This is a genomic window from Pseudomonas laurylsulfativorans (genome assembly GCF_002906155.1).
Lineage (GTDB): Bacteria > Pseudomonadota > Gammaproteobacteria > Pseudomonadales > Pseudomonadaceae > Aquipseudomonas > Aquipseudomonas laurylsulfativorans.
Map to the genome: position 1 here is coordinate 57,672 of NZ_MUJK01000011.1, position 56,156 is coordinate 113,827.

The 56,156-nt window shown below is 60.8% G+C and carries 54 protein-coding genes (2 of these 54 cut by a window edge); 17 read left to right on the forward strand and 37 right to left on the reverse strand.

The features are described 5' to 3' along the window. Positions 1 to 179: the 3' portion of a cation diffusion facilitator family transporter gene (locus B0D71_RS25285; protein WP_103397136.1), read on the forward strand. Its footprint begins 727 nt before the window's first position; only the last 179 of its 906 coding nucleotides appear in the window; its start codon lies beyond the left edge, outside the window; its stop codon occupies positions 177 to 179. Here B0D71_RS25285 and B0D71_RS25290 read toward each other — a convergent pair. The 7 genes from B0D71_RS25290 to B0D71_RS25320 form a co-directional block, all read right to left on the reverse strand. Beyond that, positions 151 to 1,326, reverse strand: coding sequence for an AGE family epimerase/isomerase (locus tag B0D71_RS25290; RefSeq protein WP_103397137.1), 1,176 nt, complete (start codon positions 1,324 to 1,326; stop codon positions 151 to 153). The genes B0D71_RS25285 and B0D71_RS25290 overlap by 29 nt on opposite strands. 194 nt (positions 1,327 to 1,520) lie before the next feature. Then, the gene (locus B0D71_RS25295) at positions 1,521 to 2,093 is read right to left on the reverse strand and encodes a HupE/UreJ family protein (RefSeq protein WP_103397138.1); all 573 of its coding nucleotides are present in this window, start codon (positions 2,091 to 2,093) and stop codon (positions 1,521 to 1,523) included. Positions 2,094 to 2,120: 27 nt separating this feature from the next. Next, positions 2,121 to 2,735: an urease accessory protein UreG gene (gene ureG / locus B0D71_RS25300; protein WP_103397139.1), complete on the reverse strand. Its 615-nt coding sequence runs from the start codon at positions 2,733 to 2,735 to the stop codon at positions 2,121 to 2,123. A gap of 23 nt (positions 2,736 to 2,758) precedes the next feature. Further along, entirely contained in the window at positions 2,759 to 3,433 is a 675-nt protein-coding gene (locus tag B0D71_RS25305; RefSeq protein WP_103397140.1) for an urease accessory protein UreF, read from the reverse strand. Beyond that, a complete protein-coding gene (gene ureE, locus B0D71_RS25310; protein WP_103397141.1) occupies positions 3,430 to 3,930 on the reverse strand; it encodes an urease accessory protein UreE in 501 nt (166 codons plus the stop codon). The genes B0D71_RS25305 and ureE overlap by 4 nt, the downstream gene beginning before the upstream one ends. A gap of 288 nt (positions 3,931 to 4,218) precedes the next feature. Further along, positions 4,219 to 4,851, reverse strand: coding sequence for a TetR family transcriptional regulator (locus tag B0D71_RS25315; protein ID WP_103397142.1), 633 nt, complete (start codon positions 4,849 to 4,851; stop codon positions 4,219 to 4,221). Positions 4,852 to 5,024: 173 nt separating this feature from the next. Beyond that, positions 5,025 to 5,537 (reverse strand): hypothetical protein, encoded by a 513-nt coding sequence (locus B0D71_RS25320; protein WP_103397143.1) that lies wholly within the window; start codon positions 5,535 to 5,537, stop codon positions 5,025 to 5,027. 310 nt (positions 5,538 to 5,847) lie between these two features. On the opposite strand from B0D71_RS25320, the gene B0D71_RS25325 reads away from it, so the two are divergent. Next, positions 5,848 to 8,001 (forward strand): AsmA family protein, encoded by a 2,154-nt coding sequence (locus B0D71_RS25325; protein WP_420825149.1) that lies wholly within the window; start codon positions 5,848 to 5,850, stop codon positions 7,999 to 8,001. A gap of 114 nt (positions 8,002 to 8,115) precedes the next feature. Here B0D71_RS25325 and B0D71_RS25330 read toward each other — a convergent pair whose 3' ends face one another. Beyond that, the gene (locus B0D71_RS25330; protein ID WP_165798748.1) at positions 8,116 to 9,030 is read right to left on the reverse strand and encodes a LysR substrate-binding domain-containing protein; all 915 of its coding nucleotides are present in this window, start codon (positions 9,028 to 9,030) and stop codon (positions 8,116 to 8,118) included. Between the two features lie 110 nt (positions 9,031 to 9,140). Here B0D71_RS25330 and B0D71_RS25335 point away from each other — a divergent pair, with 110 nt between their 5' ends. Continuing rightward, positions 9,141 to 9,779, forward strand: a complete 639-nt coding sequence (locus B0D71_RS25335) for an FMN-dependent NADH-azoreductase (RefSeq protein ID WP_103397146.1) — start codon at positions 9,141 to 9,143, stop codon at positions 9,777 to 9,779. Between the two features lie 150 nt (positions 9,780 to 9,929). Next, on the forward strand, positions 9,930 to 10,820 hold the full coding sequence (locus B0D71_RS25340) for an esterase/lipase family protein (RefSeq protein WP_103397147.1): 891 nt from the start codon (positions 9,930 to 9,932) through the stop codon (positions 10,818 to 10,820). Positions 10,821 to 10,925: 105 nt separating this feature from the next. Here B0D71_RS25340 and B0D71_RS25345 read toward each other — a convergent pair whose 3' ends face one another. Then, positions 10,926 to 11,813 carry a DMT family transporter gene (locus tag B0D71_RS25345; protein WP_103397148.1) on the reverse strand — a complete coding sequence of 296 codons (888 nt, stop codon included), beginning with the start codon at positions 11,811 to 11,813 and terminating at the stop codon, positions 10,926 to 10,928. 97 nt (positions 11,814 to 11,910) lie between these two features. Between B0D71_RS25345 and B0D71_RS25350 the strand changes: the two genes are divergently transcribed. The 3 genes from B0D71_RS25350 to B0D71_RS25360 all read left to right on the forward strand — a co-directional run bounded on the left by B0D71_RS25350 (position 11,911) and on the right by B0D71_RS25360 (position 14,285). Continuing rightward, entirely contained in the window at positions 11,911 to 12,705 is a 795-nt protein-coding gene (locus B0D71_RS25350; protein WP_103397149.1) for an AraC family transcriptional regulator, read from the forward strand. 64 nt (positions 12,706 to 12,769) lie between these two features. Continuing rightward, on the forward strand, positions 12,770 to 13,078 hold the full coding sequence (locus tag B0D71_RS25355; RefSeq protein WP_103397150.1) for a PsiF family protein: 309 nt from the start codon (positions 12,770 to 12,772) through the stop codon (positions 13,076 to 13,078). 193 nt (positions 13,079 to 13,271) lie between these two features. After that, positions 13,272 to 14,285, forward strand: a complete 1,014-nt coding sequence (locus tag B0D71_RS25360; RefSeq protein ID WP_103397151.1) for an AI-2E family transporter — start codon at positions 13,272 to 13,274, stop codon at positions 14,283 to 14,285. Between the two features lie 116 nt (positions 14,286 to 14,401). Here B0D71_RS25360 and B0D71_RS25365 read toward each other — a convergent pair whose 3' ends face one another. After that, positions 14,402 to 15,676: an Hsp70 family protein gene (locus B0D71_RS25365; RefSeq protein WP_103397152.1), complete on the reverse strand. Its 1,275-nt coding sequence runs from the start codon at positions 15,674 to 15,676 to the stop codon at positions 14,402 to 14,404. A gap of 296 nt (positions 15,677 to 15,972) precedes the next feature. On the opposite strand from B0D71_RS25365, the gene B0D71_RS25370 reads away from it, so the two are divergent. Next, complete coding sequence (locus B0D71_RS25370; RefSeq protein WP_103397153.1) at positions 15,973 to 16,920, forward strand: DnaJ C-terminal domain-containing protein; 948 nt, start codon at positions 15,973 to 15,975, stop codon at positions 16,918 to 16,920. A gap of 27 nt (positions 16,921 to 16,947) precedes the next feature. Then, complete coding sequence (locus B0D71_RS25375; protein ID WP_103397154.1) at positions 16,948 to 17,253, forward strand: chaperone modulator CbpM; 306 nt, start codon at positions 16,948 to 16,950, stop codon at positions 17,251 to 17,253. A gap of 63 nt (positions 17,254 to 17,316) precedes the next feature. Here the strand turns inward: B0D71_RS25375 and B0D71_RS25380 are convergent, their stop codons facing one another. Then, the gene (locus B0D71_RS25380) at positions 17,317 to 18,453 is read right to left on the reverse strand and encodes a sensor histidine kinase (protein WP_103397155.1); all 1,137 of its coding nucleotides are present in this window, start codon (positions 18,451 to 18,453) and stop codon (positions 17,317 to 17,319) included. A 248-nt stretch (positions 18,454 to 18,701) separates the two neighbouring features. On the opposite strand from B0D71_RS25380, the gene B0D71_RS25385 reads away from it, so the two are divergent. Then, positions 18,702 to 23,972, forward strand: coding sequence for a dermonecrotic toxin domain-containing protein (locus B0D71_RS25385; RefSeq protein WP_103397156.1), 5,271 nt, complete (start codon positions 18,702 to 18,704; stop codon positions 23,970 to 23,972). 66 nt (positions 23,973 to 24,038) lie between these two features. Here the strand turns inward: B0D71_RS25385 and ureC are convergent, their stop codons facing one another. The 24 genes from ureC to cbiE all read right to left on the reverse strand — a co-directional run bounded on the left by ureC (position 24,039) and on the right by cbiE (position 46,583). After that, a complete protein-coding gene (ureC, locus tag B0D71_RS25390) occupies positions 24,039 to 25,739 on the reverse strand; it encodes an urease subunit alpha (RefSeq protein WP_103397157.1) in 1,701 nt (566 codons plus the stop codon). 166 nt (positions 25,740 to 25,905) lie between these two features. Next, positions 25,906 to 26,211 (reverse strand): urease subunit beta, encoded by a 306-nt coding sequence (locus B0D71_RS25395; RefSeq protein ID WP_103397158.1) that lies wholly within the window; start codon positions 26,209 to 26,211, stop codon positions 25,906 to 25,908. Next, a complete protein-coding gene (locus B0D71_RS25400; RefSeq protein ID WP_103397159.1) occupies positions 26,211 to 26,744 on the reverse strand; it encodes a GNAT family N-acetyltransferase in 534 nt (177 codons plus the stop codon). The genes B0D71_RS25395 and B0D71_RS25400 overlap by 1 nt, the downstream gene beginning before the upstream one ends. Before the next feature lie 6 nt (positions 26,745 to 26,750). Then, a complete protein-coding gene (locus B0D71_RS25405; protein WP_103397160.1) occupies positions 26,751 to 27,284 on the reverse strand; it encodes a GNAT family N-acetyltransferase in 534 nt (177 codons plus the stop codon). A 9-nt stretch (positions 27,285 to 27,293) separates the two neighbouring features. After that, entirely contained in the window at positions 27,294 to 27,596 is a 303-nt protein-coding gene (locus tag B0D71_RS25410) for an urease subunit gamma (protein WP_007999380.1), read from the reverse strand. A gap of 59 nt (positions 27,597 to 27,655) precedes the next feature. Further along, entirely contained in the window at positions 27,656 to 28,495 is an 840-nt protein-coding gene (locus B0D71_RS25415; protein WP_103397161.1) for an urease accessory protein UreD, read from the reverse strand. 164 nt (positions 28,496 to 28,659) lie between these two features. After that, the gene (gene urtE, locus B0D71_RS25420) at positions 28,660 to 29,358 is read right to left on the reverse strand and encodes an urea ABC transporter ATP-binding subunit UrtE (protein WP_103397162.1); all 699 of its coding nucleotides are present in this window, start codon (positions 29,356 to 29,358) and stop codon (positions 28,660 to 28,662) included. 131 nt (positions 29,359 to 29,489) lie between these two features. After that, complete coding sequence (gene urtD / locus B0D71_RS25425; RefSeq protein WP_103397163.1) at positions 29,490 to 30,359, reverse strand: urea ABC transporter ATP-binding protein UrtD; 870 nt, start codon at positions 30,357 to 30,359, stop codon at positions 29,490 to 29,492. Further along, positions 30,356 to 31,435, reverse strand: coding sequence for an urea ABC transporter permease subunit UrtC (gene urtC / locus B0D71_RS25430; RefSeq protein WP_103397164.1), 1,080 nt, complete (start codon positions 31,433 to 31,435; stop codon positions 30,356 to 30,358). The genes urtD and urtC overlap by 4 nt, the downstream gene beginning before the upstream one ends. Then, positions 31,435 to 32,937 (reverse strand): urea ABC transporter permease subunit UrtB, encoded by a 1,503-nt coding sequence (gene urtB, locus B0D71_RS25435; RefSeq protein ID WP_103397165.1) that lies wholly within the window; start codon positions 32,935 to 32,937, stop codon positions 31,435 to 31,437. Before urtB ends, urtC begins: the two co-directional genes overlap by 1 nt. Positions 32,938 to 33,100: 163 nt before the next feature. Then, positions 33,101 to 34,366 (reverse strand): urea ABC transporter substrate-binding protein, encoded by a 1,266-nt coding sequence (urtA, locus tag B0D71_RS25440; protein ID WP_103397166.1) that lies wholly within the window; start codon positions 34,364 to 34,366, stop codon positions 33,101 to 33,103. 261 nt (positions 34,367 to 34,627) lie between these two features. Next, positions 34,628 to 35,638: a FecCD family ABC transporter permease gene (locus B0D71_RS25445; protein WP_103397167.1), complete on the reverse strand. Its 1,011-nt coding sequence runs from the start codon at positions 35,636 to 35,638 to the stop codon at positions 34,628 to 34,630. Then, the gene (locus B0D71_RS25450) at positions 35,635 to 36,594 is read right to left on the reverse strand and encodes an ABC transporter substrate-binding protein (RefSeq protein WP_103397168.1); all 960 of its coding nucleotides are present in this window, start codon (positions 36,592 to 36,594) and stop codon (positions 35,635 to 35,637) included. The genes B0D71_RS25445 and B0D71_RS25450 overlap by 4 nt, the downstream gene beginning before the upstream one ends. Continuing rightward, positions 36,591 to 37,379: an ABC transporter ATP-binding protein gene (locus B0D71_RS25455; RefSeq protein WP_103397169.1), complete on the reverse strand. Its 789-nt coding sequence runs from the start codon at positions 37,377 to 37,379 to the stop codon at positions 36,591 to 36,593. Before B0D71_RS25455 ends, B0D71_RS25450 begins: the two co-directional genes overlap by 4 nt. Before the next feature lie 163 nt (positions 37,380 to 37,542). Next, entirely contained in the window at positions 37,543 to 38,922 is a 1,380-nt protein-coding gene (locus B0D71_RS25460; protein WP_103397170.1) for a PepSY-associated TM helix domain-containing protein, read from the reverse strand. 106 nt (positions 38,923 to 39,028) lie between these two features. Further along, positions 39,029 to 41,146, reverse strand: coding sequence for a TonB-dependent copper receptor (locus B0D71_RS25465; protein WP_103397171.1), 2,118 nt, complete (start codon positions 41,144 to 41,146; stop codon positions 39,029 to 39,031). Positions 41,147 to 41,338: 192 nt separating this feature from the next. Then, positions 41,339 to 41,782 (reverse strand): DUF2946 domain-containing protein, encoded by a 444-nt coding sequence (locus B0D71_RS25470; protein ID WP_103397172.1) that lies wholly within the window; start codon positions 41,780 to 41,782, stop codon positions 41,339 to 41,341. Between the two features lie 21 nt (positions 41,783 to 41,803). Continuing rightward, complete coding sequence (locus B0D71_RS25475; protein ID WP_103397173.1) at positions 41,804 to 42,283, reverse strand: copper chaperone PCu(A)C; 480 nt, start codon at positions 42,281 to 42,283, stop codon at positions 41,804 to 41,806. Positions 42,284 to 42,330: 47 nt separating this feature from the next. Then, complete coding sequence (locus B0D71_RS25480) at positions 42,331 to 42,729, reverse strand: DUF2946 domain-containing protein (RefSeq protein ID WP_103397174.1); 399 nt, start codon at positions 42,727 to 42,729, stop codon at positions 42,331 to 42,333. A 110-nt stretch (positions 42,730 to 42,839) separates the two neighbouring features. Beyond that, positions 42,840 to 43,163 carry a helix-turn-helix domain-containing transcriptional regulator gene (locus tag B0D71_RS25485; RefSeq protein WP_008016808.1) on the reverse strand — a complete coding sequence of 108 codons (324 nt, stop codon included), beginning with the start codon at positions 43,161 to 43,163 and terminating at the stop codon, positions 42,840 to 42,842. Positions 43,164 to 43,167: 4 nt separating this feature from the next. Beyond that, positions 43,168 to 43,503: a type II toxin-antitoxin system RelE/ParE family toxin gene (locus tag B0D71_RS25490; protein ID WP_103397175.1), complete on the reverse strand. Its 336-nt coding sequence runs from the start codon at positions 43,501 to 43,503 to the stop codon at positions 43,168 to 43,170. Positions 43,504 to 43,559: 56 nt separating this feature from the next. Next, positions 43,560 to 44,285, reverse strand: coding sequence for a cobalt-precorrin-6A reductase (locus tag B0D71_RS25495; protein ID WP_103397176.1), 726 nt, complete (start codon positions 44,283 to 44,285; stop codon positions 43,560 to 43,562). Continuing rightward, positions 44,282 to 45,379 carry a cobalt-precorrin-5B (C(1))-methyltransferase gene (locus tag B0D71_RS25500; protein WP_103397177.1) on the reverse strand — a complete coding sequence of 366 codons (1,098 nt, stop codon included), beginning with the start codon at positions 45,377 to 45,379 and terminating at the stop codon, positions 44,282 to 44,284. Before B0D71_RS25500 ends, B0D71_RS25495 begins: the two co-directional genes overlap by 4 nt. Continuing rightward, the gene (gene cbiE / locus B0D71_RS25505) at positions 45,372 to 46,583 is read right to left on the reverse strand and encodes a precorrin-6y C5,15-methyltransferase (decarboxylating) subunit CbiE (protein ID WP_103397178.1); all 1,212 of its coding nucleotides are present in this window, start codon (positions 46,581 to 46,583) and stop codon (positions 45,372 to 45,374) included. The genes B0D71_RS25500 and cbiE overlap by 8 nt, the downstream gene beginning before the upstream one ends. Positions 46,584 to 46,766: 183 nt before the next feature. On the opposite strand from cbiE, the gene cobG reads away from it, so the two are divergent. Genes cobG through cobJ form a run of 4 tightly spaced genes read left to right on the forward strand, consistent with a single transcriptional unit; the run spans position 46,767 to position 51,127 of the window. After that, positions 46,767 to 48,074 (forward strand): precorrin-3B synthase, encoded by a 1,308-nt coding sequence (cobG, locus tag B0D71_RS25510; RefSeq protein WP_276310365.1) that lies wholly within the window; start codon positions 46,767 to 46,769, stop codon positions 48,072 to 48,074. Next, on the forward strand, positions 48,067 to 48,693 hold the full coding sequence (locus tag B0D71_RS25515; RefSeq protein WP_103397180.1) for a precorrin-8X methylmutase: 627 nt from the start codon (positions 48,067 to 48,069) through the stop codon (positions 48,691 to 48,693). Before cobG ends, B0D71_RS25515 begins: the two co-directional genes overlap by 8 nt. Next, on the forward strand, positions 48,693 to 49,424 hold the full coding sequence (locus B0D71_RS25520; protein WP_103397246.1) for a precorrin-2 C(20)-methyltransferase: 732 nt from the start codon (positions 48,693 to 48,695) through the stop codon (positions 49,422 to 49,424). The genes B0D71_RS25515 and B0D71_RS25520 overlap by 1 nt, the downstream gene beginning before the upstream one ends. Next, complete coding sequence (gene cobJ / locus B0D71_RS25525; protein WP_103397181.1) at positions 49,424 to 51,127, forward strand: precorrin-3B C(17)-methyltransferase; 1,704 nt, start codon at positions 49,424 to 49,426, stop codon at positions 51,125 to 51,127. The genes B0D71_RS25520 and cobJ overlap by 1 nt, the downstream gene beginning before the upstream one ends. 51 nt (positions 51,128 to 51,178) lie before the next feature. Here cobJ and B0D71_RS25530 read toward each other — a convergent pair whose 3' ends face one another. Further along, on the reverse strand, positions 51,179 to 51,775 hold the full coding sequence (locus B0D71_RS25530; protein WP_103397182.1) for a MarC family protein: 597 nt from the start codon (positions 51,773 to 51,775) through the stop codon (positions 51,179 to 51,181). 261 nt (positions 51,776 to 52,036) lie between these two features. Between B0D71_RS25530 and B0D71_RS25535 the strand changes: the two genes are divergently transcribed. The 3 genes from B0D71_RS25535 to B0D71_RS25545 are packed head-to-tail and all read left to right on the forward strand — an operon-like array spanning position 52,037 to position 54,216. Continuing rightward, positions 52,037 to 52,795, forward strand: a complete 759-nt coding sequence (locus B0D71_RS25535; RefSeq protein WP_240635736.1) for a hypothetical protein — start codon at positions 52,037 to 52,039, stop codon at positions 52,793 to 52,795. Positions 52,796 to 52,852: 57 nt separating this feature from the next. After that, positions 52,853 to 53,581, forward strand: a complete 729-nt coding sequence (locus B0D71_RS25540) for a hypothetical protein (RefSeq protein WP_103397183.1) — start codon at positions 52,853 to 52,855, stop codon at positions 53,579 to 53,581. Beyond that, the gene (locus B0D71_RS25545) at positions 53,578 to 54,216 is read left to right on the forward strand and encodes a hypothetical protein (protein ID WP_103397184.1); all 639 of its coding nucleotides are present in this window, start codon (positions 53,578 to 53,580) and stop codon (positions 54,214 to 54,216) included. The genes B0D71_RS25540 and B0D71_RS25545 overlap by 4 nt, the downstream gene beginning before the upstream one ends. A 21-nt stretch (positions 54,217 to 54,237) precedes the next feature. Here the strand turns inward: B0D71_RS25545 and B0D71_RS25550 are convergent, their stop codons facing one another. After that, positions 54,238 to 56,156 carry the 3' portion of a hybrid sensor histidine kinase/response regulator gene (locus tag B0D71_RS25550; RefSeq protein WP_103397185.1) on the reverse strand. It continues 856 nt past the right edge of the window, so the window shows 1,919 of its 2,775 coding nt (coding positions 857-2,775); the start codon falls outside the window, past its right edge — the gene reads right to left on this strand; it ends in the stop codon at positions 54,238 to 54,240.

Consider the following 56,156-nt stretch of genomic DNA (forward strand, 5'->3'; position numbering starts at 1 on the left):
AGAAACACGGCAGGGCCTGTTTTATCGAGATTCACATCGTATTGCCGAAAGATTACTGGCTGGACGGTGTGGGGCAACTGGACAGCTTGCGTGAAGAGATATCCACAAAGCTTGGCGAGCCGGACGCCGCGCGATGGCTGACCATCAGCTTTACCGGGGATCGCAAGTGGATTGAGTGACCCGTGAAAGATCTATGGCGAGATATTCCGCCAACCCGCGATAACAGGTCGCCAGGTGATAAGGCGTGGTCGACGGCATGTCGCTGCGGCTGACTTCACCGTGCTCGTCACGGCACTCGAACCAGCCGCCGGTATGCAGCGAGCGCTGCTGCAATGCCTGCAATTGATGCAGTACAGCCGCTTCGCTGTCCGGGCGCAGCGTCAATGCGCGCAAGTATTCGGCCTGGGCCCAGATACGCTGCGTGGCGTCCCGGACGCCGCCATCCGGTCCGAAGTCGAGCATCGCCCGCACGGCCCCCGTCTGTTGATCGACGCCCGTTTGCTCGGTAAAGGCGAAGGCCCGCTCCAGATCGGCATGCAGCGTCGATTGGCGCAACAGCGGCGAGGATTCCAGCAGGAAATACCATTCGAACTGGTGCCCCGGTTCAAACCAGTTATCCACAGACCCCAGCGGCTTTTCCATCAATACGCCGTGCTGCGGATCGATAAACCGCGCGTGCATGGCTGTGCATAACTTGACGAGCGCGTGTTGCACGTCGAGGTTCTCACGCACCGACAGAGTGGCGAGGAACGCTTCGGCCAGGTGCATCAGCGGGTTTTGCAAAGGGCCACTGTCCAGCGATGCCCAGTCGCGGTCGAGCGTGGCTTCGTACAGACCGTCATCCGTGGCGAAACGCTGCGCGATCACTTCCAGCGAGGCGTTGAGTACCGACTCGACCAATGGCTCGCGGACCTTGTCCCAGTAATGGGCGCAGGCGAACAGGATGAAGGCGTGGGTATAGAGGTCTTTACGCTGATCCAGCGGTGCCCCTTGTGCATCGACGCTGTAGAACCAGCCACCGTGCTCAGCATCGTGGAAGTGCCGTTGCAACGAGCGGAACAAGGCGGCGGCACGCTCTTCGGCGCCCGGCACCTGACCGATCAGGCTGGCAAATAGATACAACTGTCGCGCACAGGCCATGGCCCGGTAGCGTTGCGGCGGCAGCGGCTGGTGTTCGGCATTCAGCGCCTCGTAGGGCAACGCCATGTCGGCGTTCCAGCCCGGACCTTGCCAGAGCGGCACGATGACGTTCAGGAAGTGCTGTTGCACCGAGGCAAACAGGGCGGTCAGTTCAGGCTGGGAGGCGGAGCGGGAAACAGGCGGCATTGGCTGGCGTCGTCACGGCAGGGGCGATTGCGCGACATGTTAGCAGAGAGGTCGGCCTGAGCGATGCGGTGTCTGTCAGGCCGCCATCGTCGGAACGCCGCCCGGAGCAAGCCCGCTCCCACAATGGATCTGTGCACTGGACCCATGTGGGAGCGAGCCTGCTCGCGAAGAGGCCGGTAAAGGCAATCGAGAACTCAGCCCGCCAGCAACCACACCCCGGTCGCCGCCGAAGCCGCACCCGCTAGTCGCACCAGAGGCGCTGCGGCTTGCGGCAACACCCGCACCAGCGCATAACCCGCCGCGTGCAACACCGCCGTCGCAGCGACAAAGCCTGCGGCGTAGGTCCAGGGACTCGACATGTCCGGCAACTCCAGGCCATGGGCCACGCCATGGAATAGCGCAAACAACGCCGTCGCCCCCATCGCCATCACCAACGGTGGACGCACGGCCAACGCCACTGCCAGGCCCAACGCCAGCACCGATGCGGCAATACCGTTTTCCAGTGCCGGCAGGTTCAGTCCTTCAAAACCCAGCAATCCGCCGATCAGCATGGTGCCGACGAAGGTGCACGGCAGCGCCCAGCGTGCGGCACCTTGTTGCTGCGCTGCCCACAGGCCAACCGCGAGCATCGCCAGCAAGTGGTCCAGACCGCCAAGGGGATGGCTGATGCCAGCGACCAGGCCATTGTCGCCGTGCCCCGGGTGGGCGAAGGCGAGGGCCGGGGTCAGCAGCAGGGCCAGGGCGCCGAGAATGCGTTTGAGTGTCATGGATAAGCTTCCTTGTTGAAGTCGTGATCAGGCCGCGGTCAGCAAGCCCTGGCGTTCGATGAAGGCGATGATCTGTTCCAGACCCTGGCCGGTTTTCTGATTGCTGAAGACGAACGGCTTGCCGTTGCGCATGCGCGTGGTGTCACTGTCCATCAGCGTCAGCGACGCCCCTACCAATGGCGCGAGGTCGATCTTGTTGATCACCAGCAGATCGGATTTGCAGATTCCCGGCCCACCCTTGCGCGGCAGCTTGTCGCCGGCGGAAACGTCGATCACGTAGATCGTCAGGTCGGACAGTTCCGGGCTGAACGTGGCGGAGAGATTGTCGCCACCGGACTCCACCAGAATCAGGTCCAGGCCCGGAAAGCGGCGGTTCAGTTGGTCCACGGCTTCGAGGTTGATCGAGGCGTCTTCGCGGATGGCCGTGTGCGGGCAGCCGCCGGTTTCCACACCGATGATGCGTTCCGGCGCCAGGGCTTCGTTGCGCACCAGAAAGTCGGCGTCTTCGCGGGTGTAGATGTCGTTGGTCACCACGGCCAGGTTGTAGCGCTCACGCAGGGCCAGGCACAGGGCCAGGGTCAGGGCGGTTTTGCCGGAGCCGACCGGGCCGCCGATGCCGACGCGCAGGGGTTGTGTGTTCATGTGATTCTCCAAAATAAGGGGCCCTAGGAACGGAACAGACGGCTGTATTGGCGCTCGTGGGCCATACACGCCAGGGACAGGCCAAAAGCGGCGCTGCCGTAATGGTCGGGATCGATTTGAGTGGCGTGGTGTTGAGCTTGTTGAAGCAATGGCAGCAATTCGCTGGTCAGGCGCTGGGCGGCTTGCTGACCCAATGGCAAGGTTTTCATCAGCACCGCCAACTGGTTTTCCAGCCAGCTCCACAGCCACGCGGCCAGGGCGTCTTGCGGGCTGATCTGCCAGGCGCGTGCAGCCAACGCCCAGCCAAGGGCCAAGTGGGGCTCGGTGCGTTGTTCGAGAAATGCGCGAGCCGCAGCGTCGAGTTCCGGTAAGCCGTTGAGCAATTGTTGCAACGAGTAGCCCATCTGCCGGCTCTCCTGATGCAACTCGCGGGTTTCGCGGCTGGCGCGGTGTTCCTCGCAGCGTTGTAGCAACTCGGCCCAGTTGTCCTCGCTGGCGGCCAGGCAATGAGCGAGCAGCAAGGGGGCTTCGAAGCGCGCCAGATTCAACAGCAATTGATCGCCGATCCAGCGCCGGGCGCTCTCGGGATCGTTTACGCGGCCGTTATCCACAGCCCATTCCAGACCCTGGGAGTAGCTGTAGCCGCCAATCGGCAATTGCGGACTGGCCAGGCGCAACAGTGCCCAGGCCGGGTTCATGGGCGTACGCCGAACTGATGCAGTTTCGGCGCGTAGTTGAAGTCTTCATCGCCGTGCCGCGAATGATGATGGCCACCGCCGTAGGCGCCATGTTCCGGCTGGAACGGTGCTTCGATGTTCTCGGCCTGTGCGCCGAGTTGTTCGAGCATGGCCTTGAGCACGTAGTCGTCAAGCAGGCGTAACCAGCCGTTGCCGACTTGCAGGGCAACATGGCGGTTGCCCAGGTGATAGGCCGCGCGGGTCAGTTCGAAGGCATTGGCGCAGGTGACGTGCAGCAATTGTTCGGGGCGGGCGCAGACACGCACGATCCGCCCGTCTTCGGCTTGCAGGCATTCGCCGTCATGCAACGGCGGCTGGCCGCGCTCCAAAAACAACCCGACGTCTTCGCCCTCGGCACTGAAACAGCGCAAACGGCTTTTGCTGCGGGCTTCGAACGTCAGGTGCAGTTCGGCGGCCCAAACGGGTTGAGGGTCGATTCTGCGATGAATCACCAGCATCGGAAGGCTTCCAGCTATGGACAATGCTCAGGCTAGAGCAAGGGGCTTGCCAATCGACATGATGCGTAGGAAATGGCTGAAGGAGAGGTGGGGCTGGTATCGATGACGTGAGTTTTTTGGTTGAAGTTGGTGCGTTGTTTTTGATGTGCGCACCAAGTTGAGGCGATGCGAGTCGGTGTGGGAGCGAGCCTGCTCGCGATGACGGCAGTACATGCAATATGTATGTATCAGACACACCGCTATCGCGAGCAAGCTCGCTCCCACAGGGGGAATTGCTTGCTCAGGAGGTTACTCAGTACTTCCAAGCCCTTGCCAATGCTTGAGGCCGATAAAGATAAACCGCAGCTGCTGGGTGATTTTCGCCTGGGGCGTCAGGTGTTCGGGCAAGGCCTCGGCTGGCGGATCGATGATGTCCGGCAGGGTGGCGAACACGCTTTTGACGATCAGGTCCGCCATGACGCTCAGGTCGGCGATGTTCAGGTGTTGCAGTTTCGGCATCAGTGACAAATCCGCCGCCAGGTCCGAACTGATGTTTTCACGCAAACGGCCGATGGCCTGGCGCACCGGCAGCGAACCACCGTATTGCTCGCGGGCGAGAAACAGGAACTGCGAACGGTTGGCGCTGACCACGTCGAGAAAGATCCGCACCGAGGCATCGATGATGCCGCCCATCACGAATTCGTTGTGCCGCACCAGGCGAATGGTTTCGCGGAATGTCTGGCCGACTTCGCTGACCAGCACCAGGCCCAGTTCATCCATATCGGCAAAATGACGATAGAAACCGGTCGGAACGATGCCAGCGGTTTTCGCGACTTCACGCAGGCTCAGGCTGCCGAATCCTCGGCCGCCGTCCATCAAGCGCCGGGCAGCGTCCATCAGGGCGTTACGGGTCTGTTGTTTCTGTTCGGCGCGGGGCAGCATCGCAAGGGTGTTTTCTGGACGGGGACGCGGCGCACTCTAGCAAATCGGCTTTGCTGGCGTCGAACGACTGTAGGGGGATCAAGCGGGGGAGGTGCGGCATCTATCGATGCGGACCGCTGAAAAGTCAAAAGCCCAATCCGGGGATTGGGCTTTTTTCAGGGCGGCCATGGGGCTTAGCTCAGGGTGCTGTTGCGTTCGATCACACGGTCACCACCGCCTTCAGCGAGGGTTTGACCTTGTGGGGTGCGATCGGAACCGTCAGCAGCCAGGGTCTGGCCTTGTGGGGTGCGATCCGAGCCGTCAGCAGCCAGGGTCTGGCCTTGTGGAGTGCGATCGGAACCGTCAGCAGCCAGGGTCTGGCCTTGTGGAGTGCGATCCGAGCCGTCAGCAGCCAGGGTCTGGCCTTGTGGGGTGCGGTCGGAACCGTCAGCAGCCAGGGTTTGACCCTGTGGAGTGCGATCCGAGCCATCCTGAGTGATCAGGCCTTTTTCTTTCAGACGATCATTACCACCTTCGGCCAGGGTCTGGCCTTGAGGCGTGCGGTCGGAGCCATCGGCGGCGACGGTTTGGCTGAACACCGAGCGGCTGTCTTTCACTTGAGGTGTCGCTTGATCAGCGGCAGGCAGTGCAAAAGCAGTGCTGGCCAGCATTGAGAGGGTAAGGCTAAGCAGTAGTTGGCGTTTCATGATTGTTTTGCTCCTCGGGGGTGCGAAAAAGTGGGTACGAGGGCAATGCTACTCTCGATAAGTCGATATAAAAGTTCATAAACGCAATGGTAATAATCAACGGAATTGATTGTTTGCTGCGGTGGCTCTAGGTCGGGCGTTTCCGGTGAGTTGTCTTGCACTGGTTTGGGTATTTTCGACTCACTCGTGACGTGTAAATGTGCGAGGGGCGGTAACGCTGAATGACTGATAGGTCAGTATTGGACTGATTGAATTCGGCGAAATCGGTCTATCGATTAAACCTGCCGGGTTTTTATCAGTCGTAGACTTCATGGCGAGCCGCTTCCGGCTCACCGTTTCACATGTGCGTCGCAGTCGGGGCGCTCAGTCGTATCAGGAGCCCTGTGCAATGACGCGCATTCAAAAGACGTTTGTCTGGACCCTTTCCACTTTTCTAACCTTGCTGGTGGTGCTGGTGCTGATCATCGTGTTCTTCGACTGGAACCGGATCAAACCGCCGCTCAACGCCAAAGTTTCCGAAGAACTGCACCGCGCTTTTGCCATCAACGGCAATCTGTCGATGGTCTGGCGCCCCGAGCCCGATGAAAGCGGCTGGCGCGCCTGGGTGCCGTGGCCCCACGTGGTGGCCGAGGACTTGAGCCTGGGCAATCCCGACTGGTCGAAGCAACCGCAGATGGTCACCCTCAAGCGGGTGGAACTGCGTATTTCACCCTTGGCGTTGCTGGCGCAGCGGGTGGTGATCCCGCGTATCGATCTCACCGAACCGAATGCCGAGCTGCAACGGCTGGCTGACGGGCGCGCCAACTGGACCTTCACATTCGACCCAAAGGACCCGAACGCCGAGCCTTCGAGCTGGGTGGTGGATATCGGTGCGATAGGCTTCGACAAGGGTCATGTCACCCTTGACGATCAGAGCCTGAAGACTCAACTCGACGTGCTGATCGATCCGTTGGGCAAACCGGTTCCGTTCAGCGATATCGTCGGTGACAAAGCGGCGAAAGCCGCGCAGGAAAAGGGCGCCTCGCCCCAGGATTATGCATTCGCCCTCAAGGTCAACGGCCAGTACCGCGGCCAGAAACTCACGGGCCAGGGCAAGATTGGCGGGCTGTTGGCGCTGCAGGACGCGGCGCGGCCGTTTCCGCTTCAGGCACAGGTGAAAATCGCCGATTCCAGCGTCGAACTGGCTGGCACCCTGACCGATCCGCTGAATCTCGGCGCCCTGGACCTGCGCCTGAAACTGGCCGGCACCAGCCTGGGCAACCTCTACCCGCTGACCGGCGTAATCCTGCCGGACACACCCCCCTATGCCACCGACGGCCATCTGATTGCCAAGCTGCATGAGGCCGGTGGCGCGGTGTTCCGCTATGAGGAATTCAACGGCAAGATCGGCGAGAGCGATATCCATGGCAATCTGACCTATGTCGCCAGCCAGCCACGGCCAAAACTCAGTGGCTCATTGCTGTCCAATCAATTGCTGTTCGCCGATCTGGCGCCGCTGATTGGTGCCGACTCCAACGCCAAACAGAAGGTCCGTGGCGGTGACAGCAAACAACCGGCCGATAAAGTGCTGCCGGTCGAAGAGTTCAAGACCGATCGCTGGCGCGATATGGACGCCGATGTCGAGTTCACCGGCAAGCGTATCGTGCACAGCGAAAAGCTGCCGTTCAACGACCTCTATACCCATCTGGTGCTCACCGATGGCGTGCTCAGTCTCGAACCGCTGCGTTTCGGCGTGGCCGGCGGCAAGCTGGATGCGCAGATTCGCCTGAACGGCCATACCGATCCCCTGGAAGGCAAGGCCAGACTCACGGCGCGGGGCTTCAAGCTCAAGCAGTTGTTCCCCGGCTTTGAACCGATGAAAACCAGTTTTGGCGAACTCAACGGCGATGCTGATATCAGCGGGCGCGGCAATTCGGTGGCCAAGTTGCTGGGCAGCGCCAATGGCAATCTGAAAATGCTCATCAACGATGGCGCCATCAGCCGTGAATTGATGGAGTTGGCGGGCCTGAACGTCGGCAACTACGTGGTCGGCAAGATCTTTGGCGACAAGGAAGTGAAGATCAACTGCGCGGCCGCCGACTTCGGTATCCAGTCTGGCCTGGCCAGTAGCCGCCTGTTTGTGTTCGACACCGAGAACGCCGTCGTCTACATCGACGGCACCGCGAACATGGCGACCGAACAACTGGACCTGACCATCACTCCGCAATCCAAGGGTTGGCGCCTGATCTCGTTGCGCTCGCCGCTGTATGTGCGCGGCAAGTTCATCAAGCCCGATGCCGGGGTCAAGGCCGTGCCGTTGATGTTGCGCGGGGCCGGTATGGTGGCGCTGGGCGTGATCGCCGCACCGGCGGCAGGACTGCTGGCGCTGGTGGCACCGAGTGGTGGCGAGCCGAATCAATGCGCGCCGTTGCTGGAGCAGATGAAGTCGGGCAAGGCGCCTGTCACCGTCAAGCCAGCCAGATAATCGGGCGTCTGCAGGGGCCTCATCGCGAGCAGGCTCGCTCCCACAGGGGATCTGTGCATGCGGGACTAATGTGGGAGCGAGCTCGCGAAGGCGGTCTGACGGCCGCAACAATTCTCACGGCAGAGCATGCCCCGACGCCAATGCCTCTTCGTGTAGCCAGGCAAAAAACGCACGAACCGGTGGATGCCGTTCGCGCCCCGGCACACACAGTGCGCTGTAACCGGCGCCATCGACCTGGATGTCCCCGCGGTATGGCAACAACAGTCCACTGGCCACGCTTTCCGACACCAGGATGTTGCTTGCCAACACCAGGCCTTGCCCGGCAATCGCCGCTTGCAGCGCGTAATGCTCTTCGTCGTATTCGCGCACGGCGGGCCGGCCACCTAGCCAGGTTTCGCCGGACCGCGCGCACCAGGCCTCCCAGCCGTGGGCATAGAGCTTGGAGTTGTGCCAGCGCACGCTGATCAGCGCAGGTATGCGACTCGACGCCAGGGCCACTTGTTCGGGGGAGCCGTAGACACCGAACGACTCATCGAACAGGCACTGGCCGTACAGGTTGGGGTAATCGTCGAGGCTGTAGCGCAGCACCAGATCGACACTGGCGTCCTGATGCAGATCGATGACTTCGCAGTGGGTGTCGAGGCGCACGTTGATGTTCGGGTGCCGGGCGTAGAAACGTCCCAGCCGTGGCACCAGCCACAGCGCGGCGAAGGCCGCGGTGGTGGAGACCGTCAGGTTGGCGCTGCTGCGTTGCGGGCGCAGGGTATCGACACTTTGCGCCACTTCCAGAAAAGCCCCGTGCAAGCTCTGGAACAGCCGTTCGCCGCATTCAGTCAGGCGCACCTGGCGTGGCAAGCGCTCGAACAACGGTACGCCGAGCCAGCTCTCCAGAGAGCGGATCTGGTGGGACACCGCCGTCGGGGTGACCGACAGTTCTTCGGCGGCGGCCTTGAAGCTCAACAGGCGCGAGGCGGATTCGAAGGCACGCAGGGCGGTCAACGGCAGCGAGGCGAACATTGAAAACTCCACAGGTGAAATAGATTCATCCTGACTGATTTTTGCTCATTTGAAGGGATACGGCTGCGAGCCTCAAGCTGCAAGCCCCAAGCCGTTTGAGTTTAGTCCCTGAGGAGATTCAGATGAGTAAAATTCTTGCCGTTCATGCCAGCCCCCGTGGTGATCGCTCGCACTCGCGCCGTTTGGCCGAAGTGTTTCTGACGGCCTGGCAGGCCCGTCATCCACACTCACAGTTGACCCGACGCGAAGTCGGGCGGGCGCTGATACCGCCGGTCAACGAGGCCTTCGTGGCCGCCGCGTTTTACCCCGAGCCCGACGCTCGGCCATTGTCGATGCAGGCTGACTTGGCCCTCAGCGACGAGTTGGTCGGCGAACTGCTCGACCACGATGTGTTGCTGATTTCCACGCCGATGCACAACTTCAGCGTACCGAGTGGCCTCAAGGCCTGGATCGATCAGATCGTGCGGATCGGGGTGACCTTCGATCACACCCTGGACAATGGAGTGGCCCAGTACCAGCCGTTGGTGCAAGGCAAAAAAGCCCTGATCATCACCAGCCGTGGCGGCTTTGGTTTTGGTCCGGGAGGCGAGCTGGAAGCCATGAACCATGCCGACAAGCTACTGCGCACGGTGCTCGGGTTCATCGGTATCACGGACGTCACCGTGGTGGCTGCCGAGGGCGAAGAGTCCGCTGAGCGCACCTTTGAAATATCCTCCGCCGAGGCCGAGCAGCGCTTGCTGGCGCTGGCCAGGGAGTTCTAGATGGCCTGGCTGTTTCTGCTGGTCGCCGCCGGGTTTGAAGTAGGGCGGATGACATAGACTTGTCGTCGAGTTGTCATCTTCGTAGGCGTAGCTTGGCGGATGTCTTGCATCCCGCCTTGCGTCACCGCCCGACCACAAGGATGTCCGCCCATGTCGCAAGGTTCTGCCCCGCGCTATCCGCTGGTGTTGGTCCCGGGAATGCTCGGGTTCATCCGCCTGGTGCTTTACCCGTACTGGTACGGAATCGTCGAGGCGTTGCGCCGCGGCGGTGCGGTGGTGTTCGCCGTACAGGTCTCGCCGCTTAACTCGAACGAGGTGCGTGGCGAGCAACTGCTGGCGCGTATCGACGAAATCCTGCGGGAAACCGGGGCCGACAAGGTCAATCTGATCGGCCATAGCCAGGGCTCGCTGACCGCCCGTTATGCGGCGGCCAAGCGTCCGGACCTGATCGCCTCGGTCACTTCGGTAGCGGGGCCGAATCACGGCTCGGAGCTCGCCGATTACCTGCATGAGCATTTTCCCCATGACAGCGTGCGTTGTCGTCTGCTGAGATTTTTGCTGCGGATGGTCGGCGCGCTGATGGGGTGGCTGGATACCGGTTACCGCGGGCCGAAGCTGCCGGTGGATATCCATGCGTCACACCACTCCCTTACCACCGCTGGCGTCGCGCTGTTCAACCAGCGTTATCCACAGGGCTTGCCTGAAACCTGGGGCGGTCACGGGCCGGAAGAGGTCAATGGCGTGCGCTATTACTCCTGGTCCGGCACCTTGCAACCGGGCATTACCGATCGCGGGCGCAATCTGCTGGATGGCACCAACCGCAGTTGCCGGTTATTCGCCAAAACCTTCGTCCGCGAAACCGGGCATTGCGACGGCATGGTCGGGCGCTACAGCTCGCACCTGGGGACGGTGATTGGCGATGAGTACCCGCTGGATCACTTCGATATCGTCAACCAATCGCTGGGGCTGGTGGGCAAGGGGGCCGAGCCGATCCGGTTGTTTGTCGAGCATGCGGCGCGGTTGGCGGCGGCAGGCGTCTAGATTGCGTTATCGTTCTTCGCGAGCAGGCTCGCTCCCACATTAGACCGAGTTCGCCTGGGCTACACCGATCACTGTGGGAGCGAGCCTGCTCGCGAAGGCGCCGGATCAGACAACACTGACCTTACGCCCCAACACCGTCGTCCAACGCTCGGAAACGATCACCCCACCCAAGGTCAACACCCCGCCCACCAGGTGATACATCGCCAACTGCTCATGCAGCACCACCGCCGCGATCAATGCGGTAATCAACGGCAGCAAATTGAAAAACTGCGTGGTCCGGCTCGGCCCCAAACGCACCACGGCCTGCATCCACGCCAGCGGCGCAACCATCGAAGCCAGCAGGCAGGCGTACAGCACCAACGGAATGTTCTGCAGGGTCGGGCCGACTTTCGGTGAGGCGAGGAACAGCGGGAACAGCACCACCACGGCCACCAGCACCTGCAAATACAGGAGCACCAGAGGCGGCAGTTTCAGCTGCCATTTTTTCAACAAGGTGCTGTAGACCGCGTAGGCCAGGGTGGCGATCAGCATCATCGCGTCCCCCAGGTTGACCCCATGTTCGAGCAACGCGCCAAGGCTGCCGGACGACACCACCACCAAGACGCCGGTGAATGACAGCACCGCACCGGCCAGGGCACCCATGGTCAGGCGCTGGCCGAGGCTGATGATCGCCATGGCGAGCGACATCAGTGGCATCAGTGACAGGATGATGCCCATGTTGGTGGCCGAGGTCAGGCTCGCGGCGAAGTACGCCAGGCTTTGATAAACAGCCATGCCCAGTACGCCGAGGACAAAGATTTTGCCCAGTTTCGGGCGGATCAGCGGCCAATGGGCGAGCACCGGTTTGAGCATGAAGGGTGTGAACAGCAACCCGGCCAGCAGCCAGCGGTAGAAACCGATCTCGGCGGGGAAGATCGCCCCGGCCGACATTTTGGTGATCACGGTGTTGCCGGCCCAGATAAAAATGGCCAGCAGGGGATAAGCGTATTGCATCGGGAAAAACCAGAACGTTAATGAGGGGCAATTATCCGCTTGTCTGGATGCAAGCCTATACTTCAAACCAGACAACCGGCCCCTGATGACGGACAGCATGAGCAGTAAACACATCGACCTGCTGGATTTCAGCGAACTGCCGTCGGCGGTGTACTTCCGCTACGCCGATTTTGACGCCCACGAATATGCCGCACCCCACCGGCATCCCTGGGGGACTCTGGAATACGCAGCCCACGGCGTGCTGCACATGGACGTCGAGGGCAGCCGTTTCATGTCGCCCCCGCAATACGCGGTGTGGGTACCGCCGCAGATCGAGCACAGTTTCTACAGCCACCAACCGGTCAACTACCGCGCGGTGTGCCTGGCACCCAAGGTCTGTGCCGATCTGCCGTCGCGAGCCTGCACCCTGGCCATCAGCGACATCCTCAAGGCAATCCTCAAGGACTTCGCCGCCCGGGACGTGAAAATCCCCGAGCAGTCCGCCGACCAGCGTCTGGCCCAGGTATTGGTGGACCAGTTGCAACGGGCGCCAGTGCATGAATGTTATTTGCCCTACGCCAGCAGCACAGGGTTGCTGGGGATACTGGAAGCGTTGCAGGCCGAGCCGGGGGATAACCGGCCGCTGTCGGAATGGGCCGCACGCATCCACGTCAGCGAGCGCACCCTGGCGCGACAGTTCGTGCGGGAACTGGGCATGAGTTTCGGCGAGTGGCGCCAGCGCCTGCGTTTTCTGGCGGCGATCGAAGCGCTGGATAGTCAGCGCAGCATTCAAGAGATCGCCTTCGACATGGGCTACAGCACCGGCTCGGCGTTTATCGCGATGTTCCAGCGTCAGGCCGGGTGTACACCGGAGCAGTACCGGCGCAGCCATCTGGAGAACAGGAAGGTGTAACAAGGGTTGTCTACACTCCAGTACGAGGCCGCGCCCCTCGGTGTGGCGAGCAGGAGAAAACTCCATGAAGAATGTGCGTGTCCCTTTGTTGATGATCGGTTTGCTGCTCTGCTCCCAGGGCTTCGCCGCCACAGCCCAACAGGAAAAGATGACTACTTGCAATGCCGACGCCACGGCCAAGAGCCTCAAGGGCGACGAGCGCAAAGCTTTCATGAGCACGTGCCTGAAGGCTACTCCGGCGGCAAACGATGCCGGCAAGGCCCTGACGCCACAGCAAGAGAAAATGAAAACCTGCAACGCGGACGCCGCCACCAAAGCCCTCAAGGGTGACGAGCGCAAGGCGTTCATGAGTGATTGCCTGAAGAAAAAATAATGTGCACTTGTAGGAGCCGGCTTGCTGGCGATGAAGATGACGCGCAGTACCAGGTCACCGTGGTGAGCCCATCGCTGCGATGCGGCGACCCGACAAGCCAGCTCCTGCAGGTCGCCCCACACAATCCCTAGTGCTCGCACCGGATCGCTGGCAGACTGCCAATCCTTTTTACGCCGTTCGTTTTTGAGGCTGTATGCCAACGTTTTCTCAGCGTCAAGTCTTGCTGGTCATCAGCTGGGTCATCATTTTTGGCGGGCTGCTGCTGGTCCTGCCGCTACGGTTGCTGCCCAGCCTGCTTGCCGGGTTGCTGGTGTTCGAGCTGGTCAACATGCTCACCCCGCAACTGCAACGACTGATCGAAGGCCGACGTGCGCGCTGGCTGGCGGTGGCGTTGCTGGGGACTCTGATTGTCAGCGTACTGTCGCTGATCTTTGCCGGCGCCATCAGCTTCCTGCTGCACGAAGCGGAAAACCCCGGCGCTTCCCTCGACAAGTTCATGGGGGTGGTCGACCGCGCACGCGGGCAACTGCCGCCGTTCATCGACGCCTATCTACCGGCCAGTGCCGCCGAGTTTCGCGTGGCGATTGGCGAATGGGTCAGCAAGCACCTCAGCGATTTGCAACTGGTCGGCAAGGACGCAGCGCACATGTTCGTGACGTTGCTGATCGGTATGGTGCTGGGCGCGATCATCGCCTTGCAGCGCGTACCGGACCTGACCAAGCGCAAGCCATTGGCCGCCGCATTGTTCGATCGCCTGCACCTGTTGGTCCAGGCGTTTCGCAACATCGTGTTTGCCCAGATCAAGATTTCCCTGCTCAACACCTTCTTCACCGGGATTTTCCTGGCCGTGGTGCTGCCGATGTTCGGCATCAAGCTGCCACTGACCAAGACCCTGATCGTGCTCACGTTCCTGCTCGGCCTGTTGCCGGTGATCGGTAACCTGATGTCGAACACCCTGATCACCATCGTCGGCCTGTCGCTGTCGATCTGGGTGGCCTTGGCGGCGCTGGGTTACCTGATCGTTATCCACAAGCTCGAATACTTCCTCAACGCGCGCATCGTCGGCGGGCAGATCAGTGCCAAGTCGTGGGAGTTGCTGTTGGCGATGCTGGTGTTCGAGGCCGCGTTCGGCCTGCCGGGGGTGGTGGCGGGGCCGATTTACTACGCGTATTTGAAGAGTGAGTTGAAGCAGGTGGGGATGGTTTGATCCGAAAGATGTATTGCCTGATCTGACTCTATCGCTGGCAAGCCAGCTCCTACAAGAGCGACACAATTTCTGTAGGAGCTGGCTTGCCAGCGATGGGGGACACCGCAGAAACCGGATCAGTCCATCGAACCGTAACGCTTGGCTGCTTCAATCGCCAGACCGCTACCGATGCTGCCAAAGATGTTCCCTTCCACATGCCGTGCATTCGGCAACATCGCCGACACACTGTTGCGCAGTGCCGGGATACCGCTCGAACCGCCGGTGAAGAACACCGTATCCACTTGATCGACCCGCACGTCGGCATCTGCCAGCAGTTGAGTGACGCTGTTGCGCACCCGCTCCAGCAGATTGTCGATGGCCGACTCGAACAGTGCCCGGCTCAAGTCCACGCTCAGGCCCGCTTCAATGCGGTCCAGCGGCACGTGGCGGTTGTCGGCGTGGGTCAGCTGGATCTTGGTTTCTTCCACTTCCATGGCCAGCCAGTGCCCGGCGCGTTGCTCGATCAGCTTGAACAGGCGATCGATGCCGCCAGTGTCCTCGATGTCGTAGCGCATGCTGCCCAAGGCCAGCTGGGACTTCTGCGAGTACACCGAGTTGATGGTGTGCCAGGTCGCCAGGTTCATGTGGTGGCTGGTGGGCATGTAGGCGCCGCTCTTCATCCGGCTGCCGTAGCCGAACAGGGGCATCAGGCCTTGCAGGCTCAACTGTTTGTCGAAGTCGGTCCCGCCGATGTGCACGCCGCCGGTGGCGAGGATGTCGTCCTGGCGGTTATCCAGGCCGCGACGCTCTGGCGACAGGCGCACCAGGGAGAAGTCGGACGTACCACCGCCGATGTCGACGATCAGCACCAACTCTTCTTTCTCGATGGTCGACTCGTAGTCGAATGCCGCGGCGATCGGTTCGAACTGGAACGAGACTTCCTTGAAGCCGATCTTGCGGGCCACGTCGACCAGGGTGTCTTCGGCTTCCTTGTCGGCCATCGGATCGTCATCGACAAAGAACACCGGACGGCCCAGTACCACTTCTTCGAATTCCCGACCGGCGGCAGCTTCGGCGCGGCTCTTGAGCTGACCAATGAACAGCCCGAGCAGGTCCTTGAACGGCATTGCCGTGCCCAGGACGCTGGTGTCGTGCTTGATCAGCTTGGAGCCCAGCAGGCTCTTGAGCGAGCGCATCAGGCGGCCTTCGTAGCCTTCCAGGTATTCGTGCAGCGCCAGGCGGCCGTACACCGGGCGGCGTTCTTCGATGTTGAAGAAGACCACCGACGGCAGGGTGATCTTGTCGTCCTCCAGCGCGATCAGCGTTTCCATGCCGGGGCGCAGCCAGCCGACGGTGGAGTTGGACGTGCCAAAGTCGATACCCACGGCACGGGCTGGAGATGCGTTGTTCATGTCTTTCAGGTTCCGGTTAAAAAACGGCCGCGCAGTGTATGTCAGTGCGCGCCAGATTCGAAGGCCGGTTATCTGCTAATTCTTGCAAACAATGCCTTGAAAGATGGGACATCCTCCCCAAACTACCCTGCATCAACCGGACAGCCGCGGGAGTGCTCGCAAGAAGCCCCGCCTGCTGCCGATAAACTTCTGCTGCGTCACTCGGTCACAAACTTGAGATCGGTCAGACCAATGGCTGAAAACAAGCGCATGCTGTGGCCTGTGGCGCGATTTGATAACGGATGGTGATTCCCGCGATGGACTTCAAAGACTATTACAAGATTCTCGGTGTGGAGCCGACCGCAGACGATAAGGCGATCAAGGCCGCCTATCGCAAGCTGGCGCGCAAGTACCACCCCGACGTCAGCAAGGAAAAGGATGCCGAGTCCAAGTTCAAGGACGCCTCGGAAGCCTATGAAGCGCTGAAAAGCGCCGACAAACGCGCCGAATACGATGATTTGCGCCGCTATGGCCAGCATGGCCAGCCGTTCCAGGGACCACCGGGATGGCAGAGCCGTGGTGGTTTCGGTGGCGGCGGCCAGGACACGGGCGATTTCTCGGACTTTTTCAGTTCGATCTTCGGCAACCGTGGGCCAGGCTTTGGTGGTGGAGGAGAGTCGCGTCGCAGCACCGGACGTCGAGGGCAAGACGTGGAAATGGAACTTGGGGTTTTCCTCGAAGAAACACTGTCGACCGAGTCGAAGAAGGTCACCTTCCAGGTGCCGCAGTACAACGCGGCCGGCCAGCATGTGAGCAACACCAGCAAAAGCCTGAACGTGAAGATCCCCGCCGGCGTGACCGACGGCGAGCGCATTCGCCTCAAGGGTCAGGGCGCTCCGGGTGTGGGTGGCGGCGCCAATGGCGACCTGTACCTGACAATCCGTTTCGCGCCGCACCCGAAATTCGACGTCGAAGGCGAGAACCTGATCATCACCTTGCCATTGGCACCGTGGGAGCTGGCGCTGGGTGCCGAAGTCGCCGTGCCGACCCTGACGGGCAAGATCAACCTCAAGGTGCCGGCCGGCAGCCAGAACGGCCAGCGCATGCGCGCCAAGGGCCATGGCCTGATGAACAAGGCCGGTGAGCGCGGTTACCTGTTTGTGCAACTGAAAGCCGTGATGCCGAAGAAGTCGGACGATGACATCAAGGCCCTGTGGCAGGAACTGGCGAAAAAAGCCGCTTTCGACCCGCGTGAGCATTTTTGATCCCATAGAACCAAGGAGTCACTGACTATGAGCAGTCCCCTGATCGTTCAACTGGACATGGCAGAATTCTGTGAGGCGACCGAGCTGTCGGACGTCTACGTGATCGAAATCGTCGAACACGGCATCCTCGAACCTCAGGGCACTCAGCCCAAGGACTGGCGTTTCAATGATTACGAGCTGACCCTGGCCAAGCGTGCCGCCAAGCTGCGGCGCGATCTTGACCTGGAGTGGGAAGGCGTCGCCCTGGCGCTGGACCTGCTTGAAGAAGTCCAGCAACTGCGGGCCGAGAACCGCATGCTCAAGCAGCGATTGGGGCGGTTGTTGGTTGAATGAGTTGTAGGAGCCGGCTTGCCGGCGATAGCGGTCTTGCGGGCACCATCGCCGGCAAGCCGGCTCCTACAGACGTATCACCTTCCTGGGCAACACCACGGTAAACGTCGTGCCATCCATCTCACTGGAACTGACTTCAATCGTCCCCTGATGGGCGTCGACCACTTCCTTGACGATAAACAGCCCCAAGCCAAGGCTGGTAGTGGGCTCACCGAGTGCTTCGCTGGCACTGCGCACCAGCGGGTCGAAAATGGTCGGGATCGCATCGGTGGGGATCGGGGCGCCATCGTTGTGCACGGTCAGTCGAATGCTGTCGGTTTCGCCCTTGAGGCACAGCTTCACTTCACGTTTGCTTGAACCGTGCTGCAAGGCATTGCCGATCAGGTTTTGCAGCATCTGATCAAGCCGACGCGGGTCCCAGGTGCCGCGGGTATCACCCTGTACATCCAGGGTCGGATCGCATTCCGGTTGACCGGCGCAGGCCCGGGCAATCGCTTCCCCTGCCGCGTCGGCCATGTCCATGGGCGCCGGTTCGATCGGCAGGTGCTTGCCCAGGCGGCTGCGCACCAGTTCCAGCAAATCCCCGACCATCACCGCCAGGTGCCCGGTACTGCGCTGGATGTTGATCGCGCACTTGAGCACATCGCCTTCGAGGGCGGCTTTGCGCAGCAGCAGTTCGGTGGACATGCTCACCGCTTGCAACGGCGCACGCAGATCATGACCGAGGATCGCCAGAAAGATGTCCCGCGAGCGGTTGACCCCTTCGGCGTAGGTGGCGGTGGATTCGGCGAGGGCTTCGTCGATGGCTTCGTTGAAGCGGATCATGTCCTGGAAGTAGGCCAGGTCAGGCGATTGCAGGCTGTTGACCCACAGGCGGATGACACAAGCGCGCAAATGGCGGAATTCACTGGTCATCTGCACCAGGTCAAAGCCCACGGCATGACGCAATTCGCCATGGCTGGCACCGGCCTCGTCCAGGCTCGGGGTTTTCTCCGGCCCTTCGCCGCGAGCCTTGGCCGCTTGTTCGGAGGGTGTCTGGGGTTTGCACATGTCCCGCGCCGCGGCCAGCAGGATCGACCGGGCATGGTCGCGCAAGGCGACGCTGTCCATGCTCTCGGCGGCCGGGGTGATGGTTTTGGCAAACTGCTCCCACTCATCGACGATGCGATCAACGTGCAACACGATGAATTCGGAAAGACGCATGGCGGTTACCTGGGCATGATTCGGGGGCAGCGAATCGAATAGTAGTCCCTTTGCCGGAAAAAACACCACCGCTCATGCCGTGGCATAAACCAACGCTTCTACGGTGGTACTTATGTGTTGAATGCTCTTTGATTTTTGAACGATGCAGGCCATTTTCCAGGGTTGGTCCAACCGTTTTTTGGACTTTTTTTAGGAGGGAAGGTTGTTGAAGCTGTGGGTTCCTAACCAGTCATCAAGGTGATGAAACAGTGTCTCAATTGCATGGAAGCCATTCACAGCAAACGATTGAAACCGCGGGCGGCGAACACAAGGGTGTGCATTATCACCGTGTGTTCGACGCGATACCGGGCACCATAAAAAATGCCCCGCTTGCAAGGCTCAAATCCCTCGAAACCCTGAATCCGGCGATACCCGAGTGGTACAGCGGCGCGCGGGCCATTGACCACCAATACCTGAAGCAACTGATCGATGAGCGCTGGCGTTTACAAGGCGTACTGGACAAGACCCTGGGCAACTTGCAAAACGACATCCAGGCCTTCGCCGAACCGCTGGTCAGTGAGAGGTTGCAGGCGACCTTCAACTCGGTCGAGCGCGTCAGTGAACTCACGGTACAGCTCGAAGTACCCAGCACGATCATCTTCGGCATCGACACCGGCGCCAGCCGCGTCCGACAGTCCACTTTGGTGGAGGCGGCGCTGCACAACTTCGAGGAAGCTGAAACCGTCGAAGGTGCGTTTCGCAACAGTTCCGGTATTTACCGCAACGACAGTCGGGGCAGTCTCAGCCTTGAACCGGCCATCACCCTCCCGGCGTTTGCAGCCATGTGCCGAAGCCTCGACATTGGCGGGCAATACCAACGACACATCAAGTCCGTCTTGTTGCCCGACACCCCGCAAGCACAGCGAACCTTGCAACAGGATTCGGTGGTCAGTGATAAGGCAGCCTTTCATGTGGCCGCACTGGTTGCTCGCTTGAAGGGCGATATCAGTGACCATGCCTACGGCAAACTGGGCCAGGTGCGTGAGGGGCAGGCAAACATCACGCTGTACGAGCAGCCGCTGCATTGTCATCGGTTGTCGCTGATGGGTTTTCGATTGACCGGCATCGTGTTGTTCAGCGCGGTCATTGAACCGGCGCAAGTAAAAAACCAAATCGATGGTTTGACGCCGGCCCTATTGAGGTTCTGGATCGATTGGTCGCGCCGTATTCCGGTTCTGCCCGGGCAGGAATATGACCGGTTCAAACTGTTGCAGGCGTTTTTTGCCAATGGTCCGCAGGGTTTGAGCGATGAGCTGTTGCGCCGCGAAGATACCTATCAACAGAGCCGATTAACCGGCCCATTGATCGCCTATGTCCCGGATGATCCGGACCATCCTGTGAAGGAGTATCCCTCGCTGACCGCGTTCATGAAGGCGCTCCTGGGTCAGTTGAGACGTACCGATTACCAATCCTTTTTCAGCCGCTTTGTGGCGCATAAGGACAAAGGGCTGTTTTTTGCCCGGGTCAAAGAGCGTCTCACGACCTACACCTGGCATGAGCGCGAACCGCTGGACATGGGCCCGTGGTGGCGTGAAACGGCGGTCGAAAATCCCGATGCGGAACCGGTCACTAACCAGATCGCGGATGATCTGTGGACCACGCTGTTTCTGGAGCGGCGTGACAAGGCCATCGCCGATGCCCGGCTGATTGCCGTACCGACCGACGACGAGGATGCCAACGCACGCTTCAAGCGCCTGACCGGTTACCTGTCGATCGGCTGGGACGTGTTCAATTTTGCCGCAATGCTGGTTCCCGGCCTGGGTGAGGCCATGCTCGGCATCATGGTCGCGCAGATGCTTGCCGACGTGGCCGAAGGCATCGAGGACTGGAACAAGGGTGACAAAGAAGAAGCCTCTGCCTACTTCAACGGGGTTTTGATCAACTTCGCGCAATTGGCGCTGATGGGGGCCGGCCATGTGTTGCCTGGCGCCCGTGTCGCGCCCGTCAAGGTTTCGTCATTTGTCGAGGGCCTCAAGCCCGTAGAGGTTGGCGGCAAGACGCGATTGTGGAACCCGGACCTGGGTCCTTATGAACAACCGATCGCGTTGCCCGAAGCGGCGCAGGCTGGTGATCAAGGGTTGTATCGACATCAGGATCAGGACCTGCTGCGTCTCGATGGCAAGTGCTATGGGGTCAAGCAAGACCCGGACACCGGCGAGCATCGTTTGCAACACCCGACCCGCGCTGACGCTTATCAGCCGCTGATGGAACACAATGGCGCCGGCACCTGGAAGACCGAGCTCGATCAGCCGCTCGAATGGGATCGGCGTGTCGTGCTCAAACGCCTGGGGGCTGCGGTAGAGGGGGTTTCCGATGAGACCCTGGAGCAGATTTTGACTGCCAGCGGCGTGCATGAAAACACCCTGCGCCGGCTGCATGTCGAGCATGAAACTCCACCCGCGTTATTGGCCGATACCCTCAAGCGCTTCAAGGCCCACGCCGATGCCGAAGTCGCTGCGCAACAGATTCTGGCCAAGCGGATCGGCGACGATTGGGCTGATTACTCGCTTCGGCTCATGACCGAGTTACGCGGCTGGCCTGACGACAAGGCCATAGAAGTTTTCCAGGGCCCAGGCCAGACGGGTGCATCAATCAAGGAAGGCTACGCCGATGCGGCGGCGACCCATACCTTGCAGTTGAGCTGGTCTGAACTGCGAGCGGGTGAGTTGCCTGAACGGGTGGTCGGATTCCTTGACGAAAAAGCGCTGCGCGAACTGCTTGGAGAACAGTATTCCGGTGACGGACCGAAACGTGCCCAGGCACTGCGAGAACAATGGGCGGCGCAGGCGCGTCAGCGCAAAAGTCAGTTGTTCGACCGGTTGTACAAACGCCGGACACGGTCGGACGATCCATTGGTGAACATGCTCAAGGGTAGCGGGGCAGAGATCTCGACCAGTCAGGCGCAGGCGTTGCTGAGTGAGGCGCATCCTTCGGATGTGCAGCATTTGAACGAAAAAAAACGTGTGCCGTTGAGGCTGGCTGAACAAGCCCGGGAAGCAGCGGAACAACTGCGGGTCACGCGGGCTTACGAAGGCCTGTACCTCGAAGGACAGCACAATCGCGATACCGCGCGCCTGGAGTTGCATTCGCTGGCGGCGCTACCGGGTTGGCCGGCAGATCTGCGCCTGGAGATCCGTGAGTATTCATTCGCCGGAGCACTGACCGACAGTCTCGGCCCCGTCGACGCGAAGACCCGCAAAGTGCTGATCCTGGGTGAGGACGGCCAATACGAGGCGCGGGACGACAATGATCGGCATTTGCACGGTGCGGACAATTTATACGCGGCGGTGCTGCATGCCTTGCCTGACGCGCAGCGAACAGCCCTGGGTTTTGAGATCTACGAGGCGCTGCGTCTTGAGCAAGCGATAAAAGCTCGCCCGCTGGATCGTGACGTATTTGAGCCGATGCTGCGGGACAATCCGAACATCAAACCGGCATACGACCCGGCCAGTATGCGCCTGCGTGGCGGCATGCCGGGTTACGCGCAGCAAGTGCCGCACGGGATGAATCTGCGGCGGCGGGTCCGTGGGCTGTATCCGGGATACACGTCGCAGGAGGTCGAAAACCTGCTGACGAAGCTCAACCAGAGTGGCGGCACGGTGTATGAGCGACTGGCTGCGCTGGAAGCCGAGTTCAACCAGTTCAACTACGCCATGCATCGCTGGATGAACTCACCGACGCAGTCCTTTCGTTTCAGTCCGGCGGGGGTGGCCGAGTGGCATGCACGCAACCGCCTCTACAAAGCGCTCCGACAATGCTGGCAGCGCACCGGGCCGGAGGGCATCGAGGCTACCGGGGTCGTGCGGCCACAGGCCTTGAGTCTGGACAACATTCCCAAGCTGGGTCGACTGCTGGAAACCCTGCCGAAGTTGGAGGCCAATTTTGACCATGTCACCAGGCTGAGCCTGCGCGGTGGCCAGTTGCGTGCCGGGCACCTGCCGTTCCTCGACGCGTTCCATCAGGTGCGCTACCTCAACCTGCAAGACAATCTGCTTACAGCTATTCCGCCGGTGTTGAAGGACATGCGCCATCTCACCGACCTGTTCCTCAACGACAACCGCATTGAACTGGATGTACTGGCGGTGGATCGCCTGAAAAATCTGACGCGCCTGAGGTCGTTGGCGCTGGGCGGCAACCCGCTGAAGCGCCTTCCCGATGTCAGCCGGATGCCACATTTGCAGGTGCTGGTGCTGGGCGGCGCCGGTCTGGACAGTTGGCCTGTCGGGTTGTTTTCCCAATCTCGGCCACGCAGTATTTTCATTGACCTGAGCCGTAATCCGATCAGCCGGATACCGCAAGTCGCACCCGGATCGTTTCGCGCCGAGTTACTGGCACGCACGGTGATCAGCCGGGAACCGCGCTGGATATCGTCGGAAAATCTCGACATCCTGAAGTCTTATATCGAGTCGGTCGGTATGGACCCGGAGCGTCCTTATCCACCCCTCGGTGTGCTCGACAGTTCGGAATGGGCGGCGGGCATGACCGAGCGGCAATGGCAGGAAAAACAGGAAGTCTGGAACGCCGTCGAAGATGAATTCGATTCGGTGCCGTTTTTCAACGAAGTCCGCAAACTCACCCAATCCGCCGACTTCAAGGCTGGCGATACCTATCAGACGGAACTGACGGCCAAGGTCTGGCGCATGCTTGAGGCCATGGCCAGCGACACTGAACTGCGCATCAAGTTGTTCAATGAAGCCGCAACCCCCACCGAATGCGTGGATGGCGGTACGCAACTGTTCAATGCCATGGGCGTGCAGGTGATGGTTCACGAAGCCTACGCCCTCGTGCGCGCGGACCTGATCGAAACGCAATTGCTTGAGCTGGCCCTGGGTAAATCCAGGCTCGATGAACTCGGCGCCATCGCCCGTCAGCGGGTGTCCGAGCGCTTGGCGAAAGGAGAACAGTTCCGTCGCACGGGTGCCGATGGCGAAGTGACCGGCACTGTCGATGAAGTGGAAGTGCACCTGGCCTACATGACCGATCTGGCGGAGCGCCTGGATTTGCCGTGGCAGGCTAGGGGCATGCAGTTCCGCGGCATCGCCGAGGTCAGCAAAGAGATGATCGAGGCAGCGTTCCAGCGGATCAAGGCGTTGGAGGAGGGCGATCTGCTGATCGATCGGGTCTTCGAGCAACCGCTCTGGAAAACCTGGCTGGAGTCGACTTATCGCGAGGAGTTGAATGGCTTGAAACGCCGGATCGATGCCACCACCGATTTGCAGGATGCGTTGCAGCGCAGGGCCGAAGGTACGCGGCTTACCGCCGGGGAAAAGGCTGCGTTGGAAGCGGAAATCAAGGCGCTGTGCAGCGAGTCGGGAAAAAGCGAAAGTGATTTCGCGGATGGCCAGATCATGACGGACGAGGTGTATTTTCAAGCTTTGAATGACATCGACCGGCAAATCACGGATCAACTGAAAACGCTGACCCGAGAAGCGATGGTTCGGGCCGACCTGGACCGACTGCGGATTTCATCCACTCAATAACCACAAGCAAGGCAAAGGCCTCGACACACTGCGTGCGAGGCCTTTGTGTATGGCGCAACAACCGCTTCAGAACAAGAAGTAACGCTGGGCCATCGGCAAGGTTTGCGCGGGCTCACACCACAGCAACACACCGTCGGCCTTGACCTGATAGGTCTGCGGATCGACGTCGATGTTCGGCAGATAGTCGTTGTGGATCAGGTCGGTTTTCTGCACGTCACGGCAGCCTTTTGCCACGGCAATTTTCTTCTTCAAACCCAGCGCCTCCGGCAAGCCTGCATCCTGCGCCGCCTGACTGATGAAGGTCATGCTGGTGGCGTGCAGCGAGCCGCCGAAGCTGGCGAACATGGGGCGGTAGTGCACCGGTTGTGGTGTCGGGATCGAGGCGTTGGCGTCGCCCATCAGGCTGGCCGCAATGGCACCGCCCTTGAGAATCAGCGTCGGTTTCACGCCGAAAAACGCCGGGCGCCAGAGCACCAGATCCGCCCATTTGCCCACTTCCACTGACCCCACTTCATGGCTGATGCCGTGGGTAATCGCCGGGTTGATGGTGTACTTGGCGATGTAGCGTTTGGCGCGGAAGTTGTCGTTGCCGGTGCCATCGCCGGGCAGCGGCCCTCGCTGTTTTTTCATCTTGTCGGCGGTCTGCCAGGTGCGCGTGATGACTTCGCCGACGCGGCCCATGGCCTGGCTGTCGGAGCTGATCATCGAGAACGCGCCGAGGTCGTGGAGGATGTCTTCGGCGGCAATCGTCTCGCGACGGATGCGGCTCTCGGCGAAGGCCACGTCTTCGGCAATGCTCGGGTCGAGGTGGTGGCAGACCATCAGCATGTCGAGGTGTTCGTCGATCGTGTTGCGGGTGAACGGCCGCGTGGGGTTGGTCGAACTCGGCAGCACGTTGGCGAAACCGCAGGCCTTGATGATGTCCGGCGCGTGACCGCCACCGGCCCCTTCGGTGTGATAGGTGTGAATGGTGCGGCCCTTGAAGGCGGCGAGGGTGGTCTCGACGAAACCGGATTCGTTGAGGGTGTCGGTGTGGATCGCCACTTGCACATCGTACTGGTCGGCCACGCTCAGGCAGTTGTCGATGCTCGCCGGGGTGGTGCCCCAGTCTTCGTGGAGCTTGAGGCCGATGGCGCCGGCCTTGACCTGCTCGATCAGCGGTTCCGGCAGGCTGGCGTTACCTTTGCCGGTCAGGCCGATGTTCATCGGGAACGCGTCGGCGGCCTGAAGCATGCGCGCCAGGTGCCACGGCCCGGAGGTACAGGTCGTGGCATTGGTGCCGGTGGCCGGCCCGGTGCCGCCACCGATCATGGTGGTGACGCCGCTCATCAATGCCTCTTCGATCTGCTGCGGGCAGATGAAGTGGATGTGCGTGTCGATGCCGCCAGCGGTGAGGATCATGCCTTCGCCGGCGATGACTTCAGTGCTGGCGCCGATGGCGATGGTGACGTTGGGCTGGATGTCCGGGTTGCCGGCCTTGCCAATGGCGGCGATGCGCCCGTCCTTGAGACCGACGTCGGCCTTGACGATGCCCCAGTGATCGATGATCAGCGCGTTGGTGATCAGGGTGTCGACCACCTCGGCGGCCAACAACTGGCTCTGACCCTGGCCGTCACGGATGACTTTACCGCCACCGAACTTCACTTCTTCGCCGTAGGTGGTGAAGTCTTGTTCCACTTCGATCCACAACTCGGTATCGGCCAGGCGCACCTTGTCACCGACGGTGGGGCCGAACATGTCGGCGTAGGCTTGACGGGAAATCTTCATTCGTTCGCCTTGGAATTCAATTGAATTTGAAACCGCTCGCATCGCTCGCTATCGCTGGCAAGCCAGCTCCTACAAGGAATCGCATTCCGGGCAACAATGGGGTGGAGTGCAATCCCCCGTGGGAGCTGGCTTGCCAGCGATGGGGCCAATGCAAACGACGCATTACTCAGAGCTCACCCATGATCCTGCCGGCAAAGCCAAACACCCGACGATGCCCCGCCAGATCCACCAACTCCACCTCGCGGCTCTGCCCCGGTTCGAAGCGCACGGCGGTGCCTGCGGGGATGTTCAAACGCATGCCGCGACTGGCGGCGCGGTCGAACGTCAGGGCGTCGTTGGTTTCGAAAAAGTGATAGTGCGAGCCGACCTGGATCGGCCGGTCGCCACTGTTGGCCACCTTCAGGCTGAGGGTGCGCCGGCCGACGTTGAGCTCGATTTCGCCAGGTTCGATCTGGTACTCACCTGGAATCATCAGTGGGCTCCTTGGAGAATCTTGTAGTACAGGGCGGTCGGCTTGTAGCGGCCGGTCGGGTCGCAGGCGTAGTCGGGGATTTCACCGGCGCGGGTGTAGCCCAGTGATTGGTAGAAGTTCTCGGCAGGCGAGCCGGCCTCGGTGTCGAGGTAAAGCATGCCGCGCTTGTGCTGCAGGGCGGCCGCCTCCAGAGCGCTCATCAGTTGCTGGCCCAGACCACGACGCCGCGAATGTTCGCGCACCAGCAATTTCTGCACTTCGGCGCGGTTCAGGCCGTTGGCTTTCTGGCACAGACCCAGTTGCACGCTGGCCTGCACCTGCTCGTCCTTGACCACCACCCACAGCAATACATTGCCCTTGTTGAGGTTGTCCTGGACCTCATCGAAATAGGCGTGGGCCTGGGTCGCATCAAGGTCAGCCATGAAGCCGACACTGGCGCCATAACCGACGGCATCGAGCAGCAGGTCGATCAGACCCTGGCGATAATGCGCAAAGCTTTCAACGTTGACGCGGCGCAGTTGAGCGGCGTTCATCGGGCATTACTCCTGGTTGATACCCGGTGGCTGCGCGCCGGGGTCGAGGGTCAATTGCATGAAAGTCAGGTCCAGCCAGCGGCCGAACTTGGTGCCGACCTGCGGCATTTGCCCGGTGGTGATAAAGCCGATGCGCTCATGCAAGCAAATGGAGGCGGTGTTACCGCTTTCGATGGCCGCTACCATCACGTGCTTGCCGCAGCCTTTGGCGCGTTCGATCAGCGCTTCCATCAGTTGCGGGCCGAGACCGTTGCCACGCTGGTCGCTGCGCACATAGACCGAGTGCTCGACGGTGTGGCGGAAACCGTCGAAAGGTCGCCAGTCGCCGAACGAGGCGTAGCCGAGCACCGTGTTGTCGCCATCGACGATCACCAGAATCGGATAAGCCTGGGACTGCCGGGCGCTGAACCAGGCCTGGCGGTTGCCGAGATCGACCGCCTGTTCATTCCAGATCGCCGTGGTGTTGAGCACCGCGTCGTTGTAGATGTCACGGATGGCCGGCAGGTCGGCATGCACGGCATCGCGGATGGGGTAAGTCATTGCGTGGCCTCAGGCGATGGGTTGGTGGACGGTGACCAGTTTGGTGCCGTCGGGGAAGGTGGCCTCGACCTGGATTTCCGGGATCATTTCCGGGATGCCTTCCATCACTTGTTCGCGGGTCAGCAGGGTTGTACCCAAGTGCATCAGGTCGGCCACGGTCTGGCCATCGCGGGCACCCTCAAGCAGCGCCGCGGAGATGTAGGCCATGGCCTCCGGGTAGTTGAGTTTCACGCCACGAGCCAAACGCCGCTCGGCCACCAGGCCGGCGGTGAAGATCAGCAGCTTGTCTTTTTCGCGTGGGGTCAGGTCCATTGTGGCAATCCATATTCGGCAGTTAAAAGGTGTGGGATCTGCTCCCACAGAAAAGCGATTCAGGTGTTCCATATTCTGGGTGGAACCGCTTCGCGACCAAGCAATACCGGGCGCAGTATCTTCCATAAATCGATAAGCCACCCCCGCGCCAACAGCGCTTCACTGGCCAGGCACCGTGCAACCAGCAAGCCCGGCAGCTGGGTCAGATCCCCGCGTACGTCGTTGGGCAGCGAGCGGCAGGTTTCCAGCCGTTCGCTATCAATCTCACCCGTCACCAGCAACGTCGCAAACACCGGTTGCCCATCGAGCCCGATGGGCGAATCAAGCAAGCCGTCCGCCCCGACAATGCGCTGGCGTTCATGCCAGAGCAACTGGCCGTCGCGGCGGATGTCCAGCTGTGCCTGGAAGTGCCCAAGATCGAAGCGTTCGCCGCTGGCCGGACGGCCCAAGGCCACGACGTCCCAGTAGAACAGCCGTGCATCGCCCTCAAGGTCGATGCAGGTACTGAGTTGCGCCTGGGCAGCGCTGAAAATGATCGTTTCCTGGGGCAGCCATTCCAGAGTCGCACCGGCCGCCACTTTCAGCTTCAGCTGCTGATAGGCCGGGCCGGCGGCGCGATACCACTTGGCCGCGCCGGGGCTGGTGATTTGCGCCCAGGCGTTACCCTCGACGCTGGCCGAGATGTCCAGCCGATCGCCGCCGGCAATCCCGCCGGGCGGGTGGACAATGATGTGCTGGCAGACCTCTGGCCCCTCTGCATACAGGTGCTTTTGCACCCGCAACGGACCTTTGTGACGGCGCTGGACCGGGCGAGTGGTGTTGTCGAATCGGGCGTAGCCCAGTTCCAGTTCGGCGTGCCAACTGGGGGTGAACAAGGCGCCGGAAGCGGGAAGGGTCATAGTCAGTGCTTATCGTGAGCTCGTCAGGATGGTTGCAAAGGCTGTGCCGCCAGGCATTGCGGGTGGGAGGCGGTTGTTGAGCGCTGCGATGCACCAACAGGAGGCATCCTGAGAAATATCGTGCAACAAGTTGGTGCCGAGACCTGCCGGGTCTCGGCAGGATCTCAGATTGTGACCAACCCGCGCACACCCTCGGCCTCCATGTTCTCTCCGCGCCCCTGCTGCACGATCTCGCCCCGGGACATCACCAGGTATTGATCGGCCAGTTCGGCGGCGAAATCGTAGAACTGCTCCACCAGTAAAATCGCCATATCGCCCCGGGCCGCGAGTTTTTTGATCACGGCACCGATCTCCTTGATCACCGACGGCTGGATGCCTTCGGTAGGCTCGTCGAGGATCAACAGGCGAGGGCGACTGGCCAGGGCTCGGCCAATCGCCAGTTGCTGTTGCTGGCCACCGGACAGATCGCCACCGCGCCGCTGTTTCATTTGCAGCAGCACCGGAAACAGCTCGTAGATAAACGCCGGGACTTCCTTGGCTTCGCTGCCCGGGAAGCGTGACAGCCCCATCAGCAGGTTTTCTTCCACGGTCAGGCGGCCGAAGATCTCCCGGCCCTGCGGCACGTAGGCGATGCCGGCATGCACGCGCTGGTGCGGCTTGAATGTGGTGATCGGCTTGCCTTCCCAGTTCACCGCGCCTTCCCTGGCCGGCAACAGGCCCATCAAGCATTTGAGCAGGGTGGTCTTGCCCACGCCGTTGCGGCCAAGCAGGCAGGTGACTTCGCCAACCTTCACGTCAAACGTCAGGCCGCGCAGGATGTGGCTACCGCCGTAGTACTGGTGCAGTTTGTCGACTTGCAGCATGTTCAAATTCTCCTCAAATCCCTTGTAGGAGCGAGCTTGCTCGCGATGAGCCAGAGAGCGACGCGTACATTCAGACAGCCTGCGTCATCGTTAATGTCCATCGCGAGCAAGCTCGCTCCAACAAAGAGCAATCAGCGACCGAGATAAACCTCGATCACCCGCTCGTTATCCTGCACCTGCTCCAGCGACCCCTCGGCCAGCACGCTGCCCTGATGCAACACCGTGACGTGGTCGGCAATCGAGCCGACGAAGCCCATGTCGTGTTCCACCACCATCAGCGAGTGCTTGCCGGCCAGGCGCTTGAACAGCTCTGCGGTGAACTCGGTCTCGGCGTCGGTCATGCCTGCGACTGGTTCGTCGAGCAGCAGTAATTGCGGGTCCTGCATCAGCAACATGCCGATCTCCAGGAACTGCTTCTGACCGTGGGACAGCAGGCCGGCCGGGCGATTGACCGAGCTGGTCAGGCGAATGGTGTCCAGCACTTCGGCGATGCGATCTTTCTGCTCGCCGCTCAAGCGTGCCCGCAGGCTGGCCCACACCGACTTGTCGGTTTTCTGCGCCAGCTCCAGGTTCTCGAACACACTCAAGGCTTCGAACACCGTCGGCTTCTGGAACTTGCGACCGATACCGGCCTGGGCGATCTGCACTTCGCTCATTTGCGTCAGGTCCAGGGTTTCGCCGAACCAGGCCTTGCCGTGACTGGGGCGGGTCTTGCCGGTGATTACGTCCATCAGCGTGGTCTTGCCCGCGCCATTGGGGCCGATGATGCAGCGCAACTCACCGACGCCGATGTACAGGTTCAGATTGTTCAGCGCGCGGAAGCCGTCGAAGCTGACGCTGATGTCTTCCAGGGTCAGGATGGTGCCATGGCGCGTGTTCAGGCCTTTGCCTGCACGTTGGCCGAGGCCGATGGCATCGCGGCTGCTGCCGGCGTCCTTGTTCGGTTCCACAGGAAAAAACGCCGGTTCGAGCATGAACTCAGCCGTTGCAGTGACTCTCATTGCTCACCTCTTCTCTTCAACAGACCGATCACGCCCTTGGGCAGGTACAGGGTCACGACGATGAACAGCGCACCCAGGAAGAACAGCCAGTACTCGGGGAATGCCACGGTGAACCAGCTCTTCATGCCGTTGACCACACCGGCACCGAGCAACGGACCGATCAAGGTGCCGCGACCGCCAAGGGCCACCCACACCGCTGCTTCGATGGAGTTGGTCGGCGACATCTCGCTCGGGTTGATGATCCCCACTTGCGGCACGTACAACGCGCCGGCCAGGCCACATAACACCGCGCTCAATACCCAGACAAACAACTTGAACCCGCGTGGGTCGTAGCCGCAGAACATCAGGCGGTTCTCCGCGTCGCGCAGCGCGGTCAACACCCGGCCGAACTTGCTCTGCGCCAGGCGCCAGCCGATGTACAGGCTCGCTACCAGCAACAGTACCGTGGCGAAAAACAACACCGCGCGGGTGCCTGGCTCGGTGATGCCAAAGCCTAGAATCGTGCGGAAATTGGTGAAGCCGTTGTTGCCGCCGAAGCCGGTTTCGTTGCGGAAGAACAGCAGCATGCCGGCAAAGGTCAGGGCCTGGGTCATGATCGAGAAGTACACGCCCTTGATCCGTGAACGGAAGGCGAAGAAACCGAACACCAACGCCAGTAACCCCGGCGCCAGCACCACCAGGCACAGCGTCCAGAGGAAGCTGCTGGTGCCGGTCCAGAACCACGGCATTTCGGTCCACGACAGGAAGGTCATGAATGCCGGCAAACCATCGCCCGAGGCCTGACGCATCAGGTACATGCCCATTGCATAACCACCGAGGGCGAAGAACAGACCGTGGCCGAGGGACAGCAGGCCGGCATAACCCCAGACCAGATCGAGCGCCAGGGCAACGATGGCGTAGCAAAGAATCTTGCCCACCAGCGTTAGCGTATAGGCGGATACGTGCAGCGTACTGTCCGCCGGTAACAGCGACAGCAGCGGCAATGCCAGCAGAAGAATGAGGATCGCCACACCGACGGCGATCGTGACTTTCGGGCCGGCCTTTTGCGTGGCCGTGAGCATCAGGGGCTGGTTCATCAGTCGATCACCCGTCCTTTGAGTGCGAAGAGGCCTTGCGGACGTTTCTGGATGAACAGAATGATCAGCGCGAGGATGAGGATCTTGCCGAGCACGGCACCGATCTGCGGCTCGAGAATCTTGTTGGCGATCCCTAAGCCGAATGCGGCCAGCACGCTGCCGGCCAATTGGCCGACACCGCCGAGCACCACCACCAGGAACGAGTCGATGATGTAGCTCTGGCCGAGGTCCGGGCCGACGTTGCCGATCTGGCTGAGGGCCACGCCACCGAGGCCGGCGATGCCCGAACCGAGGCCAAAGGCAAGCATGTCCACGCGCCCGGTAGGCACGCCACAGCAGGCGGCCATGTTGCGGTTCTGGGTGACGGCGCGCACGTTCAGGCCCAGGCGCGTCTTGTTCAGCAGCAGCCACGTAAGCACCACCACAAACAGTGCAAAGGCAATGATGACGATGCGGTTGTACGGCAGCACGAGGTTGGGTAGCACTTGAATCCCGCCCGACAGCCACGCCGGGTTGGCCACTTCGACGTTCTGCGCACCGAACACCAGGCGAACCAGCTGAATCAGCATAAGGCTGATGCCCCAGGTGGCGAGCAGGGTTTCCAGCGGACGGCCGTAGAGGTGGCGAATCACCGTGCGTTCCAGTGCCATGCCGATGGCCGCGGTGACGAAAAATGCCACCGGCAGCGCGATCAGCGGATAAAACTCGATCGCCTGCGGGGCGAAGCGCTGGAACATCAGTTGCACGACATAGGTCGAGTAGGCGCCGAGCATCAGCATCTCGCCGTGGGCCATGTTGATCACGCCGAGCAGGCCGAAAGTGATCGCCAGTCCCAGGGCGGCGAGCAGCAGGATCGAGCCCAGTGACATACCACTGAAGGCCTGACCGAGCATTTCGCCGACCAGCAGTTTGCGTTTGACTTGAGCGAGGCTGGTTTCAGCCGCGGTACGCACATTCGCGTCGGTTTCGACCCCCGGCTCCAGCAGGCTTTCCAGGCGGGTGCGGGCCAGCGGATCGCCGGTTTCGCCGAGCAGGCGCACAGCGGCGAGGCGCACGGCCGGATCTGCGTCTACCAATTGCAGATTGGCCAGGGCGAGGCTCAATGCCGCGTGGACGCCTTCGTCGTGCTCGCCAGCGAGTTGCTGATCGAGGAATTTCAATTGCGCCGGTTTGGCGCTTTTCTGCAATTGCTGCGCGGCGGCCAGGCGGATTCTGGCGTCGGCGGCGAGCAACTGATGACTGGCCAGGGCCGTGTCGATCAGACCGCGCAGGCGGTTGTTCAGGCGCAGGGTTTTCGGTTGGCCGTCGAGGGTCAGTTCGCCTTGTTGCAGGGCGTTGATCAACTCGATACGGGCCGGATCGGGCTGCGCGGCCCAAGACTCCAGCAGTTTGGCTTGTTGCATGGGATTGGCGGCGACGAAGTCTTCGGCGTCGCCGGCGTGGGCGGCCATCGGCAACAGCAGGGCGATGGCCAGAATGAAGCGGTAAAGGGCGGTGGGCATGTCTAACGTCCTGGTCATGCGCGGACCCTGTAGGAGCCGGCTTGCCGGCGAAGGCATCACCTCGGTGCATCAGCTACACCGAGTCGTTTGCATCGCTGGCAAGCCAGCTCCTACAGGTGTTGTGTCGGGCCCGGGGGAGTGTCAGGGCCCGGCATCGCGGGGCTTAGTTGCTCTTCACCGCATACTCCGGCTTCTTGTCGTTGCCCGGGATGAACGGGCTCCACGGCTGGGCGCGGATCGGGCCTTCGGTCTGCCATACCACGTTGAACTGACCGTCAGACTGGATCTCGCCGATCATTACTGGCTTGTGCAGGTGGTGATTGGTCTTGTCCATGGTCAGGGTGTAGCCGGACGGCGCGGCGAAGGTCTGGCCGCCGAGCGCTTCGCGGACTTTGTCGACGTCGGTGGACTTGGCTTTTTCCGCCGCTTGCGCCCACATGTGGATGCCGACATATGTGGCTTCCATCGGGTCGTTGGTCACCGCTTTGTCGGCGCCTGGCAGGTTGTGTTTCTTGGCGTAGGCCTTCCAGTCAGCGACGAACTTCTTGTTCGCCGGGTTCTCGACCGATTCGAAGTAGTTCCACGCCGCCAGGTTACCCACCAGTGGCTTGGTGTCGATGCCGCGCAGTTCTTCTTCGCCGACGGAGAACGCCACGACCGGAACGTCGGTGGCTTTCAGGCCCTGGTTGGCCAGTTCTTTGTAGAAAGGCACGTTGGAGTCGCCGTTGACGGTGGAGATAACGGCTGTCTTGCCGCCTGCCGAGAACTTCTTGATGTTGGCGACGATGGTTTGATAGTCGCTGTGACCGAACGGGGTGTAGACCTCTTCGATGTCCTTGTCGGCCACGCCTTTGGAGTGCAGGAACGAGCGCAGAATCTTGTTGGTGGTGCGCGGGTAGACGTAGTCGGTGCCGAGCAGGAAGTAGCGCTTGGCGCTGCCGCCTTCCTCGCTCATCAGGTATTCAACGGCGGGGATCGCTTGCTGGTTCGGTGCGGCGCCGGTGTAGAACACGTTCGGCGACATCTCTTCACCTTCGTATTGCACCGGGTAGAACAGCAGACCGTTGAGTTCTTCGAACACCGGCAATACCGATTTGCGCGACACCGAGGTCCAGCAACCAAACACCACGGCGACCTTGTCCTGGGTCAGCAACTGGCGGCCCTTCTCGGCGAACAGTGGCCAGTTCGAAGCCGGATCGACCACCACTGGCTCCAGCATCTTGCCGTTGACACCGCCCTTGGCGTTGATCTCGTCGATGGTCATCAACGCCATGTCTTTCAACGACGTTTCGGAGATTGCCATGGTCCCGGACAACGAATGCAGAATACCGACCTTGATGGTCTCGGCGGCCTGGACGGTCCAGGTCATGCCCATTGCGGCGATGCTTGCCGTGAGTGTGAAAGCCTTGATCAAGCTGCGACGCTTCATTGTGCGATCTCCATGAACTTATGAGTTTTCTTGGTTGGCAGATGCGGACTACTGAAGGGTCTTTAGCAAGGGCTGTGCCCGGTCGGCAAAAGGCAGGTAAATGTCGTTCCAGAGCGGTTGCGCGATTTTATGGCGCACCATGAGGGGACATTGAGAGTGGTCCGGTGCGCTGAGGCGCGCCACATTGGGGCGCAGATTTTATGAACGATAAAAATCAACTGTGGGAGCGGGCTTGCTCCCACAATTTTTGATTGTTGTGAATCAGCGGCGGCGCATGAGACCGATAAAAAACAACCCGCCAATCGCCGCGGTGGCGACGCCGATGGGTAAGTCTTCCGGGGCGATCAGGGTTCGGGCCGCCACGTCGACCCACACCAGAAACACACTGCCGAGCAACACGCACACCGGTAACAGTCGGCGGTGTTCAGCCCCGACCAGGCGTCGCGCAATGTGCGGCACCATCAGCCCGACAAAACCAATCGAACCGCTGATCGAAACCAGCACCCCGGTCATCAATGACGCAATCAAAAATACCTGCATACGCACGGTGCGTGCATTCAGGCCCAGGGTCACTGCTGTCTGCTCGCCAGCCATCAGCGCATTCAACGGTCGCGCCATGCCCAACAGCAAAATCAGCCCGAGCAACACACTGGCTGTCGGTACCGCCAGCAATTCCCAGCGTGCCAGCCCGAGTCCGCCGAGCATCCAGAACATCACCGCCGAACTGGCTCGATGGTCGCCCATGAACAGAAGCAAATTGGCAATCGCCATCATCACGAACGACACCGCCACACCGCACAGCAGCAAGCGGTCACTGTCGAGGCGACCGTGGCGGCTGGCGATCATCAGCACCACCAGCATGCTCAGCAATGCACCAATGAACGCGGCGATGGGCAAGGTCAGCAGGCCAACGATCTCCCCGACATGCAGCACCACGATCACCGCGCCCAACGTCGCGCCGGAGGTGACGCCGAGCAAGTGCGGGTCCGCCAACGGATTGCGCGTCACCGCTTGCAGCACCGCGCCGATCAACGCCAGGCCGGCGCCCACCAGCGCGCCGAGCAGCATGCGCGGGACGCGGATCAACCAGACGATGTGTTCTTGCCCGGGACTCCATTCCTGCACACCGAAACCGAACAGTTTGTGCAAGAGGATGCGCCACACCACATCCAGCGGCACCCGTGCCGGGCCGAAACCCAGGGACACCACGCATGACATCAGCAACAGCGCACCGAGGGCGATCAACAACAAGGCGTAGCGACGGTTGATCATTCGCCGTGGAAGCCCTTGGCCAGGGTTGCGACCGCCAGCACGTTATCGATCCCCGGCGTGGCTTGCACGTAAGGGATGACGATGAAGCGCCGGTGCTTGATCGCGTCCACCGATTGCAGGGCCTTGTTGGCCAGCAGGAATTGAATCTTCTGTTCGGCGGTGATTTCGCTGTAGTCGACGATCACGATCACCTGCGGATTGTGCTCGACCACGGTTTCCCAGTTCACCCGGGTCCAGCTTGCGTCGACATCCTCCAGAATATTGCGCCCGCCTGCGGCGTCGATCAGTGCCTGTGGCATGCCCAGACGACCTGAGGTCATGGCCCGGTCTTCGCCGCTGTCATACAGGAAAACCCGTGGTTTTTCCGCGGGCAGGTCTTTGCCAATGGCCGCCACTTGCGCCTGCATGTCGGCGATCAGGGCATTGGCGCGATCCTGCACATCGAAAATTTTGCCGAGGTTGCGCAAGTCGTTGTAGGTGTCTTCGAGGCTGGCCGGCGGCCGCTTCATCACGAAGGCGCAGGATTCGGTCAGCTCATACACATTGATGCCAAGCGGTTGCAGGGTTTGCGGCGTGAGGTCGCCGCCGATGCGCATGCCGTAATCCCAGCCGGCGAAGAGAAAGTCGACGTTGGCATTGAGCAGGGTTTCCACCGACGGGTACTTGGCTGCCAGCTCCGGCAGGCCTTCGAGAATGCTCTGCATCTCGGGCGTCACGGCCTTCCAGCCACTGATGCCGCTGTAGCCGGCCATCCGTGGCTTGAGGCCGAGGGCGAGCATCATCTGGGTCATGTTGATGTCGTGGCTGAGGGCGTGTTGCGGTGCCTGCTTGAAGGTCACTTCGCGGTTGCAGCTTTTGATTGTCAGTGGGTAATGGGTGGCTTCGGCCAATGCATGGGCGCTGCCCAGCAGCATCACGAGAGAGAGGCAGGAGCGCAGCAGGGAACGCAAAGTCATGATTGGGTTATCCAGGTGATTCGTGGGTAGCCGTGCAGCGGATGCTCATCGATCAGCGCGTCGACACCAAAAACAGTGCGCAGCAGAGCAGCCGTCAGGACCTCTTTCGGTGTGCCGCTGGCGACGATACGGCCATGGTTGATCACGTACAGCCGATCACAAAAAGCCGCGGCCAGGTTGAGGTCGTGGATGCTCGCCAGGGTGCCGATGTGCAAGCGCTTGACCAACTGCAACAGCTCAAGCTGATAGCGTGGATCGAGGTGGTTGGTCGGCTCGTCGAGGATCAGCAACTGTGGCTGCTGGGCCAGGGCGCGGGCGAGGATCACCCGCTGTTTTTCGCCACCCGAGAGGGTCGCGAAGCCGTGGTCTTCGAAACCCTTGAGGCCGACCGATTCCAGGGCCAGATGGATGAGTTTCGAGTCCTCAAGTGTGTCGCCATCGAACAAGCCTTTGTGCGGCGTGCGGCCCATGGCGACCACTTCTTCGACGGTCAGGCCGAAGGCGTCGGGGAACTCCTGCAAGACCACGGCGATGCGTTGTGCGCACCAGCGCGAGGATTGCTTCCAGACATTCTGGTGATCGAGCCTGACCTCGCCGTGCGCCGGTTTACTGAAGCGCCAGGCACAACGCAACAGGCTGGTCTTGCCACTGCCGTTGGGGCCGATCAGCCCGACGAACTCACCGGCGGCCACGTGCACGGAGGCATCACGCAGCTGGAATTGGTGGTGGCAATGGCCGTGGCCCAGGGGTGTCCAGGAAATGTCTGTGAGGTTCAGCGAGGTCATGCAATTGCTCTGAAGATGAAGCTAATGGCCCCATCGCTGGCAAGCCAGCTCCTACAGGGGGACGTGCATTTCCTGTAGGAGCTGGCTTGCCAGCGATGAGGCCAGAAAGGGTCATGCGCGGGGGAAGTCTACATTGCTAATCCTCCCGCGCATCTCGCCTGTTTCATGATGAAGATGAGGCCGACTCAGTTTTCCGGGTGAAGCGTGACAGCAGCACACGATCCAGCACCCACACCGCTACCAGAGAAGCCCCCACCAAGGGGAAGGCCACCGCCAGGGCGAACATGATCACCATGGCGGTTTTCCATTTCGGCAGATCGTGGCGCAGTGGCGGTACACCGAGTTTTCCTTGTGGGCGACGCTTCCACCAGATCACCACGCCGCTGACGGCACTGAGCAAGATCATCAGGCAGATCAGCAACACGACAATCTGGTTGAACACGCCGAACATTTTGCCTTCGTGCAGCATCACGCCGATTTCCGTGGCGCGGGCGACGGTGCCGTAGTGCTCGAAACGTACGTCGGCCAGGACCTTGCCGGTGTACTGATCGATGTGCAGCGTGGCGTCATTGCGCGGGTCATCGGCGAACACCGAGATGGTGAACACGCCGGTCGCGGATTTCGGCAAAGTGATGCTGTAGCCCGGTTCGACCTTGCGTTCGCTGGCGATGTTTTGCACGTCTTGCAAGCGGATAGTCGGCGCTGCCGGGCCGGCGTGCGCAGTGTCGTGGGCCATGTGCTCGGCGTGGTCACCGGACATTGGCATCGGCGTGTTTTCCATGGCCCATGGCACGGTCTGGCGCGTGGCGCTATTGAGGCTGCGTGCCTCGACGTCGGACTTCGGCACGTCATCCCACATCGCGGCTGGGAACACGTTCCACACGCCTGCAAATTTTTCGCCCCAGAACCCGGTCCAGGTCATGCCGCTGAGCAGCATCACCAGCAACAAGGAGGCGCCCCAGAATCCGGTAACGGCATGCAGGTCACGCCAAAGCACCCGCCCACGACTGCTCAGGCGTGGCCACAGAATGCCGGCAGCCTGACCGCGCGGCCACCACAGGAAAACCCCGGAAACTACCAGCACCACGCCCCAGCCGGCGGCCAGTTCGATCAGCCGATCGCCAACGGTGCCGATCATCAGCTCGCCGTGAATCGCCCGTGCGATCGCTTGCAGGTTCTTCTTGGCGTCTTGCTCACCGAGGATGTCGCCGTGGTACGGGTCGACAAAGACGTTCAGCTCGTTGCTGCCATTGATCACGACAAACTGGGCGCTGCGGTCGGCATTGACCGGTGGCAGGTACTGTTTGATCGTTGCCTGGGGATACGCATCTTTCACGCGCTTGAGCAGGTCGTCGGCCGGGATCGTGTGATGACCGGCCGGGACATTGAGCAGGCTGCTGTACATCAGCGAGTCGAGTTGCGGTTTGAATAGGTAGAGGGTACCGGTCAGGGCCAGCATCACCATGAATGGCGCCACGAACAAGCCGGCATAGAAATGCCAGCGCCAGGCCAGGTTGTAGAAATTCACTTTGGGCTGTTTCATCACGTGTGCTCCGCTTGGCTGGATCTTTTAGTTGTTTGTTTTGCGGTTGCTGCGCAACCGATCGCGGGCAAGCCCGCTCCTACAGGGGAGCGGACGCCCTCAAGGTTTAGAAGCTCATGTCCACCTTGGTCCAGAGCGTGCGCCCAGGTTCCTTGATGGCTTGCGGGTCATTGGCGGGATAGCCGAAACCGGCGTTGCCGGCCAGGTTCAAGTGCTCGGCGTAAGCCTTGCCGAACAGGTTGTCGAGGCCGCTACTGACCTTCCAGTTGCTGTTGATCCGATAGGCACCGTTGAGGGAGAACACGCCGAAGCCCGGTGTCTTGTCGAAGTCCTTGCCGACCACATTGCCCTTGTTCTGGTCGATGCGGTTTTGCGCGGCGACCACTCTCCACAGTGCGCCGGCGCTCCAGTTGTCTTCGCTGTAGGTCAGGCCGAAACGGGCATCCAGCGGCGGCATTTGCGGCAATGCACTGCCATCGCTGCTGTTCTTGCCCCAGGCGTAGGCCAGGGTCGCGTCGGCTTTCCAGTTGTCGGTGAAGTTGTAGGCGGCGCCCAGTTCGCCGCCCATGATTCGCGCGTCGATGTTTTCGGCTTGCGAGGTCGTACCCATCATTGTCGGGGTGTAGTTGAACAGGATGTAATCGCGCACCTGTCCGACGTAAGCCGAGGCCCAGGCTTCGAGGTCTTCGGTCTTGTATTGCAGGCCGAAATCGAGCTGGGTGGTTTTTTCCGGCTTGATTGAGTCGAAGGCATTCACTGAACCGGCAGGGCCGGAGTCAGGTGAAAACAGCTCCCAGTAATCCGGGAACCGTTGGCTGTGACCGAGGCCGGCATACAGCGTGGTCGGGCTGTCGGCCAGGTCGTGCTCGTAGCGGATGAAACCGCTCGGCAGGGTATCGGCGCGGGTGTCGTCGGCTGTCGGGTTCGGTCGGGTCATCATGCCCGAGCCGGTGGTCTGCCGATAATCCTTGGCCGAGGCGCGGTCCAGGCGTGCGCCGCTGATCAGGCGGTCACGGTCGGCGGCGTACCAGGTCAGTTCGCCGAACACACCGTAGTTATGGAAGTCGGCATCCTTGGTGTACGGCAGCTCCTTGTAGGTGTCGACGCCCATGGCGCTGCGCTCGCGATGCTCGTTGGTCTGCGCGTCGATGCCGCTGACCAGCTGCACATCGGCCCAGCGCCAGGTGGCCTTGATTCGTGCGCCGAGGGTCCGGCGGTCGACGTTGGAGGCCATGGGGCCGGCCATCATGCCGGTGCCGGACGGCGTGCGCAGGGTGTAGTTGTCCATCACGTGGTCGGCGTAGTTGTAGTAGACCTGCGCTTCGACCTTATCCAGTACCTCGCCGATGTTGGACTGCTCGAAACGCAAGCCGAGGCTTTCGCGCAGGAATTGCGCACCATCCATGCCGCGCCCGGCGTAGCGGGCTTCACCGTCGCCACGGCCGGCGGTCAGTTCCACCAAGGTGTCGGCGTTGGGCGTCCAGCCTAGCGCCACATCACCGTTCCATTTTTCATAGCGCGATGCCACGGTGTCGTTGTTGCCGTCCTGGTAGTCGTCGGAGTGCGCGGTGTTGCCGATGACCCGGATGTAACCCGACTCACCGCCGGCTGCGGCGTCCACCAGTTTGTCAAAACGGCCGTAGGAGCCGGCCAGCACGCTGGCGTTGACCCGTGTGCCGAGTTCACCGAAGTGCTCCGGCTCGCGCTCGAACAGGATGGTACCGGCCGAAGAGCCAGGCCCCCACAACACGGTTTGCGGGCCTTTGATCACGGTGAGCTTGTCGTAGGTTTCCGGTGAGATGTAGGACGTCGGAGCGTCCATCCGGCCCGGGCAGGCACCGAGCATCATGCTGCCGTTGGTGAGAATGTTCAGCCGCGAGCCGAACATGCCGCGCAGCACCGGGTCGCCGTTGGTGCCGCCATTGCGCACCATGGCAAAGCCGGGGATGGTCTTCAGGTAATCGGCGCCGTCACTGGCCGGTACCGGTTGGCGCGGGTCTTTGGGGTTGGTGACGATGGTCAAGGGCGAACTGGGCGCAACGGCGGTAATCACCGTCGGGCTCAGTTCTTCACTGTGACCGGCATGGTCATCGGCGAGCGCAGAGGGCGCCAGCAAAGCACCGCACAGGATCGCGGTGGCGTGCCTGAAACGAACGCCGGATTCGTTCAGGGCATAAGAGGCTTGGGCAGGGCTCAAGCACGGGACAGCAGAAAACCTGGGCATGACAATTTCCATCGAACAGTCGTAAACGACACGGCCGGCAGCCTGACGCTGTCCCTGTGGGAGCGGGCTTGCTCGCGAAAACGGTGTGCCAGGCGACATCAATGTTGGCTGACACTTCCTCTTCGCGAGCAGGCTCGCTCCCACAGGTTGCTTTGGCTGTCTTGCGGGCCGTGTGAAATCAGCAGTGAGTGTTTACGCGGCGACGGGTGGGGCGCGGGTGCGGGCGCCGGGGAAGAAAGTCTGCCGGGCGTGGCCCTGGCGGGCAGAGGGTGTGGTGAAGGTGTTGACGGGGGGGATAACGAAGTTGGCGAAAGACACGCCACCGGTCAGCGCCGGGCAATTGAACAGCAGGCTGCAATAGCCGCATTTTTCCCACAGCACATGGTGCCCCGGGGCTGGCGGGCAATGCTCGGCAGTGGCTTGAGTGCCATGGTCGGCATGCTCCATCGCCGACATGTCCATGCTCATACCCACAGGCATGGTCATCGACATGGCGCGCGAATCCATCGGCATCGACTGAGAAATCAGCGGGCCGATAAAGATCATCAGCATGGCGAACAGGCTGATCCAGCTGCCGCGCGTCAGGCTCAAAGCCTGATTGCGTGACCTGGATGACCTGGCGCTAAGCGGGCGCATGGGCGTTTTCAGCTCAGGCGATTACGGATTGTGCACGTGCGTTTGCATGCTGTCCGGCGCCTGCTTCTGCACCGCGACTTCGACCGTCACATCACCGGCCTTCTCGAAGTGCAGCGTCATGGGGAAGCGCTTGCCATCAACCAGCAGGCTGCGGTCTTTCAGGCCCAGCAACATCACGTGATAGGCCATCGGTGCGAACGTGACCTCGCCACCGGCTGGCACTTCCACGCTCGGTACGTGCTGCATTTTCATCACGTCGCCTTGCATCAGGTGCTCATGCAATTGCGCCTCGCCCGCAATCGGTGTGTCAACGCTGAGCAGGCGGTCGGCGGTCTTGCCTTCATTGTCGATCACAAAATACGCCGCAACGGTGGGCGCATTGGGTGGCAACTCCTGGGACCACGGATGAGCGATTTCCAATGCGCCGACCTTGTATTCGTGGGCATTGGCAAAGCAGGCAGGCAGCAGCAACGCAGCCAGAACGATGAGTTTGTTCAACATGGCAGTTCTCCGGAACGATTTAAACGCAGGTCAATTGCGAGAAAAAATCACACCAGAGGGGATGCGCGGGGGTTGAGACTCGGCCATTGCTGGCGCGGTGACGGGCTTTGGAGAGCGGTCGCAGGCAGGCTTCGGTTGGACTCGAAGTGCGCGAAATACAGCTGTGGCGTATGCCCCGGCAACGCCACCAATGGCGCAGAACCCGAGCAGCACCAGCAATGCTGCATGTTGGAGTGTTCGTCGTTTTGCGGGGCTTTGTGTTCAAGGTCGCCGATGGAAATCGCCACCATCCGGGTGCCGCTGGAGCTGCAGAAGCTGCCCCACAACAATTGTTCGGCGGATGACTTCGCCGTTTGCGCCATCGCTCCTGACATCGGCATGGCGAGCAGGTTGAACAGCACTGCGAAGCAGGCTATCCAGGCAATTGCGAGCCGTTGTCGGGACATGGGACAAAATCCGTTTGGTTGAGCGATCAGGCGCGGGCTATTTAGCCTGATCAGGGCCGATAAGTAAAAAGACCGCGTGCGGTGTGGTGTCGCAGCAAAAAGACATTAGCTCAGTGCGCACGTACCGCATGTACTTGTATTTCTACTCCAAGCGTAGCGCGAATTACGGCGAATATTGCAGCCAGATTGTCCATGCTTGGGTTGCCTTTGGCGGACAACATTCGATGGAGGCTTTTGCTTGGCTTTGCCGTTTCCTTTGCCAGTTCTTCAAAGCCCACGGTGGCGTTGATGAGGTCGCGCAGGATGATCCGGGCCATTTCGGGTTCGCCGTTAAGAAACAGAGTAGCAGCCTCATCCAATAGTGCCTGGGCGAACTCGGGATCACGTTGGGCACGCTCGGCAATGGTGTGTTTGTAGCTTCGGGTGAGCGCCATGGCGTTATCTCCGGGGTCGTTCAGTCTTTTTTCGGGATCGAAACTCGGCTATTAGTGCTTTCGCCTGTTTGATGTCAGTTTTTTGTGTGGACTTGTCACCGCCACCAAAAAGGATGATCAGGTGTTTCCCCTCTTGAACGAGATAGACTCTATATCCCGGGCCCCAATTTATCCGGTACTCGCCTAGCCCGTCGAACCACTTGATGTTTGATGTGTTTCCTAACTCGAGGCGCAGCAGCGCGGTGGATACCTTAAGCGCTGCCTGCGCATTCAAGTTGGAAAACCAGCGACCAAAGGGGCTGGTTTCGTTGTCCTGTACGTATTCTTCGAGTGTGATCACAGGCGGCCCTGATGGTAACAAATAGGTTACTTATCATGCAAGCCAATGATCCTGACCTAATGAGCGAAGACCGACAACGCGCCAAGTGTTTCCTCAGGCGTCAGGAACTCCCGATCAACCCCAGGCAACGTCGGCCGCTTCAAGATGATCACCGGCACACCACGCTCACGCGCCACTTCCAGCTTCGGCTCGGTCGCTGTGCTGCCGCTGTTCTTGCTGATCAGCACGTCGATATTTCGCCGCTCGAACAACTCACGTTCATCATCGATCAGGAAGGGGCCCCGTGCGCCGATCACCTCGCAGCGTTCGTTGCCCGGATACACGTCCAGTGCGCGCAGGGTCCAGAATTGCTCCGCAGGAATTTCATCCAGGTGTTGCAGGGGCTCGCGACCGAGGGTGAGCAGCGGTCGGCGGAAGGGCTTCAGGGCTTCGATCAGTTCGGCCCAATCGGCGACTTCCCGCCAGTCATCACCCGCCTGGGCTTGCCAGGCCGGACGCCGTAGTGCCCAGCAGGGAATGCCGCTCAAGTGCGCGGCAACCGCAGCGTTCCGGCTGATTTGGGCGGCGTAGGGGTGAGTGGCGTCGAGCAGCAGCTCGATCCCTTCATCGCGAATGAATTGCGCCAGACCCTCGGCACCGCCGTAGCCGCCGACACGAACCTGGCATTGCAGATCGGTCGGCACCCGACCGACCCCGGCCAGGCTGTAGATATGCTGCGGTCCCAGCGTGCGGGCAATGACCATGGCTTCGGTCACGCCGCCGAGCAACAGGATGCGATTCATTGAAAGGCTCCCGCATGGCCAACGATCCCGCCCTGGCGATCGATGGCAAAGACTTCCACCTGAACCTGCGCCGGCACCACGCTGCGGGCAAAATCCAGGGCGTGCTGACAGACCGCATCTCCCAGGGCTACCCCGGCTGCGGCGGCCATGGCCAATGCCTGCTGGCTGGTGTTGGCCGCGCGTATGTCCTGCTGCAACATCGTATCGGCGCCGACCTGCGCTGCCCATAGCGCCAGTTGCGGCAGATCAATACTCGAATGGCGACTGTGCAGATCCATATGCCCGGCCGCCAGTTTGCTGATCTTGCCGAAACCACCGCACAGGCTGAGTTTATCCACCGGTACTTTGCGCAGGTGCTTGAGCACGGCGCCGACGAAGTCGCCCATTTCGATCAGAGCAATTTCCGGCAGGTTGTAGACCCGACGCATGGTGTCTTCGCTGGCGTTGCCGGTGCACGCGGCGATGTGCAGATAACCGTTGGTTTTCGCCACGTCGATGCCCTGGTGGATCGAGGCAATGTAGGCTGCGCAGGAAAACGGCCGGACGATGCCGCTGGTGCCAAGGATCGACAGGCCACCAAGAATGCCCAGGCGCGGGTTCATGGTCTTCAGTGCCAGTGCCTCGCCGTCCTCGACATTGACCGTGACGTCGAAGCCACCGCTGTAGCCGAGTTCGTCGGCCAGTCGGGCCAAGTGTTCGCTGATCATTTTGCGTGGCACCGGGTTGATTGCGGGCTCGCCGACACCCAGCACCAGCCCGGGCCGGGTCACGGTGCCGACGCCGCGACCGGCATGGAAGCGAGTCCCTGGCTCGGTGCTCAGGCGCACCTGGGAGTAGAGCAGGGCGCCGTGGGTCACATCGGGATCGTCACCGGCGTCCTTGAGGGTTCCCGCTTCGGCTCCGTCACCGATGAGGCGACAGAATTCCAGGCGCATCTGCACCTGCTTGCCTTTGGGCAGCACGATTTCCACTGCATCGGCCGATGTGCCATCCAGCAGCAGACGTGCGGCGGCGAGGCTGGTAGCCGTGGCGCAGCTTCCGGTGGTCAGGCCACTGCGAAGGGGGGCGGGTTGTTCGGCGGTTTCATCACGCATCGCAGGGTTTCGTCACGTCCAGCAAGGTAATCGGCAAGGCCTGGCGCCAGGTGTCGAAGTCGCCCAGCGGTTGTGCCTGCGCGATATGAATGCGGGTCAACTCCCCGCCGTGTTGTTCGCGCCAGGCCATCAGGGTCATTTCACTTTGCAGGGTGACGGCGTTGGCAATCAACCGGCCTCCGGGCTTGAGTTCAGCCCAGCAAGTATCGAGCACGCCTTCGCGGGTGACACCGCCACCGATGAAAATCGCGTCCGGCCGCTCAAGCCCCACCAGGGCCTGTGGCGCGCTGCCGCGAACCAGTTGCAGGCCTGGGACGCCGAGAGCATCGCGGTTGTGTTCGATCAACGCCTGGCGGCCATCATCCGCCTCGATGGCCAGGGCGCGACAACTTGGGTGAGCGCGCATCCATTCGATGCCGATCGAACCGCTGCCGGCACCGACGTCCCACAACAGCTCGCCGGGGACCGGTGCCAGGCGCGCGAGGGTGATGGCGCGCACATCGCGTTTGGTCAGTTGGCCGTCGTGCTTGAAGGCTGAGTCCGGCAGGCCGGCCAGTCGCGACAGCCGCAACGTGTTTGGCTCGACGATGCACTCGATGGCGATCAGGTTCAGGTCGGCGATCAGCGCATCGTCCCAGCCGCTGGCGATACCGTCGACACGCCGCTCGGCTTCACCGCCCAGGTGTTCCAGCACGGTGAGACGGCTAGGGCCGAAGCCACGTTCGCGCAACAGTGCAGCGATGGCGGCGGGGCTGTTGCCATCGTTGCTCAATATCAGCAGGCGCACGCCGCTGGACAGGTGGGCGTTGAGTGCGGCGACAGGCCGGGCCACCACCGAAAGAGTGACCACATCCTGCAGGGGCCAACCCATTCGCGCTGCGGCCAGTGAGCAGGAGGACGGCGCGGGAAGCGTCAGCATTTCGGCTGCGGGGAGTTGCCGGGCGAGGCTGGCACCGACGCCGTAAAACATCGGGTCGCCGCTGGCCAGGACGCAAACGGGTTCGCCACGGTGCGACAGCAGCGACTCAAGGCAGAAAGGGCTCGGCCACGGCTGGCGCTCGCCGCGTATGCACGGCGGGAGCAACGCCAGGTGCCGCTGGCCGCCGAAGATTTTCGAAGCGCGCAACAGCGCATGCCGGGCGTTCTTGCCCAGGCCCTTGAAACCGTCTTCGCCGATGCCTACTACCGTCAGCCAGGGTGCCATGCCGTTCCTCAATCACGCGTTCAACGTTGTTGGGCGGCATGATAGCGCGGGTTCCTTGAGCTGACTGCCTTCTCTTCCCGACCGGAGTCTTTTCATGCGGCGAAGTAAAGCAGGCATAATACCGCGCACTTTCGCCGTGAATTGCTTCGCCACCTGAACGGGTCTGCCTTGATCGAACGTCCGCTGTCCGCTGCCTTACGCCCCTCGGCCTGTCCGGGGTTGCTGCGTATTGTCCCAGCACTGGATGGCGGCATTTGCCGGATCAAGTTGAACGGTGGCTCGATCAACAGCGACCAGGCCGAGGCCGTGGCGTCTGCGGCGGAGCGTTTCGCCAGCGGAGCGATCGAGGCGACGAATCGCGCCAACCTGCAGATCCGTGGTATCGGCAGCGAGCAAACGGCGTTGATCGACAATCTGCTGGCTGCTGATCTGGGGCCGCAAAACGCGGCGGGCGACGATGTACGCAACCTGATGCTCAGCCCCGGTGCCGGGATCGATCGACGAATGCTGTTCGACACTCGCCCGCTGGCCGGGCAGATCCTCGCCACATTGCAAAGCCACGAAGCTTTTCACGATCTCAGTGCCAAGTTCGCTATGCAGCTTGATGGTGGCGAAGACCTGGCGATGCTCGAGCATCCCCATGACCTGTGGCTCTCTGGGTTTGAGCAAAATGGCGAGCAACGGCTGGCGTTCGGTCTGGCGGGGTGCCCGACGGACAGACCTGCCGGTTCGATTGCTCTCGCTGACGGGCACGCGCTGGTAGTGGCGGTCCTTGAATTGTTCCTTGAACTGGCGCGCCCCGAGCAGACGCGTATGCGTCATTTGCTGGCCGAATATTCGGTCGATGACCTTCTGCTTCGGCTGGCTGAGCGTGTATCGCTGCAAGCGATTGTCGATTGGCAGCGGGTTTCGGGTTGCGGTGATTTGCACATTGGCGCACATCCCCAGGCCGAGCCTGGTGTCGTCTATGTGGGGGCTGTCCCGCCGTTGGGGCGGCTCGATCCGAAGATGCTGCGAGGGGTGGCACAACTGGCACGCGAGTTCGGTGATTCCAGTCTGCGCTTCACACCCTGGCAAAGCCTGCTGCTGCCCAACGTCCGTGCGGAAAACGCCGCTGAGGTCATTCGGCAATTGCAATGTCTGGGCTTGCAGTGCGAAGCCGATCAGCCATTGTCCCGGTTGATCGCCTGCACCGGCTCAAACGGCTGCGGTAAAGGCCTGGCCGAGACCAAGGGCGATGCCCTGAAACTGGCCGCGTTGCTGCACCGCCATGGACCGGCGCTGAACATACACCTGAGCGGCTGCCTGCGTTCCTGCGCCGCCGCGCATACCGCGCCCGTCACACTGTTGGCCGTTGCCCCCGGTCACTACGATCTCTATTTTCGCGATGCAGCGCAGCCGGGTTTCGGCGCGCTGCATGCACACAACCTTACTATTGAAGCGGTCGCGGCCTTGCTCGACGCCCGCTCACGGAGCCCCCTTGATGCTTGATTACATCCGCGACGGTCAGGAGATCTATCGCAACTCTTTCGCGATCATTCGCGCCGAGGCCAACCTCGACCGAATCCCGGCCGATCTGGAGAAACTCGCCGTTCGTGTGATTCACGCCTGCGGCATGGTCGAGGCCATCGACGGTTTGCAGTTTTCCGAGGGGGCGGGCAAGGCCGGGCGTGATGCGCTGGCGGCCGGCGCGCCGATTTTGTGCGATGCGCGGATGGTCTCCGAAGGCGTGACCCGCGCGCGGTTGCCGGTGAACAATGCGGTGATCTGCACCTTGCGCGACGAGAGCGTTCCGGAACTGGCCCGTGAATTGGGTAACACCCGCTCAGCCGCTGCGCTGGAACTGTGGCGCCCGCACCTCGAAGGCAGCGTGGTGGTCATCGGCAACGCTCCGACGGCGCTGTTTTATCTGTTGGAAATGCTCGACGCCGGTGCGCCGAAGCCGGCGTTGATCCTCGGTTTTCCAGTCGGCTTTGTCGGCGCCGCCGAATCCAAGGCTGCGCTGGCGGCTGACAGCCGCGGTGTGCCTTTTGTCATCATGCAAGGCCGGCTGGGCGGTAGCGCCATGGCCGCCGCTGCCGTCAATGCCCTCGCCACGGAGATCGAATGATGCAGCAACCTGGACGTTTGATCGGCCTCGGCGTCGGCCCCGGTGATCCGGAACTGATTACCGTGAAAGCGCTGCGCCTGCTGCGCGAGTCACCGGTGGTGGCGTACTTCGTCGCCAAGGGTAAAAAGGGCAATGCATTCGGCATCATCGAAGCGCATCTGCAGGAAGCGCAAAATCTGTTGCCGCTGGTGTACCCGGTGACCACCGAAGCCTTGCCGGCGCCGCTGTCCTATGAGCAAGTGATCAGTGACTTTTACGATGACGCCGCGCAGGAGCTGGCGGCGCATCTGGATGCCGGTCGCGACGTGGCGGTGATCTGTGAGGGTGATCCGTTCTTCTACGGCTCCTACATGTATCTGCACGACCGTCTTGCCGAGCGTTATCAGGCGCAAGTCGTGCCCGGCGTGTGCTCTATGCTGGGTGGCGCCTCGGTGCTCGGTGCACCCCTGGTGTATCGCAATCAGAGTCTGTCGGTGTTGTCCGGTGTGCTGCCGCACGACGAACTCAAGCGTCGCCTGGCCGATGCCGATGCGGCGGTGATCATGAAGCTGGGGCGTAACTTTCCCAAGGTGCGCCAGGTGCTGGAAGAGCTCGGCCTGGCCGAGCGTGCGCTGTACGTCGAACGCGCGACCATGGCCAATCAGAAGATTGTGCCGCTCGATCAGGTCGAGCCGATGTCCTCGCCGTATTTCTCGTTGATCATCGTTCCCGGCGAAAGGTGGCAAGGCTGATGAGTCGTCCAGTTCCGGCGATTGTCATTCTCGGCAATGGCAGCCTCGCCACCGCGCGCAAGATTCAACAGGTCTATCCCGGTGCGCTGATTCATGGCTTGGCTGAGCGGGTAGACGGCGCTGACCGTGTCTATCGCGAGTTCGGCGTGACCCTGCGCGAGTTGTATCAACAGGACACGCCGATCATTGCGCTGTGCGCGGCCGGCATTGTGATCCGTACGCTGGCGCCATTGCTGCTGGAAAAAGGCGCAGAGCCGCCGGTGCTGGCCGTTGCCGAAGACGGCAGTGCGGTGGTGCCGCTGCTGGGTGGCCTCGGTGGGGTGAATGTCATGGCCCGAGAAATTGCTGCGGCGCTTGACGTCGCGGCAGCAATAACCACCAGCGGCGAGTTGCGTTTCGGCACCTGCCTGCTCAACCCGCCGAGTGGCTATGCGCTTGGCGATCTGGAGTTGGGCAAGCGTTTTGTCTCCGATCTGCTGGCCGGTGAAGCGGTGCGCATCGAAGGCGCGGCGCCGTGGCTGGCCCAGGCGCAGCTGCCTGAAGATGCGCAGGCGCGGCTGGCGGTGCATGTCGGTCATGCCGAGCGCGAACCGGCGCCCAACGAACTGCTGATCTACCCGCGCAACGTTGTGGTCGCCGTGGATGCCGGTCTGGAGGATGTCGCCTCGGCGGTCCGCGAGGCGTTGCATCAAGCGAAGGTCGCAGTGCAATCGTTGAGCTGCCTGCTGGCTGCAGACAGCGAAATGGCCAACCCGACGCTGCGTGAAGCAGCGTTGGAACTGGGTGTGCCGTTGCGCTTTACCAGCGCTGGTGCAGATGTCGGCACGCGACTGCGTACAGCCATCGACCACCCGGTTTCGATCCTGGGTAACGACACGGTTGTCATGGCCGTGGCAGAGCAACCGCTGGACCCGTTGCAGATCGGTCGGCCGCGTGGACGGCTGGCGGTAATCGGCCTCGGGCCAGGTGCCGCAGAACTGATGGTGCCGGCGGTGAAGGCTGAACTGTCTCGCGCCAACGACATCCTGGGTTACGAAACCTACGTGCGCATGGCCGGGCCGTTCCGTGCTGACCAGGTGCAGCATTGCACGGACAATCGAGAAGAGATGCAGCGCGCCCGTCATGCCTTTGAACTGGCTGCCCAGGGGCGTTCGGTGGTGGTGGTGTCGTCTGGCGATCCGGGTGTTTTTGCCATGGCGGCGGCGGTACTGGAGGCGCTTCACGAATCTACCGATGCCCGTTGGCACAACGTCGATCTGGAAATGCTGCCGGGCGTCTCGGCTTCACTGGCGACGGCTGCCCAGGCCGGGGCACCCTTGGGTCATGACTTCTGCGTACTGTCGCTTTCAGACAATCTCAAGCCATGGTCGATCATCGAGAAGCGTCTGGACCTGGCCGCTCAGGCCGACCTGGCCCTGGCGTTCTACAACCCGATCTCGCGGTCACGTCCGTGGCAATTGGGGCTGGCCATCGAGATCGTTGCCCGGCATCGGTTGCCGGAAACGCCCGTAGTCCTGGGGCGGGATATTGGTCGTCCGGGACAGACATTACGAGTTACAAACCTAGGAGCGTTGACGCCTGATCAGGTGGACATGCGCACCATGGTGCTGATTGGCTCGAGCACCACGTGCGTGTTCCCTCGCGTCGAAGGTGGGGAGTGGGTGTACACGCCACGCTGGTATGGCGAGAAGCCAACGTCCTGATTTACCGGGTGGAGCACGGTTCCTGCAACCGTGTTCCACTGCGATCAGGAGTCAGGGCACCAGGTACCCCTTCACCCCGGTAAAGATGATCTGCGCGGCCAGCGCGCAAACAAATAACCCCATCAAACGACTCACAATCTGCAGACCCTGCTCGCCGAGAATTCGCTCGATTCGGCTGGACAGGTAAAGCACCACCCCAACGGTGAAACTGGCCAGGGCAATACTGACAATGGCCGTGAGCTTGTCGTCCCAGTGTGGCTGGCTGACCCCCATCACCAGTAAGGCCCCAATGGTGCCCGGACCGACTGTCAGCGGGATGGTCAGCGGGACGATGGTCACATCCTGCTGCACATTGTCGGTCTGTACCGCTGACTTGCCTTGCGCCATGCCCAGCGCCGAAATGAACAGCACGCTACCGGCACCGATGCGAAAGGCGTCCACGGTGATGCCGAACACGCTGAAAATCACCCGTCCGAACAGGTACAGCAAAACGCTGGACACCAGAGTGGCAATCGCGACTTTCCACGCCAGCCGACGTTGTTCCTTGCGTGAGTAACCACGGGTCAGGCTGATGAAGCAGGACAACACGAAGAACGGACTGTAGAGCACCAGCATCTTCAGATAAACGCTAAACAGCACGTGGAGCATGATTTTGGCTCGCAGCGGAAAATTGTTGCAGTGGAGTCTATCAGTAGTTCGGTTTTTTGTGTGCTTGGATTGAAAAGTTGTAATCAGCTCGTGCTGTTAAATAAGTGCGGTTGCTGATTCGCTGTTGCGTGGTTATGTTGGCGAAGTAAGGTTACAAGTTTTCGTTTGTTCATGCTTTGTTGTTTGGTTAGGGTTGCTTCGTCAAGTTCATGGAGAACTTGTTTTTAACTAAAAAAGGATAAAATTATGATGGGTGGAGTGATGGATCAGTTTGATATAGATGCCAGTATTCAACGGTTGCGTTCATATGATGTGGATGTCGTTCGGTCAGGTAATTCATATGGCGACATTCAGGAGCCCGCCAAAGGTGCTGTTGTAGGGGAAGGTATTCTGGCATTTACCGCAAATCTCAGTGCGCAGGATCGGGAGGATGTTTTGCATGCCTTTCTTTTTGCGAGCCTTGTTGCGAATAAAAAATACCCAGAAGAGTCGCAGGGGAAAGAGTGGTATCTGCTGTTTGTTGAGGTCATGTTGAGTGCCGGCTGGGTGCCCTCTCAAAAATACTACAACGATCTAAATGTCAGCGGGAACACCGTTCGCATGGATCAACTGGTGCTGGAGATTCTTGGCTCGGTCATCGCGGGGCTTGCACTACCAGGAACGGCCACTGCCTTGATGCTCAAAGTAGCAGGCGACGCCGTTCACGCTTTGAAAAAACGCGAAACCGCACTGACAGTATACGAGCGAAACATGTTGGATCATGGCGTCGGCGGTATGGCTGCCGGGACGTGTACTGAACAAAACGGTGAAGTCACTTTGGCACTGGGGATGGTGCGTTTTATTCGGGAGAATACCTCCACTAAAGTGCTGTTCGTGGATGTCGAATCCCGTAAGGTCAAGCTGTACCGTGGTGAGTCCGTTTTCCGGAAAGTACCTTCGCTCGTGGAAAGTAATCGAGAGTATATTCGAGCCAAACTTGGTGATAACGCCAAACGCAAGGTTGAAGAGTACGAAATCTGATTTGCCTTTTCAAAAGGTGGCCTGTAGCGGCTGCCTTTTTTTAATTGAGGATGCAGTATGAACAACGGATGTTCGGTGTTTACCGTTGCTGCGGCGATTGTTTTCGTGCCGGTTGATTATGAGGAGTCCGCAGCTGACGACTTGAAGAACTCCATTTTATTTGCGCAGTTGGTCGCGAATAAACGGTTTTTAAAAAAGCCGAAAGCCTATTGGTTTGTTGATTATGCAGGTGTACTGGACGATTTTTGGGTCCGCAGCGTTAAATATAGGCAAGATATCACGCTTGAAAAAAACAGCTCTACGACGCCGATCCAATGGGCCTCCCAGTTGATGGCCCACGGTAGTGATGATGAAGTTCTACCCTTGGCCGCATTCTCGGAGTGGGTGGCGCGACTACCTGCTACGTCGCCTGAAGTAAACCTGCTGCGCAGCCAGGTACAGGAGGTGAATGTGGGTGAAGAGAGGCTTGCTTCTGCCACAGCGAAAACAACGCATCTACTGGTCATTTTGGCGCAAAAGCCAGCATCGATGATTTGCCTGTGCCTTGAATTCAAAACACGGCAAACAGTAGAGGGCAATCCATGGACGCAGCATTTTCAGGCTGACTTGATGGATGGCCATGTTTCGGCGCGTTATTTCCGCGCCAGGCTCTCGGAAACGTTGTACGCGTTATATCGCGATGCGATTGCCGCGAAAATCAAGGAACGGGTGAGTGGCAACGTGTTGAGCTTCGCTGAGGTCGTTGATCTTTCTACCGTCCTTCCCCGTGAGGAGCGTGGATCATGACAGATACAATTCCACGGGCGGCTGTGGTGGGGGGAAGCGTCATCGCGTTCGCGGGTGATTTGCCGGAGTCTCATCGGGAGGACATTTACCTGAGCACCCTGTATGCACAAAGGGCTACACGTGATGCGTACAACCATGGGCTGTCAGGTGACTGGTTCAGCTACTACCGCAACACGCTCAGGTACATCGGCTGGGACGTACCTGTGCCCGAAAGCTTGTCTTCGATGTCGGGTAATACGGTGGCGACTCAGGTTTCGGAAAGCATTTCCAGACGTCTGGGGGAGCCATTCTCAAGCTCCATGACGGCGGCGTTGGCTGCGCTGGAAAGGGACCGAGCGGCAATCGAGTTGTTCGAAAACAGCAGCCTTTCGAGTAGAGGCGGGTTCTTTCAGATGATTCCTTGTGTTTTGAAAGGCCAGAACAGGGTTGAAATGGGGATCTACCATCGACAGTTCCAGCTTTACCGAAAGATGCCCGGATTCTTGTTCGTGAATCCTGAGCGTCTGCTTCACAGCAGCACCGAGCAAATGTCGCTCATCACCTTTAACACGCTCTACTATGCGCAATTTCGGGAAAAGGTGAAAAAAGCAGTGCTTTCCCAGTCGATGAATTACCTCAGAAGCCTTGATATCTGAAGTCGGTTTTAGGGCATGGGATCAGAGTGTCGAGGCGGTCTGGTTCTGCTGATCGCGCTGGGCGACCCAGTGTTCGATCAATTCGCGCAGCTGCGACAGTTCGACCGGTTTGGCCATATGTCCATCCATGCCGGCCTGGCGTGCACGCTCTTTGTGTTCGGCCAGGATATGGGCGGTCAATGCCACCACGGGAGTACGGAGCCGCTGGTTGCCGACTTCCCAGGCACGCAGTTGCTGGGTGGCCGAGAAGCCATCAAGGATCGGCATTTCGCAGTCCATCAGCACCAGGTCGTAACGCTGGGCTTTCATCGCTCGCAAGGCTTCTTCGCCGTTGCAGGCGGTATCCGGTTGCAGGTTGAGCTTGCTCAGCATGCCGCGGATCACCTTGGTTGAAATGCTGTTGTCTTCGGCCACCAGAATGCGGAAATCGCTGGGGACCTTGACTGGCAGGGCAGGGCCGCTTGGCAGTGGCTGGGTGACGACCAGGCCTTTGTTGCGTTGGGTCAGCTCGTCTGCCAGGGTGGTCTTGAGGGTATAGCCGGCCACCGGTTTGGCGAGGATGCGCTTGATCCCGGAGTTGCGGGCGATGATCTTGCTCGGCGCATTGCTGATGCCGGTGAGCATGATCAGCAGGATGTCATGGTTCAGGCTCGGGTCTTCCTTGATCTTGGCCGCTAGTTGCATGCCGGTCATGCCAGGCATGTTCTGGTCAAGCAGGACCACATCGAAGTAGTCGCGCAAATGAGCTTTGGTGCGCAGCAGTGCCAGCGCTTCCTTGCCGGAAGGTGCGGCGCTTACGTTCAGGCCCCAGGCGCTGCATTGCTGCACCAGCACTTTGCGACAGGTGTCGTTGTCGTCCACCACCAATACCCGCGCACCTTGCAGCGGGCCGTCGAGGTCGGAGGTCGGGTGTTCGAGGCGATCCGGGTCCAGTGGCAGGGTTAGCCATAGGGTGCTGCCCTGGTTGCTGCCACTCTTGATTCCGAATTCCCCTTGCATCAAGCGGATCAGCTGGCGGGCAATCACCAGCCCCAGGTTGCCGCCCAGGTGGGTGGCCGACAGAAAATGCCGACTGTGCAGTTCGGCGTGCATCAGGGCGTCGCGCTCTTCGGCGTCCATCGGCTCGCCGCTGTCCTGCACGGCAATACGCAGGCGTGGTTTGGTGTTGCGCTCATCGAGCGCCACGACGATGAGGATTTCGCCTTCATCGGTTTTTTTCAGGGCGTTTTCCAAAAGGCTCAACAGCGTCTGGCGCAGGCGTGTCGGATCACCACTGATCACCCGCGGCACTTGCGGCTGGATGAAACTGATCAACTCGACGTTTTGCTGCTCGGCCTTGGCGCGGAAGATGCTCAGACAGTCTTCGATCAGTGCGTTGAGGTCGAACTGCACATCGTCCAGCTCGATCTGCCCGGACTCGAGTTTGGAAATGTCGAGAATTTCGTTGATCAGTGTCAGCAGCTCGTTGCCGGCGCTGTGGATCGTCTGCACATAGTCGCGTTGCTTGACTGAAAGCGGTGTGCCCAGCAGCAACTCGGTCATGCCAAGGACGCCGTTCATCGGGGTGCGGATCTCGTGGCTGATCTTCGCCAGGAACTCGGCCTTGGCGTTGATCTCGGCGTTGCTGGCCGCCAGGTCGCGGCTGATGCTGAAACGGTCTTCGGTGATGCGGCGCTGGCGCTCGCTCAATGCAATGCTCATCAACAGTCCGCTGATGCAGATGAAGGCCAGCAAGGTGGTGATCAGGTCGTGGGGTTCGATCAGGGTCAACCCCAGCATCGCGGGCAGGATGACCAGTGTCCCCAGGTTGAACACCACCATGGCAGCCACGAAGAGACGAGCCGGGCGATAACCCTTTTGCCAGTGATAGGCGCTGATGAACAGCATGGTCAAGCCTGCCAGGGCTACCAGGCCGTAGGTAATGAAGTTCAGCGGCAAGG

What these genes read in the sequence shown, in the direction of transcription:
- urtA (WP_103397166.1), bottom strand. Translation starts at nt 34,366, where the DNA reads ATGAAGCGTCGCAGCTTGATCAAGGCTTTCACACTCACGGCAAGCATC.
- B0D71_RS25405 (WP_103397160.1), bottom strand. Translation starts at nt 27,284, where the DNA reads ATGACTTACCCCATCCGCGATGCCGTGCATGCCGACCTGCCGGCCATC.
- B0D71_RS25530 (WP_103397182.1), bottom strand. Translation starts at nt 51,775, where the DNA reads ATGCTCCACGTGCTGTTTAGCGTTTATCTGAAGATGCTGGTGCTCTAC.
- B0D71_RS25485 (WP_008016808.1), bottom strand. Translation starts at nt 43,163, where the DNA reads ATGGCGCTCACCCGAAGCTACAAACACACCATTGCCGAGCGTGCCCAA.
- B0D71_RS25305 (WP_103397140.1), bottom strand. Translation starts at nt 3,433, where the DNA reads ATGAACCCGGCCTGGGCACTGTTGCGCCTGGCCAGTCCGCAATTGCCG.
- B0D71_RS25360 (WP_103397151.1), top strand. Translation starts at nt 13,272, where the DNA reads ATGCCAACGTTTTCTCAGCGTCAAGTCTTGCTGGTCATCAGCTGGGTC.
- B0D71_RS25450 (WP_103397168.1), bottom strand. Translation starts at nt 36,594, where the DNA reads ATGACTTTGCGTTCCCTGCTGCGCTCCTGCCTCTCTCTCGTGATGCTG.
- B0D71_RS25370 (WP_103397153.1), top strand. Translation starts at nt 15,973, where the DNA reads ATGGACTTCAAAGACTATTACAAGATTCTCGGTGTGGAGCCGACCGCA.
- B0D71_RS25495 (WP_103397176.1), bottom strand. Translation starts at nt 44,285, where the DNA reads ATGAATCGCATCCTGTTGCTCGGCGGCGTGACCGAAGCCATGGTCATT.
- B0D71_RS25345 (WP_103397148.1), bottom strand. Translation starts at nt 11,813, where the DNA reads ATGCAATACGCTTATCCCCTGCTGGCCATTTTTATCTGGGCCGGCAAC.
- B0D71_RS25445 (WP_103397167.1), bottom strand. Translation starts at nt 35,638, where the DNA reads ATGATCAACCGTCGCTACGCCTTGTTGTTGATCGCCCTCGGTGCGCTG.
- B0D71_RS25335 (WP_103397146.1), top strand. Translation starts at nt 9,141, where the DNA reads ATGAGTAAAATTCTTGCCGTTCATGCCAGCCCCCGTGGTGATCGCTCG.
- B0D71_RS25395 (WP_103397158.1), bottom strand. Translation starts at nt 26,211, where the DNA reads ATGATTCCAGGTGAGTACCAGATCGAACCTGGCGAAATCGAGCTCAAC.
- B0D71_RS25455 (WP_103397169.1), bottom strand. Translation starts at nt 37,379, where the DNA reads ATGACCTCGCTGAACCTCACAGACATTTCCTGGACACCCCTGGGCCAC.
- B0D71_RS25515 (WP_103397180.1), top strand. Translation starts at nt 48,067, where the DNA reads ATGCTTGATTACATCCGCGACGGTCAGGAGATCTATCGCAACTCTTTC.
- B0D71_RS25380 (WP_103397155.1), bottom strand. Translation starts at nt 18,453, where the DNA reads ATGCGTCTTTCCGAATTCATCGTGTTGCACGTTGATCGCATCGTCGAT.
- cbiE (WP_103397178.1), bottom strand. Translation starts at nt 46,583, where the DNA reads ATGGCACCCTGGCTGACGGTAGTAGGCATCGGCGAAGACGGTTTCAAG.
- urtD (WP_103397163.1), bottom strand. Translation starts at nt 30,359, where the DNA reads ATGAGAGTCACTGCAACGGCTGAGTTCATGCTCGAACCGGCGTTTTTT.
- ureG (WP_103397139.1), bottom strand. Translation starts at nt 2,735, where the DNA reads ATGAACACACAACCCCTGCGCGTCGGCATCGGCGGCCCGGTCGGCTCC.
- B0D71_RS25375 (WP_103397154.1), top strand. Translation starts at nt 16,948, where the DNA reads ATGAGCAGTCCCCTGATCGTTCAACTGGACATGGCAGAATTCTGTGAG.
- B0D71_RS25500 (WP_103397177.1), bottom strand. Translation starts at nt 45,379, where the DNA reads ATGCGTGATGAAACCGCCGAACAACCCGCCCCCCTTCGCAGTGGCCTG.
- B0D71_RS25350 (WP_103397149.1), top strand. Translation starts at nt 11,911, where the DNA reads ATGAGCAGTAAACACATCGACCTGCTGGATTTCAGCGAACTGCCGTCG.
- B0D71_RS25340 (WP_103397147.1), top strand. Translation starts at nt 9,930, where the DNA reads ATGTCGCAAGGTTCTGCCCCGCGCTATCCGCTGGTGTTGGTCCCGGGA.
- B0D71_RS25400 (WP_103397159.1), bottom strand. Translation starts at nt 26,744, where the DNA reads ATGAACGCCGCTCAACTGCGCCGCGTCAACGTTGAAAGCTTTGCGCAT.
- B0D71_RS25290 (WP_103397137.1), bottom strand. Translation starts at nt 1,326, where the DNA reads ATGCCGCCTGTTTCCCGCTCCGCCTCCCAGCCTGAACTGACCGCCCTG.
- B0D71_RS25540 (WP_103397183.1), top strand. Translation starts at nt 52,853, where the DNA reads ATGAACAACGGATGTTCGGTGTTTACCGTTGCTGCGGCGATTGTTTTC.
- B0D71_RS25325 (WP_420825149.1), top strand. Translation starts at nt 5,848, where the DNA reads ATGGCGAGCCGCTTCCGGCTCACCGTTTCACATGTGCGTCGCAGTCGG.
- urtC (WP_103397164.1), bottom strand. Translation starts at nt 31,435, where the DNA reads ATGAACCAGCCCCTGATGCTCACGGCCACGCAAAAGGCCGGCCCGAAA.
- B0D71_RS25480 (WP_103397174.1), bottom strand. Translation starts at nt 42,729, where the DNA reads ATGTCCCGACAACGGCTCGCAATTGCCTGGATAGCCTGCTTCGCAGTG.
- B0D71_RS25365 (WP_103397152.1), bottom strand. Translation starts at nt 15,676, where the DNA reads ATGAACAACGCATCTCCAGCCCGTGCCGTGGGTATCGACTTTGGCACG.
- B0D71_RS25545 (WP_103397184.1), top strand. Translation starts at nt 53,578, where the DNA reads ATGACAGATACAATTCCACGGGCGGCTGTGGTGGGGGGAAGCGTCATC.
- B0D71_RS25520 (WP_103397246.1), top strand. Translation starts at nt 48,693, where the DNA reads ATGCAGCAACCTGGACGTTTGATCGGCCTCGGCGTCGGCCCCGGTGAT.
- B0D71_RS25320 (WP_103397143.1), bottom strand. Translation starts at nt 5,537, where the DNA reads ATGAAACGCCAACTACTGCTTAGCCTTACCCTCTCAATGCTGGCCAGC.
- B0D71_RS25460 (WP_103397170.1), bottom strand. Translation starts at nt 38,922, where the DNA reads ATGAAACAGCCCAAAGTGAATTTCTACAACCTGGCCTGGCGCTGGCAT.
- cobJ (WP_103397181.1), top strand. Translation starts at nt 49,424, where the DNA reads ATGAGTCGTCCAGTTCCGGCGATTGTCATTCTCGGCAATGGCAGCCTC.
- ureE (WP_103397141.1), bottom strand. Translation starts at nt 3,930, where the DNA reads ATGCTGGTGATTCATCGCAGAATCGACCCTCAACCCGTTTGGGCCGCC.
- B0D71_RS25415 (WP_103397161.1), bottom strand. Translation starts at nt 28,495, where the DNA reads ATGACCCTTCCCGCTTCCGGCGCCTTGTTCACCCCCAGTTGGCACGCC.
- ureC (WP_103397157.1), bottom strand. Translation starts at nt 25,739, where the DNA reads ATGAAGATTTCCCGTCAAGCCTACGCCGACATGTTCGGCCCCACCGTC.
- B0D71_RS25470 (WP_103397172.1), bottom strand. Translation starts at nt 41,782, where the DNA reads ATGCGCCCGCTTAGCGCCAGGTCATCCAGGTCACGCAATCAGGCTTTG.
- B0D71_RS25535 (WP_240635736.1), top strand. Translation starts at nt 52,037, where the DNA reads ATGGATCAGTTTGATATAGATGCCAGTATTCAACGGTTGCGTTCATAT.
- B0D71_RS25355 (WP_103397150.1), top strand. Translation starts at nt 12,770, where the DNA reads ATGAAGAATGTGCGTGTCCCTTTGTTGATGATCGGTTTGCTGCTCTGC.
- urtB (WP_103397165.1), bottom strand. Translation starts at nt 32,937, where the DNA reads ATGCCCACCGCCCTTTACCGCTTCATTCTGGCCATCGCCCTGCTGTTG.
- urtE (WP_103397162.1), bottom strand. Translation starts at nt 29,358, where the DNA reads ATGCTGCAAGTCGACAAACTGCACCAGTACTACGGCGGTAGCCACATC.
- B0D71_RS25410 (WP_007999380.1), bottom strand. Translation starts at nt 27,596, where the DNA reads ATGGACCTGACCCCACGCGAAAAAGACAAGCTGCTGATCTTCACCGCC.
- B0D71_RS25475 (WP_103397173.1), bottom strand. Translation starts at nt 42,283, where the DNA reads ATGTTGAACAAACTCATCGTTCTGGCTGCGTTGCTGCTGCCTGCCTGC.
- B0D71_RS25315 (WP_103397142.1), bottom strand. Translation starts at nt 4,851, where the DNA reads ATGCTGCCCCGCGCCGAACAGAAACAACAGACCCGTAACGCCCTGATG.
- B0D71_RS25465 (WP_103397171.1), bottom strand. Translation starts at nt 41,146, where the DNA reads ATGCCCAGGTTTTCTGCTGTCCCGTGCTTGAGCCCTGCCCAAGCCTCT.
- B0D71_RS25295 (WP_103397138.1), bottom strand. Translation starts at nt 2,093, where the DNA reads ATGACACTCAAACGCATTCTCGGCGCCCTGGCCCTGCTGCTGACCCCG.